Below are 54,924 nucleotides of genomic sequence, written 5' to 3'. Positions count from 1 at the left end.
TACAAACGCGAGAGTTCGTTCTTCGGCAAGGGCTGCGTCGCCCACGTCTCGATGGCGCACCCGGTGAGCCCGCGGCTGCGGATTCATCTCGCCGCCGCCGCCGAGGCCGAGGGCATCGCGATGGCGCGCAGCGGCACGTATCTGTGCATGGAAGGCCCGCAATTCTCCAGCTACGCCGAGAGCATCACCTACAAGCAGGCCGGCTATTCGGTGATCGGCATGACCAACATGCCGGAGGCCAAGCTCGCCCGCGAGGCCGAGATCTGCTACGCCTCAGTGGCGATGGTGACCGATTTCGACTGCTGGCATCCCGACCATGACGCGGTGACGGTGCAGGATATCATCCGGGTGCTGACCACCAATGCCGAGAAGGCGAAGAGCCTGGTGGCGCGGCTGGCGCGGGATTTCCCGCGCGAGCACGAGGCCTGCCCGATCGGCTCCGATCGCGCGCTTGACACCGCGATCATCACCCAGCGGGAGGCCCGCGATCCGGAACTCTTGAAGAAACTCGACGCGGTGGCGGGAAGGATTTTGCGCGCATGAAGGTCGACGGCAAGCCCACCCGCACCATCTGGCTCGAGCCCGACGGCTACACGGTCGCGGCGATCGATCAGCGCCGGCTGCCGCATGAATTCGTCGTCGTGCAATTGGCGACCAGCGACGCCGCGGCCGAGGCGATCCGCTCGATGCTGGTGCGCGGCGCGCCGTTGATCGGCGCCACCGCGGCCTATGGCGTGGCGCTGGCGATGCGTGAGGACGCCTCCGACGCCGGGCTGGATGCGGCCTATGCCAAGCTGATCGCCACCCGACCGACCGCGATCAATCTGAAATGGGCGCTCGACGACATGCGCGGCGCGCTGCGGCCGCTGCCGGCGGAGGCGCGCATAGCCGCCGCTTATGCCCGCGCCGCGGCGATCGCCGAAGACGACGTCGCCATCAACCAGAGCATCGGCCGCCACGGCCTGACGCTGATCGACGCGGCGCGCGCCGCCAAGAAGCCCGGTGAGCGCGTCAACGTGCTGACCCATTGCAACGCCGGCTGGCTCGCCACCGTCGACTGGGGCACCGCCACCGCGCCGATCTACCAGGCGTTCGACGCCGGCGTGAACATCCACGTCTGGGTCGACGAGACCCGTCCGCGCAACCAGGGCGCCTCGCTCACCGCCTGGGAGCTCGGCCACCACGGCGTGCCGCATACCGTGATCCCGGACAACACCGGCGGCCATCTGATGCAGCACGGCATGGTCGATCTCTGCATCGTCGGCACCGACCGCGTCACCGCCTCGGGCGACGTCTGCAACAAGATCGGCACTTATCTGAAGGCGCTGGCGGCGCGCGACAACAACGTGCCGTTCTATGTGGCGCTGCCGTCGCCGACCATCGACTTCACGATCGACGACGGCGTCAAAGAAATTCCCATCGAGCAACGCGACGCCGCCGAGGTCACCGACATGACCGGGCGCACGAAGGACGGCCGCATCGAGACCGTGCGGGTGGTGCCGCAAGGCTCGGCTGTCGCCAATTACGGCTTCGACGTCACGCCGTCGCGGCTGGTCACCGGGCTGATCACCGAACGCGGCGTGTTGCTGCCGGAACGCGCGGCGCTCGCCGCGGCGTTCCCGGAGCGGGTCGAGCGCCGCGCGGAATCGCTGCGGGCCTGACGCGGTTTTCGCAGCAAGCACTGAGTCGTCATCCTGAGGCGCCCGAGCGCAGCGAGGGCCTCGAAGGATGCGGCTCCAGAGCGTGGAGTCGCCCACGGCTTGCAGCCCATCCTTCGAGACGCCCGGCTTCGCTCTTCGAGCTTCGCCGGGCTCCTCAGGATGACGTCGTGGGGGTAGCGGAGTTCGTCAAAGAGGTTGGCTTCGCTCTCAACTTCGCAACGATCATTGCCACGCATTCGCCGTCACGCCTCGCGCTTCTCGCCGGTGAGCATCGCCTTGGCGAGGTTTTCGCGGTGTGCGAAGCTGACCACGATGACGCCGGCGATGTGCAGCGCGATCAGCGCCACCGTGGCGTTGGCGAGCGCCTCGTGCAGCTTCTCGACCCACTTGGCGCCCCAATAGGCTTTGGTGGTCATCATGTAGCCGGTGGCGCAGGTGCCGCCGACCATGACGATCAGGGTCAGGATCATCGCCGCGCCCGCCGGCGTGTGCCCGATCCGACGCTTTGATCGCCCGGTCGCGAGGTCGCGCAGGTCGGCGAACACCTCGCGCGGCGGTCGCACGAAATGGACGAAGCGGGCGTAGCGCGGCCCGACGAAGCCCCACACGATGCGCGCCGCCAACAGCGCCGCGATGCTGTAGCCGGCGGCGATGTGGACCTTTTCGATCTCGTCGCCGGTGGCGTAGGCGAGCGCGAACAACCCCACCAGCGACCAGTGGAACAACCGCACGAACGGGTCCCAGACCTTGACCGTGACCGGCGGCGCAGTGCCGCCGGTCACGGTCGCCTCGTTGGCGATGCTCATCGTGGCGCTTACAGCTTGCCGATGATGGTGCCGTTGGTCGGATCGACGAACACCTCGACCTTGGCGCCGGTCTTGTCGATCGCGTAGAACTCGCCGCAGGCCTTCTTCACCTTGCCCTTATTCACCTTGTAGCCCTGGGCCTCGACCTTGGCCTGCAGCGCGTCGAGCGACAGCCACTGGCTTTCCGGCGCGGTGGTGCAGGGCTTGCCCCAGCTATCGGCGCGGGCGGCGGTGGTGGCGACGAGCAGGGCGGCGGCGGTCAGCAAAACGATCTTGCGCATGTTGATCTCTCTGGTGATGCCCGGCGCACCATGCGGCGGGCGATGTGCGGACCATGCGCGCCGCGCGCTGACAGCCGGCTGTTGATCCATGTCAGCGTTCTGACAGCTTCGGTTGGTCATAGTGATCAGCTCACGATCGATGGATAGCGCTGATGCGATTGCGGTACACAACAATCCTGACGGCGGCGGTCGCGGCGCTGCTGCTCGGCGCCGCCGCAGTCAGCGCCGATCCGTGGGATCGGCATGGCGACGGCCGCAACCACGGCGATCATCACGATCATCACGATCGGGATCGCGACCACGATGCGGCGCGCGGCGCGGTGGAGCGCGGCGAGATCAAGCCGCTCGCCGAGCTGTTGCAGATCGTCAAGGACAAGCTGCCCGGCGAAATCACCGGCGTCGAGATCGAGCGCAAGCACGGCCTGTGGCTGTACGAATTCCGTGTCGTCGACAAGGCCGGGCGATTGTTCGAGGTCTATGTCGACGCGCAGAACGGCGACGTCCGACGGACCAAGGAGAAGTGATGCGCGTGCTCGTGGTCGAGGACGACCGCCGGATCGCCGCCGATCTCGAACGCGGGCTGCAGGCGGCCGGTTATGTGGTGGAAACCGTCAGAGACGGCGAGGAAGCCTGGTTCCGCGGCGACACCGAGGACTATGCGGCGATCGTCCTCGATCTCGGGTTGCCCGGCATGGACGGCCTCGCCGTTCTGAAGCGCTGGCGCGGCAACGATCGCCGCACCCCGGTGTTGATCCTGACCGCGCGCGGCAGCTGGGCGGAGCGGGTCGACGGCATCGACGCCGGCGCCGACGATTACTTGCCGAAGCCGTTCCGGATGGAGGAGTTGCTGGCGCGGCTGCGCTCGATCGTGCGTCGCTCGGCCGGGCAGGCCTGCTCGGTGATCAGCGTCGGCGACGTCACGCTCGACGAGCGGCAGATGAAGGTCGACGTCGGCGGCGTGCCGGTCAACCTGTCGCCGCTGGAATACCGGCTGATCGCGTTTCTGTTCCTGCATCGCGGCCGCGTAGTGTCGCAGGCCGAACTCAGCGAGAATATCTATGGCAACGAGGACGCCCACGATTCCAACGCCATCGAGGTGCTGATCGGCCGGGTGCGCAAGAAGCTCGGCAGCGAGCTGATCGAAACCCGCCGCGGCTTCGGCTATCTGGTGGCGGGTTCCGGCACATGACCGGCCACTCGCTGCGGCTGCGGCTGATCGCCGGCGGCGCTGCGGCGATCCTGATCGCGCTCACCGTCGCCGGCTTCGGGCTGACCGTGCTGTTCGAGCGCCACGTTACCCGCAGCGTGGTCGACGACCTCGACGTGCATCTCAAGCAATTGCTGGCCGGGCTCGACGTCGACGCCGACGGCAAGCCGATCGTCGCAAGGCCGCCGGCCGATCCGCGGTTTTCCGATCCGCTGTCCGGGCTGTATTGGCAGATCAGCGACGACCGCAGCGAACTGCTGCGCTCGCGCTCGCTGTGGGATTCCATGCTGGCGCTGCCGGCCGACGAGGTGGCGTCCGGCGAAGTGCATCACCACACCCTCAAGGGGCCGGCCGGCGCGCAGCTGATGACCGCGGAGCGCCAGGTCACGCTGACGCTGCGCGATCAGCCGACGGCGGTGCGCGCCGCGGTGGCGATCGACATGGCGCGGGTGTCGGCGGCCAGCGCCGCCTTTGCCAAGGACATGGTGGTGGCGCTCGGCATCCTCGGGGTGGTGCTGGCGATCGCCACCTCGGTGCAGGTGATGCTGGGCTTGCGCCCGCTCGACGCGTTGCGCCACGGCATCGCCGACGTCCGCTCCGGGCACAGCCGTCGGCTGCCCGCCGCGGTGCCGACCGAGGTGCTGCCGTTGGTCGAGGAGGTCAACGGCCTGCTGGCGGCGCAGGAGCGCGAGATCGAGCGTTCGCGCGGCCGCGCCGCCGATCTCGCGCACGGCCTGAAGACGCCGCTGGCGGCGCTGGCCGCCGACGCCGGCCGGCTGCGCGAGCGCGGCGAGGCGGGTTTGGCGCGCGACATCGAAGCCGTCGGCGACGCCATGAGCCGCCACGTCGACCGCGAGTTGGCGCGGGCGCGGGTCCGCGGCGAACCCGGCCGCAGCCTCGGCGTGGCCACCGAACTGGCGCCGCTCACGCGCTCGCTGGTGGCGATCCTGTCGCGCACCCCGGCGGGGGCCGCGATCGGCTTCGATATCCAGGTCGCCGACGACGTCACGCTGCCGCTCGACCGCGCCGACCTCGCCGAGGTGCTGGGCAATCTGCTCGACAACGCCACCCGTCACGCCGCATCCAAAGTGCGGATCGTCGCCGCGGCGGACGCCGGCGGCCTCGGCGTCGTGATCGAGGATGACGGCGCCGGCATCGCGGCGGCGGCGCGCTCGGCGGCGCTGGAACGCGGCATAAGGCTCGATCAACGCGGCGAGGGCTCAGGGCTTGGGCTTGCCATCGTGCAGGACGTGTTGGAGGCCTATGACTGGACGTTGTCGCTCGAGGTTTCCGAACTCGGCGGGCTGAAGGCGAGTTGTCGGCCGGCGTGAGCCGCTCAAGCCCGTCACCATTTTGGAGGCGTGCCCCGGACGCAGGGCACCGCGCCGCGAAGCGGCGCGTTGCACTGCAGAGCCGGGGCCGTCACGGATGCTGTCTTTGGTACGGTCCCGGCTCGCGGCGCAGCGCAAAGGCGCTGCACCGCGTCCGGGACACCAGGTCGCAACTACCCCGTCTGCATGATCACGCCGTACCAGCCCAGTCCCTTGTAGGTCTCGTAGCCCGGGGTGGCGTGGAACGCGATCTGCGCGCCGGTGCGGTCGTTGTAGAAGCCGGCGCGGCGGCCGTTCAGGGTCAGCGGCACGCGCTCGGTCAGCAGCCCCTGGCCGTCGGAGGCGGCGATCACCCGGAAGTTGGAGTCCACCAGCAGCACGCGGGCCTTGTCGTCGTCGACCCGGACCCCTTCGACGATGGCGCGGGCCTGGGTCTGCCAGTCGAAATGGATCGCCAGCACGCCGAGCGGCCGGCCGTGGGCGTTGCCGCCCTGGCGCACGCTGGCGCAATAGGTGGCGACCTGCGCGTCGCCGAGCAGCGGCTGCCGCTCGACGTCGCCGGCGACGTAGTCGTCGCCGGAGCGCAGCTTCTTGGCGTCGCGAAACCACGTGGTATTGGCGACATTGGCGCCGGTGACGTCGAACTGACGGCCGCGGCCGCTGGCAATGATGTTGCCATCGAGATCGCACAGCCACAGATCGAGATACACCGTATAGGCGCGCAGGATCACCGCCAGGCGCTCCGCGACCAGCGCCACATTGGCGGCGTTGGCCGCCTCGGCGCAATCCACCACCGCGGAGTCGGTCGCCCACCAGCGCACGTCGCAGGTGCGCTCATAGAGATTGCGGTCGATCAGTTCGATGGCGTTCAGCGCCAGATCGACCATGCGTTCGCCGCGCGAGCGCTCGGTCATCTGGGTGATCGATTGCATCAGATTGGCGGTGCGCCGCGTCAACTGGGTCTCCAGCTCGCGGGCGATGGTTTCGACCTGCTGGCCGACCGCGCGGACCTCCTGCGCCACCACCGCGAAGCCGGCGCCCTGCACCCCGGCGCGCGAGCTTTCGATCAGCGCATTCAGCGCCAGCATCTTCATCTGGTTGGTGATGTTCTGGATCGACCGGGTCTTTTCGCAGGCCACCTGGTTGACCTCGGCGGTCAACCGCGCGATCAAGGCGGCGATGTCGGTGTCCTGCTCGCCGCTGTCCGGTGTGGTCGCGAGGGCGGCTGCCCGGGGGCTGGTGCGATCAGTCGCGGCAACCATCTTTCACTCCCGTCGGATCTGTCCCTACTCAGCGGTTGCCACGATCTGCAGCGCCACCGGACGGACTATCTCGGGTTATCGTCGACTAGGACTAATACGAGTTTAATTTCCGCAACCCTGAAGCGGTGTCGCCCAAAAAAACACCCGAACTCTCGCGAAAAGGATCCTGGACCCGGCCGCGCCCACCGAACCCTGCTGCTGTCACAAAACCGTTGTATTTCCAGGGTGGTGTTTGCTAGTTGTTACTTGGTACCAGGCAACCTGTCCGTGCCGAGCCGGCGGGACTACTTGCGCTCCGCTTCGCCATCGCCATATCGCTATCCCGACGCAGTCCAACCCAACTTAAGAGATCGAAATACCATGACGACGACCGATACCGCCCCCCAGTCCCAGCCGTTCCAGGCCGAAGTCGCCGAGCTCTTGAACCTGATGGTGCACTCGGTCTATTCGGAAACCGACATCTTCCTGCGCGAACTGATTTCCAACGCCTCCGACGCGCTCGACAAGCTGCGCTACGAGTCGATTGCCAAGCCCGAGCTGATGGCCGACGGCGGCGAGCCGAAGATCCGGATCTTGCCGAAGAAGGAGCCCGACACGCTGAGCGTGATCGATAACGGCCTCGGCATGGACCGCCAGGAATTGATCGACAATCTCGGCACCATCGCCAAGTCCGGCACCAAATCGTTTCTGACCAAGCTGACCGAAGCCAAGGACGGCGCCGGCCTGATCGGCCAGTTCGGCGTCGGCTTCTACGCCGCCTTCATGGTCGCCGACCGCATCGTCGTCACCAGCCGCCGCGCCCGCTCGGCCGAGGCCTGGACCTGGTCGTCGTCGGGCGGCGCCGGCTTCGAGATCGCGCCGGCCAGCGAGGAAGACGCAGCCCGCGTGACCCGCGGCACCGAGATCGTGCTGCACCTGAAGAAGGATGCCGCGAAGTATCTCGAACCTTATGAGATCGAGCGCGTGGTCGGCGCTTACTCCGATAACATCCAGTTCCCGATCGAACTGGTGCCGGAAGAGGGCGAGCCGCGGCAGATCAATTCGGCCAGCGCGCTGTGGCAGCGCTCGAAATCCGAACTGACGGCGGAAGACTATTCGCAGGCCTACAAGCAGATCGCTGGCGCCTTCGACGAGCCGGCGATGACGCTGCACTACCGCGCCGAGGGTCGCTACTCCTATGCGGTGCTGCTGTTCGCGCCGTCGACCAAGCCGTTCGACCTGTTCGAGCCGGCGCGCAAGGGTCGCGTCAAGCTCTACGTCCGCCGCGTCTTCATCACCGACGAGGCCGACCTGTTGCCGTCCTATCTGCGCTTCATCCGCGGCGTGATCGATAGCGAAGATTTGCCGCTCAATCTGTCGCGCGAGATGCTGCAGAACAATCCGCAGCTGGCGCAGATCCGCAAGGCGGTGACCGGCAAGGTGATCGGCGAATTGGAAAGCCTCGGCGACAAGGATCCGGAGGCGTTCGGCAAGATCTGGGACGCCTTCGGCCTGGTGATCAAGGAAGGCATCTGGGAAGACTATGAGCGCCGCGACAAGCTATTGGCGCTATCGCGCTTCACCACCACCAAGGGCGAGAACCGCACGCTGAAGCAGTATGTCGAGGATCTGAAAGAGAACCAGACCGAGATCTACTATCTGGTCGGCGACTCGATCGAGCGGCTGAAGTCCAACCCGAAACTGGAATCGGCCGCGGCGCGCGGCATCGAAGTCCTGCTGCTGACCGATCCGGTCGACGCGTTCTGGACCTCGGCGCCGCTGGATTTCGGCGGCAAGCCGCTGAAGTCGCTGAGCCAGGGCGACGTCGATTTCGGCCAGATCCCGACCACCGAGGAGAATAAAGACGAACAGGCGAAGCCGGAGACCGACGAGGCTCTGACCATTGCGGCGATCAAGGATGCGCTCGGCGACAAGGTCTCCGACGTGCGCGCCTCGCAGCGGCTGACCGCGAGCGCGTCCTGTCTGGTGGCCGGCGGGCTTGGCCCCGACCGCGCGCTGGAGCGGATGCTGGCGCAGCAGAATCGCGGCGCCGCCAGCAAGCCGATCCTCGAGGTCAATCTGCGTCACCCGATCGTCGCCGCGGTCGCCAAGGCCAACGCCGCCGATGCGGCGGATCTGTCGCTGCTGTTGCTGGAGCAGGCGCAGATCCTCGACGGCGAATTGCCGGAAGATCCGGCGGCGTTTTCCGCCAGGCTCAATCGGCTGGTGCTACGCGCGCTGTAGCGCGCGAAGGGTTACGCCGCGTCGATGCGGCGGAACCCGTTCCACATCGCGGTGGCTGCGCCGGAGGTCAACACCGGCAGCAGCCGCTCGTCCTGGTAGTTGCCGTTCAAGGACAGCCGCGGCAGCGCGGTGAGATAGTCGGCGTTTTCGGCGAACACCATGCCGGGGCGGGTGGTTACCGCGGTCTTGAAGCCCGCGGTCTGCGCCAGCGCGAATTCGCGCGGGCCGGCCGCGGCCTTGTCGCCATAGGGATAGGCCAGATGCTCGGCCGGGCGCTGCAGCGCGGTTTCGATGCATTTGCGGCTGTAGGCGATTTCGTGTTGGGCGATCACCTCGCTCTGCTTGGCGAGGTTGCAGTGGGTGATGCCGTGAACCCCGATGGTGACCAGCGGATCCTCGGCGAAGGCTTTCAGCTCATCCCACCGCAGGCAGAGTTCACGGCTGATGTCGAGGTCGTCGATGCCGTGGCGCGCGCACAGCGCGCCGATCTCGCGGCCGACCTCGGCGTCGCTCGCCATTTTGCGCACCCAGCCGTGCAGCCGCTCGAACGCCGCCTGCTTGGCGGCGTCGTCGGCGGTATCGATCCGTTCGTCGATGCCGTCGATGGTGACTTCGATGTGCTCGGTCTTGGCGATCAACCGCTCCAGCGCGACCCACCACAGCCGTCCGATGCCCTGGGCGAAATCGCTGGTGACGTAGACCGTGAATGGCGCCTCGAACTCGCGAAACAGCGGCAGCGCGAAATCGCGGTTGTCGCGGTAGCCGTCGTCCAGCGTCACGCAGGCGAAGCGGCGGGAAAAGTCCTGCTCGACCAGCCGCCGGCGCGCCTCGTCGAGGCTGACGATGTCGGTCCTGCTGGCGCGCAGATAGCCCAGCGTGGCGCGGAGGAAATCCGGCGTTACCTCGAGGTGGTGGTTGGGTTGGAAGCCGTGCTCGCGCGCCGGGCGGACATGGTGCAGCACGAAGATGGTGCCGACGCCTGCAAAGATCGGCCGCAATGCGTGATGGGCGCCGGTGAAATACAGCGCGCCGAGTCCGGCGCGAATGACATTGTTTCGAAACCGTTTCATCAACTCGCCGAGCCTAGTGGGCGCCATGGGGTTGAGACTAGCTCGCATCGGCTAAGGAAACTCTAATGCGCGGGGCCGGTGCGGCCGGGGCTGACAATCCAGCGTCGCGGTCGGCGAAGCCGGGATCCTGGACAGTTGGTTCGATTTGGCGCATTTGCCGTTTGACAGCCTTTCAAGGGTTTGTTTTCTCTCTGGTTCCCGACCAGCAGGATATCCAATGCGCGGACTTTTCAAATCGAGCGGCAAATGGTGGCCGGGCACGATTCCGCTGCTCTTGCTGTGGGGCCTGGCAGCCTGGGTCACCACCGTTCCATTGGAAGCCGACATCGCGGCGCGGACCACCGCCTCGCTGAAAGATAGCGTTCTCGACAAGACCCAGATCGTGGTTGCCGGCCGCGACGTCACTTTTACGGCCGAGGCGTTCTCGGAGGACGGCCGGCGCAGCGCGGTCGCCACCGTCGAGGCGGTGCCCGGGGTGCGCTTGGTCAATGACGACACCCGGCTGGTCGCCGAGGCGTCGCCTTATGTTTGGTCGGTCGAGCGCGACGTGGTGCGGGTGACGCTCGGCGGCAGCACGCCGCTGCCGGCCAGCAAGGCCAAGCTGCTCGAGGCGGCGCGGGGCAGCCTGAACGGCGTCGAAATCGCCGACCGGATGGCGCTGGCGCGCGGCGCCCCGCCCCGCTTCGACGCTGTAGCGCTGTTGCTCATCGACCAGATCGCGCGGCTCAAGGACGGCAAGATCACATTGACCGACAGCAAGGTCGGCCTGACCGGGATGGCGCGCGACTTGGGCGGCCGCGAGGCGATCGCTGCGGCGCTGAAGAACCTGCCGGAGGGCTTCAGCGTCGTCGCCAACGACGTCAAGGCGCCGCCTTACGTGTTTCAGGCCAACAAGGATCCGGTCGCGGTGACCTTGACGCTGACCGGCTACGTGCCGGACAACGCCGTCCATGCCGCGCTGGTCGCGGCGGCGGGACGGAAGTTCTTCAGCGAAAAGGTCATCGACAATTTGAAAGCCAGCGTCGGCGCCCCGGCAGGGTTTTCCAATGCGGTGGTGGCGGCGCTGGGTGCGCTGTCGCGGCTCTCGACCGGCACGCTGGTGGTGTCCGACCGCGCGGTGATGCTGTCCGGCGACGCTTTGTACGACGACGCGGTGAGCCAGATCCGCGCCGGCCTCGCCAAGGAACTGCCGCAGGGCTGGCAGGTCAAGACCGAGGTCTCGGTGAAGCCGGCGGCGGCGCCGGTGGATCCCACCGTCTGCCAGCAATTGTTTTCGGATTTGCTCGGCAAGAGCAAGATTCGCTTCGAATCCGGCCGCGCCACCATCGATCCGGATTCCGTGGGGCTGCTCGACCGGTTGATCGAAACCGCGTTGCGCTGTCCGACCGCCACCATCGAGATCGCCGGCCACACCGATGGCGACGGCGACGGCGCCTTCAATCAGACGCTGTCGGAAAAGCGCGCCCAGGCGGTGGCCGAATATATGGTGCGGGCAGGGCTGCCGGCGGAGCGTTTCCGCCCGGTGGGCTATGGCAGCACCACCCCGGTCGCACCAAATGACAATGACGAAGGCAAGGCGCAGAATCGCCGCATCGAATTCATGGTGAGGTAGCGGCGATGGTCACGCTGGCGTCATTTTACTGGGGCTGGTTGCTCGGGGCGACCTTGCTGGGATTTGCGATGGGCTGGATCGCGGTGGTGCATCGCGGGCATGGGCTGTCCAAGGCTGCGGCAGGGTGGCTCTCGCTCGTGGTGGCGGTGCTGTTGGCGCTGGCGCTGGCGCGGCTGGTGCCGGGCCGCGCGGGCTACTGGCTCGACCTCGGCCTCGTGATGCTGGCGGTGTATCTCGCCGGCTGCGCGGTGGGCTCCTGGTTGCGCTACTGGGTGGTTTCACGGCACCAGGGCGTCGCCTGAGCCGGCGCGGTACAGCGCGCGGCCGCCAACCGCTCGGCTTCGCGCGAATCCGCCAAGCTGTGCAACTGTTTGGGCTAGTTCCGTCTTTTATCTTCGCAAGGAGCGCCGTTGACCGCACCGACCGATTTCCACTTCGCTCGGAAACGCGCTACCACCCTGTTCGGGAGACAAACCGGCAACGGCGCGTCGGGCCTGATCGCCACTGCCGCCGGAAGCGCATTCGAGGGCTAGATGCTGGAAGCAATACGCAGGGCGGTCTCGTTTCTGCGCCAGAAGCAAATCCTGCATAAACTCGGTTTTGTGATCAGCGTCCTGGTCATCGCGATTGCGTGCTACGTGCTCTTTCACATGCTGCGCGGCATCGACGTCGACGACGTCATCGATGCGGTGAAACAGACCGAGCCCAGTTCGGTGGCGCTGTCGGCGCTGTTCGTCGCCGCCGGCTATTTCACCCTAACGTTCTATGATCTGTTCGCGGTGCGCGCCATCGGCCGCTCCGATGTGCCCTATCGCACCAACGCGCTGGCCGCGTTCGCCAGCTATTCGATCGGTCACAATGTCGGCGCCAGCGTCTTCACCGGCGGCGCGGTGCGCTATCGGATCTATTCCGCTTGGGGGCTGGATGGCGTCGACATCGCCAAGATCTGCTTTCTCGCCGGGCTGACGTTTTGGCTCGGCAACGCCGCGGTGCTCGGGCTCGGCATCGCCTATCATCCGGAGGCGGCCTCGGCGATCGATCAGCTGCCGCCCTGGGTGAACCGCGCCGGCGCGATCGTCATCATCATCGGGCTTTTGAGCTATGTGGCCTGGGTCTCGATCCGGCCGCGCTGCGTCGGTCGCGGGCATTGGAAGGTCACTCTGCCGGGCGGCGCGCTGACGCTGGTGCAGATCGCGATCGGCATCATCGACCTCGGCTTCTGCGCGCTGGCGATGTACGTGCTGCTGCCGGACGAACCCAATGTCGGCTTCGTCGTGGTGGCGGTGATCTTCGTCTCGGCGACGCTGCTCGGCTTCGCCAGCCATTCGCCGGGCGGGCTCGGCGTGTTCGACGCCGCCATGCTGGTCGGGCTGTGGCAGATGGACAAGGAAGAGCTGTTGGCCGGCATGCTGCTGTTCCGCATGCTGTATTATGTCGCCCCGTTCATCATCTCGGTGATCCTGCTGGCGATCCGCGAATTGGTGCTCGGCGCCCGCTCCAAACGGTTGCGCAAGATCGCCGCGGCGCTGGACGCCAAGCCGGTCCGTGAAGACCCGACCCCAGGATAGCCATGCGCGCGCGACCGCCCGAGCACCAGATACGACCGATCGGCCCGCCGTTGCCGGGGCCCGCAGAGTCGTCGTGGTTGGCGTTGTGGTCGGACCGGCTGCGGCATTCCGCGATCGTATTGTTGATGGCCGGGTTGGTGCTGGCGGCCATGGTGTTGTTTGCCGGACTGGCGCCGGCGCGAGCGGTTGCCGGCTTCATCTGCATCGTCGCGGCGGCGTTGGTGCCGTGGCGGCTGCACAACGCGGTCGATACGCGCGAGGAGCAACTCGGTGTCAATCCGGTGCACACCGCGGTGGTCCGCGCGGTGGTGGCCGGCATGCCGGACCCCGCGGTGCTGCTCGATCGCGCCGGGCGGGTGATCCATCTCAACGCCGCGGCGGCGCAACTGGCCCCGGCGCTGCGCGCCAACGAATTCGCGCAGTTCGCGCTGCGCTCGCCGGAGTTCGTCACCGCGTTGCGCGAGGCCATCGCCACCGCGCAGCCGCGACGCGCCACCTATCTCGATCCGGTGCCGGTCGAACGCTGGCTAGAACTCATCATCACCCCGGTGCCGGTGCCGACCGCGTTCGACGGCACCGAGCAGTGCATGCTGATGACCTTCCACGACCAGACGCCGCTGCGCCGGGTCGAGGAAATGCGCGTCGACTTCGTCGCCAATGCCAGCCACGAGCTGCGCACGCCGCTGGCGGCGCTGTCCGGCTTCATCGATACGCTGCTCGGGCCGGCCCGCGACGACGCCAAGGCGCGGGAGCGCTTTCTCGGCATCATGCAGACCCAGGCCAAGCGGATGGCGCGGCTGATCGACGATCTGCTGTCGCTGTCGCGGGTGGAATTGTCGGCGCATGTGCGGCCCGACTCGCTGGTCGACATCGTGCCGCTGATCCGCCAGGTGATCGAAGGGCTGGAGTCGCTGGCCAAGGAGCGCCAGGTGGTGATCGAGACCGAATTGCCAGCCGAGGCTGCGATGATCGCCGGCGACCGCGAGGAATTGCTGCGGCTGTTCGAAAACCTGATCGAGAACGCGCTGAAATACGGCGCCTCCGGCGGTCGGGTGAACGTCTCGCTGGCGTCGGCCGCCTCGGCGGAAGGCACCTCGGAATATCGCTTCGTGGTGCGCGATTTCGGCCCCGGTATCGCCCCAGAGCATCTGCCTCGGCTGACCGAGCGGTTCTACCGGGTCGATGTCGGCGACAGCCGCGCCCAAGGCGGTACCGGGTTAGGATTATCCCTGGTGAAACATATCGTTAACCGCCATCGCGGCCGGCTTTTGATCGAAAGCATGCTCAATAAAGGAGCAACCTTCACCGCCTGTTTTCCTCCGGGAAAGTCCTAGGTTCCAGACAGAAACGCAAGCTTTAACAATGGGTTATAGCAGTCACATGACTGTCATCAAACCCTCATAAAAGGTCAATCGCTCGCTCGTAGATGGGCGAGGGTAAGCGCGATCGGGCGCGTTGAGCGCTTCGCTTACCAGATGGAGACCTCCGATGAATTTCTTCAAGGCAATCGTCGCCGCCGGCCTGGTTGCCGCGTCGACGTCGGCGTTCGCCGCCGATATTACCGGTGCCGGGGCCACGTTCCCGTTCCCGGTCTATTCGAAGTGGGCCGACCTCTACAAAAAAGAGACCGGCAACGGGCTGAACTATCAGTCGATCGGCTCCGGCGCCGGCATCAAGCAGATCCAGGCCAAGACCGTGACCTTCGGCGCCACCGACGCGCCGTTGAAGGCCGAGCAGCTCGAGAAGGACGGCCTGGTGCAATGGCCGCAGGTGATGGGCGCGATCGTGCCGGTGGTGAACCTCGAAGGCATCAAGCCGGGTGAACTGGTGTTCGATGGCGAGACCCTGGCCAATATCTATCTCGGCAAGATCACCAAGTGGAACGATCCGGCGATCGCCAAGCTCAATCCGAAGCTGAAGCTGCCGACCGACGCCATCACCGTGGTGCGCCGCTCCGACGGTTCGGGCACCACCTTCAACTTCACCGACTATCTGTCCAAGGCCAGCGCCGACTGGAAGACAAAGGTCGGATCCGGCACCGCGGTCGAATGGCCGGTCGGCGTCGGCGCCAAGGGCAATGAAGGCGTTGCCGGCAACATCAGCCAGACCAAGAATTCGATCGGCTATGTCGAATACGCCTATGCCAAGCAGAACAAGCTGACCTACGCCGGGCTGATCAACAAGGCCGGCAAGACCGTGCAGCCGACCGTCGCCGCGTTCCAGGCCGCCGCCTCCAATGCGGATTGGGCCAAGGCGCCCGGCTACTACCTGATCCTGACCGACCAGCCCGGCGAAGCCTCCTGGCCGATCACCGCGGCGACGTTCATCTTGATGCACAAGGAGCCGGCCGACAAGGCGGCCTCCGCGGAAGCCATCAAGTTCTTCAAATGGGCGTTCGAGAAGGGCGACAAGGCGGCGGAAGAGCTCGACTACATCCCGATGCCCGCCGCGGTCGTCAAGCAGATCGAGAAGACCTGGTCGGCCGACATCAAGAGCTAAGGCCGATCGAGCTCTCGCGCCCCGGCATTGCGGGGCGCGGGCAGCGGCGGCGAATGCGTCCCGGACTGCATCCCCATCACGGCCGATGGAGTCCGGGCCTGCGCCCCGAGGGGCGGATCCCGGAATAACACCCGCGCGCATGGGTTCCGAGCCGATTTTGCTCTGGAGCGCGCATCGGGCTTTTCGTAGCGTTCAATTGGACAGGGGACTGGCGTGGCAGATATGGCCGTTCAAAGCACCGGAATGGAAGCAGCCGCCGGCCCCTATGACCGCGCCAAGGCGCTGAGCGCGTTCAAGCTCGGCGACGTGGCGTTCTACTGGACCACGCGGTTGTGCGCCATTTCGGTGCTGCTGATCCTCGGCGGCATCATCATCTCGCTGATCGCCGGGGCCTGGCCCGCGATCAGCGAATTCGGATTCTCCTTCCTGTTCACCCAGCGCTGGGCGCCGGCCAACGATCCGCCGATCCTCGGCGCGCTCGGACCGATCTACGGCACGCTGGTGACCTCGGTGATCGCGATGGTGATCGCGATCCCGGTCGGCATCGGCATCGCGATCTTTCTCACCGAACTGTGCCCGCAATGGGCGCGCCGGCCGATCGGCCTCGCGGTCGAACTGCTCGCCGGAATTCCCTCGATCATCTACGGCATGTGGGGCTTCTTCGTACTCGGCCCGTTCATGGCCAATCATCTGCAGCCGTTCCTGATCTGGGCGTTCGAGGGCGTCCCGGTCTTGGGATCGATCTTCGCCGGCCCGCCGTCCTATCTCAGCCTGTTCAACGCAGCATTGATCCTCGCCATCATGGTGCTGCCGTTCATCACCGCGATTTCGGTCGACGTGTTCAAGACCGTGCCGCCGGTGTTGAAGGAAGCCGCCTACGGCATCGGCTGCACCACCTGGGAAGTGGTGCGCAAGGTGGTGATCCCCTACACCAGGGTCGGCGTGATCGGCGGCATCATGCTGGCGCTCGGTCGCGCGCTCGGCGAAACCATGGCGGTGACCTTCATCATCGGCAACGCCTTCCGCATCACCGGGTCGGTGTTCTCGCCGGGCACCACGATCTCGGCGGCGATCGCCTCCGAATTCGCCGAAAGCGACGGGCTGCATCAGTCCGGCCTGATCCTGCTCGGCCTGTTGCTGTTCGTGCTGACCTTCCTGGTTTTGTCGGCGGCGCGGCTGATGTTGATGCGGCTCGAACGCAAGGCGGGGAACTAAGCCATGGCCACCAAACGCCCCCCGGTTCTCGGACCCGCCCACGGCGCCCAAGGCGATGCGCTGAGCCCGATCTACAAATCCCGCCGACGCGCCGACTTCACCGTCAAGGCGCTGTGCCTGGCCGCCACGCTGTTCGGCGTCACCTGGCTGGCGATGATCTTGTTTACGCTGTTCTACAACGGCCTTGCCGGCATCAACTATCAGGTGTTCACCCAGAACACCCCGCCGCCCGGCTCCACCGACGGCGGCCTGCTCAACGCCATCGTCGGCTCGATCATCATGACGATGATCGGGGTCGGGATCGGCGCGCCGCTCGGGCTGTTCGCCGGCACCTACCTCGCCGAATACGGCAAGCACGACAAACTCACCTCGGTGATCCGCTTCATCAACGATATCCTGTTGTCGGCGCCCTCGATCATCATCGGGCTGTTCATCTACGGCGCCGTGGTGGTGCCGATGGGCGGCTTCTCGGCCTTCGCGGGCAGTCTGGCGCTGGCAGTGATCGTGATCCCGGTGGTGGTGCGCACCACCGAGGACATGCTGCTGCTGGTGCCGAGTTCGCTGCGCGAGGCGGCCTCCGCGCTCGGCCTGCCGCGCTCATTGGTGATCAAGCGGATCGCCTACCGCGCCGCCCGCGCCGGGCTGATCACCGGCGTGCTGCTCGCCACCGCGCGGGTCGCCGGCGAGACCGCGCCTTTGCTGTTCACCGCGCTGAGCAACCAGTTCTTCAGCCTGGATCTCACCAAGACCATGGCCAACCTGCCGGTGACCATCAACAACTTCGTGCAAAGCCCCTACGAGTACTGGAAGCAGCTCGCCTGGAGCGGGGCTTTGATCATCACCTTGACCGTTCTGGCCCTGAACATTGGCGCGCGTATCCTCGGCGCCGAGAGGACGACGAAATGACCGAGATTTCGATTACCACCAGCGTTCCCGACGCCGGCGCGCCGCCCTCCGTGGTCGGCGGCCAAGTCGAGCGCGCCAAGGTCAGCGTCCGCGACCTCAACTTCTACTACGGCGACAACCACGCGCTGAAGGCCATCAACCTCAACCTGATCGCCAACCGCGTCACCGCCTTCATCGGGCCGTCGGGCTGCGGCAAGTCGACGCTGCTGCGGGTGTTCAACCGGATGTACGATCTGTATCCCGGCCAGCGCGCCACCGGCCAGGTGATGCTCGACAGCCAGAACGTGCTCGACGCCAAGCTCGATCTCAACCTGTTGCGGGCGCGGGTCGGCATGGTGTTTCAGAAGCCGACGCCGTTTCCGATGACGATCTACGAGAACATCGCCTTCGGCGTGCGGCTGTACGAGAAGATCTCCAAGTCGGAGATGGACAACCGGGTGGAGCGCGCGCTGCGCGGCGGCGCGTTGTGGAACGAGGTCAAGGACCAGCTCGGCGCTTCCGGCCTCAGCCTGTCCGGCGGCCAGCAGCAGCGGCTGTGCATCGCCCGAACTATCGCGGTGCGGCCGGAAGTGATCCTGTTCGACGAACCGTGCTCGGCGCTGGACCCGATTTCCACCGCCAAGATCGAAGAACTGATCGACGAATTGAAGGAAGACTACACCATCGCCATCGTCACCCATAACATGCAGCAGGCGGCGCGGGTGTCGGACTCCACGGCCTTCATGTATCTCGGCGAGTTGATCGAATTCGGCGAAACCAACAAGATCTTCACCTCGCCGACCGATCGCCGGACCCAGGACTACATCACCGGCCGCTTCGGCTGAGGCAGAAAGAACCATCATGGCTTTCGAACACACCACCAAGGCTTTCGACAGCGACCTGCAGGAACTGACGCGTCTGGTCGCCGAGATGGGCGGCCTCGCCGAGCGCCAGATCGTGGATTCGGTCGACGCCCTGACCCGCCGCGATGTCGCACTCGGCAGCCGTGTGGTCGCGGCCGATGCCGAGATCGACCAGTTGCAGCGGGTGATCGAGGAGCGCGCGGTGCTGACCATCGCCCGGCGCCAGCCGATGGCGGTCGATCTGCGCGAGATCGTCGGCGCGTTGCGCGTCGCCACCGATCTGGAGCGGATCGGCGACCTCGCCAAGAACATCGGCAAGCGCGTCAACGCGCTCGACAACGACTTCCACCCGCTGAAACTGATCCGCGGCCTCGAACACATGACCGACCTGGTGCAGTCGCAGGTCAAGGCGGTGCTCGACGCCTATGCGGCGCACGACCTGCCGGCTGCGATGGTGGTGTGGAACGGCGACGAGGAGGTCGACGCGATCTGCACCTCGCTGTTCCGCGAACTGTTGACCTATATGATGGAAGACCCGCGCAACATAAGCTTCTGCATTCATCTGATGTTCTGCGCCAAGAACATCGAGCGGATCGGCGACCACGCCACCAACATCGCCGAGACCGTGTTCTACATGATCGAAGGCCAGCAGATTCTCGACAAGCGGCCGAAGGGCGACATGACCAATTTCGCCGACGCCGCCCCCGGCAACACATGAGAGACCGATAGATGAGTGCGCGCATTCTGGTAGTTGAAGACGAGGAAGCGCTGACGACGTTGCTGCGCTACAACCTCGACGCCGAAGGTTATGACGTCGAAACCGTAGCCCGCGGCGACGACGCCGACACCAGGCTGAAAGAACGGATTCCGGATCTGGTGGTGCTGGATTGGATGCTGCCCGGGCTGTCGGGCATCGAATTGTGCCGGCGTTTGCGGGCGCGGCCGGAAACCAAGCAACTGCCGATCATCATGCTGACCGCGCGCGGCGAGGAAAGCGAGCGGGTGCGCGGGCTCGCCACCGGCGCCGACGACTACATCGTCAAGCCGTTCTCAGTGCCGGAGTTGTTGGCCCGTGTGAAGGGCCTGTTGCGCCGCGCCAGTCCCGAGCGCCTCGCCACCGTGCTGGCCTATGGCGACATCGAGCTCGACCGCGACAAGCGCCGCGTCGCGCGCTCCGGACGGCCGATCGATTTGGGGCCGACCGAATATCGGCTGCTGGAGTTCTTTCTCGAGCATCCCGGCCGGGTGTTCAGCCGCGAACAATTGCTCGATAGCGTCTGGGGCCGCGACATCTACATCGACGAGCGTACCGTCGACGTGCATATCGGCCGCTTGCGCAAATTGCTCAATCCCGGCCGCGAGCAGGATCCGATCCGCACCGTGCGCGGCGCCGGCTACGCGCTCGACGATCGCTTCGCCGCCAAGGCGGAGTGATCGAGGAGAGGGCGAATAGCGAGTAGCGAATAGTCAAAAGGAAGAAGTGAGAGGGCGGTTCGGCGACCGAAGCGCCCTCTATTCGCCACTCGCTATTCGCTCTCCTACCGCGTCGGCTTGGCTTGCTGGCGGCGGCGATCGCCGGCCGGCTGGTAGGCGATGCGCGAGTGGTGCGCGCAATACGGCAGGCCGCCCAGCGCCTTGCCGCCGCAGAAGAAGAATTCCGGATTGCTGGGATCGCCGATCGGCCAGTGGCAGGTCGCCTCGTTGAGTTCCAGCAGGCTCAGCCGCTGGCTCATCGGCACCACGTTGTCGTGCGTCACCGGATCCGGCTCGGCCTCGACTTCGAACACATGCGCCAGCGCGGTGTTGCCGCGCGACACCGGGCGCGTCACCCGCATCATGTGCTGGGCCGGACGCGCCTTGCGCGGGCGCGGCGCCGCCGACGTCGGGCTCTTGGCGCGTCCCGACAGGCCGAGCCTGTGGACTTTGCCAATCACCGCGTTGCGCGTCACATTGCCGAGCTCTGCGGCGATCTGGCTGGCTGACAGCCCGCCTTCCCAGAGCTTCTTCAATTGTTCGACGCGATCGTCGGTCCAGGTCAATACCGTCATCGCTCTATCCCTTCGTGTCGCGGCCGCCGTTCCAGGGCAGCGCTGCGACTCAAACGTCTGCAAAATCCCCTGCCGGCAGAATCCCTTAGCCCTCGCCGCACGCAGCAAGCGCGCGCGGGCGTTACGCAGTACCGAGGACTCGAGTGGATCACAAACCGTGCACGAGATGTCGTACCCGACAGGTCAAAGGCTACAATATGCCGTGACTCTCGCGCAAGAGTCAGGGCAGGTGCGTCCACACCTTCTAACTACTAGGATTGCACGTATCGGCCTATTTTTGTGGTGACTCGGCGGTGCCGCGGTGTCAATCGGTCGCGATTGCGGGAACTCTGCCGCACACACCGGTTGACAGTCATCGCAGCGCACATAGAATAATGCCACGTGCCGCCTGGAAAGGCGGCACGTTTCGTTTCCGGGGTCCCTCAGCCCGATCGCGCGATGCCGCCGATCGAGCCGCACCCCAACTTCCGATCGGATCAGCCATGTCGAAGAGCGCTGCGACCTCCCATCTTTTGCCGGTATTTGCCAGGGCGGATCTCGCCTTCGCGCGCGGTGAAGGGGTTTGGCTGATCTCGACCACCGGAGAGCGCTATCTGGATTTCACCAGCGGCATTGCGGTGAATGCGCTCGGCCATTGCCATCCGCATCTGGTGGCGGCGCTGCAGGAGCAGGCGACGCAGCTCTGGCACATGTCGAATTTGTTCAAGAGCCCGGACGGCGAGCGCTTGGCGGCGCGGCTGTGCGAGCAGAGCTTCGCGGACTTGGTGTTCTTCGCCAATTCCGGCGCCGAGGCGATGGAATGCGCGATCAAGATCACCCGCAAGCACCACGCGGCCAAAGGTCATCCCGAGCGTTACCGCATCATCACTTTCGAAGGCGCGTTTCACGGCCGCACCCTGGCGACGCTGGCGGCGACCGGATCGGCGAAATATCTCGACGGCTTCGGCCCGCCGATGGACGGCTTCGACCAGGTGCCGCTCGGCGATATCGCGGCGGTGAAGGCCGCGATCGGTCCCGGCACCGCCGGCATTCTGATCGAACCGTTGCAAGGCGAAGGCGGCGTGCGCTCGCCGCCGCCGGCATTCTTCCGGGCATTGCGCGAATTATGCGACGAGCGAGGCCTGCTGCTGATTTTTGACGAAGTGCAGACCGGCATGGGCCGCACCGGAATCTTGTTCGCGCACCAGCGGTTCGGCGTGACGCCGGACGTGATGTCGCTGGCCAAGGCGCTGGGCGGCGGCTTTCCGATCGGCGCCTGCCTTGCCACCGCGGACGCCGCCGCCGGCATGACGCCCGGTTCGCACGGCTCGACCTTCGGCGGCAATCCGCTGGCCGTCGCCGCCGGCAATGCGGTGCTCGACATCATGCTGAAGCCCGGCTTCTTCGAGCGGGTGCAGCAGATCGCGCTATTGGCGCGGCAGAAGCTCGCCTCGGTGGTCGATCGCTATCCCGAGGTGCTGAGCGAAGTGCGCGGCGAAGGCCTGCTGATCGGGTTGAAGGCGGTGGTGCCGTCGACCGATCTGGTGGCGGCGTTGCGCGAGCAGAAGCTGCTCACGGTTGGTGCCGGCGACAATGTGGTGCGGCTGTTGCCGCCGTTGATCGTCTCGGAGGCCGAAATCGACGACGCGGTGGAGCGGATCGAGCGCGCCTGCGTCGCGCTGTCGGCGGCGCCTGCGTTGCAGCGGGAGGCCGGACGATGAGTACGCCGCGCCATTTCCTCGATCTCACCGAGCTGCCGACCAAGGAGCTGCGCCGCATCCTTGATGTCAGCGTGGCGATGAAGACCAAGCTGAAGGCCAAGGATCCTAACAACAAGCCGGGCAAGCCGCTCGAGGGCAAGACGCTGGCGATGATCTTCGAGAAGCCCTCGACCCGCACCCGGGTGTCGTTCGACGTCGGCATGCGGCAGCTCGGCGGCGAGGCGATCATGCTGACCGGCGCCGAGATGCAGCTCGGCCGCGGTGAAACCTTCGCCGACACCGCGAAGGTCCTGTCGCGCTACGTCGACGCGATCATGATCCGCATCCTCAGTCACGAGGCGCTGCTGGAACTGGCTGCGCACGCCACCGTGCCGGTGATCAACGGCCTGACGCGGCGCTCGCATCCCGGCCAGGTGATGGCGGACCTGATGACGTTCGAGGAGCATCGCGGCCCGATCAAGGGCCGCACCATCGCCTGGACCGGCGACGACAACAACGTGCTGGCGTCCTGGGTGCATGCCGCCGAGCGCTTTCAGTTCAACCTGCGGATCGCCACGCCGCCGCAGCTGGCGCCGAACAAGGCGATGAAGGACTGGATCAAGGCCACCGGCGCCTCGATCCAGCTCGGCAACGATGCCGAAGCGGCGGTGAAGGGGGCGGATTGCGTCATCACCGACACCTGGGTGTCGATGGGCGACAAGGAAGGCGAGCACCGCCACAACCTGTTGAAGCCGTTCCAGGTCAACGCCAAGCTGATGTCGATGGCCAGCAAGGACGCGATCTTCATGCACTGCCTGCCGGCGCATCGCGGCGAGGAAGTCACCGACGAGGTGATCGACGGCCCGCAATCGGTGGTGTTCGACGAGGCCGAAAACCGCCTGCACGCCCACAAGGGCATTCTGGCGTGGTGCTTCGACGCGGTGGGCTGAGGCGGCGCTGAATTCAGCGTGCCCGGACGCAGCGCACCGCGTCAGCGTTGCGGGGCGAGCCGGGGCCGTTCCAAGCGCGACATCGCCAGGCGCGGCGCTCCAGCGCAACATCCGTAACGGTCCCGGCTCGCGGCGCGGCGCAGATGCGCCGCTCCGCGTCCGGGACACGATTGCCGCGAATGCCCTGCCTTCACCTTTTCCCCGCTCCGGGGTTTTCATCGCAACCCGCTGACCCCAGATAGAGCGCCATGACCGAACAATCCCCCGATCCGAAAATTCAAACAGCGCCGCTCGAGCGCGCGCCGTCTCCGGTTCCCGTCGATGACGAGGTGCTGCCGTTCGAAGTCGGCTCGCTCGATCTGCGCGGCCGGCTGACCAGGCTTGGCCCGGCGCTCGACGACATCCTCACCAAGCACGATTATCCGACCCCGGTCGGCAAGCTGCTCGGCGAAGCCATCGTGCTCGCCACGCTGCTCGGCTCGCAGCTGAAATTCGACGGCCGCTTCATCCTGCAGACCCAGACCGACGGCCCGGTGTCGTTCCTGATCGTGGATTTCCAGTCGCCGGACCGCATCCGCGCCTATGCGCGGTTCGACAAGGCGCGGCTCGCCGAGGGTCAGGATTCCGCGGCGCTGCTCGGGCGCGGCCATCTCGCCATGACCATCGACCAGGGCGCCGACATGAAGCGCTATCAGGGCCTGGTGGCGCTGGACGGCGGCGACCTGGAAGACGCCGCGCACGAATATTTCCTGCGCTCCGAGCAGATCCCCACCAAGGTGCGGCTCGCGGTCGGCGAGGAATGGCGCGGCGGCGACGGCCCGAAGCATCGCTGGCGGGCCGGCGGCATGCTGCTGCAGTTTCTCCCTAAGGCCGCGGCGCGGGCGCAGCGCGACCTGCATCCCGGCGACGCGCCGGAGGGCGCCGCGATGAACGAAGTGCCGGAGGACGACGCCTGGGTCGAGGGCCAGTCGCTGATCGGCACCGTCGAGGACATCGAACTGATCGATCCGGATCTGAGCGGCGAGCGGCTGTTGTATCGGCTGTTTCACGAGCGCGGCGTGCGGGTGTTCGCGCCGCTTGCGCTGCGGGCGAAATGCTCGTGTTCGCGCGAGGCGGTGTCGGCGATGCTGTCGAACTTCGAAGCCAAGGATCGCGCCGAGATGGTCAAGGACGGCAAGGTGGTGGTGACCTGCGAGTTCTGCTCATCGGTGTACGAATTCACGCCTGCGGAAGCCGGGGTGGAGTAGCAGCTCCGTCGCGAAGTGGACCTCGGCTTCACCCTCTGGGATAGTTCGTGCCCCGGACGGCCCGCAACGCGTCAGCGTTGCGTGACGAGCCGGGGCCGTTCCAAGCGAAGCGCGACATCTAATCCACCGCCACATCCGTAACGGTCCCGGCTCACGGCGCGGCGCAGAGCGCCGCTCCGCGTCCGGGACACGGCGTCAAATGAGCATTTGCGGCTTTCCTGCCATGTTGCTCTGCGCTTCCCAAATATCTGGCGTCATTCCGGGGCACGAGCGGCGTGAGCCGCGCGTGAACCCGGAATCTTGCTGCGGGTGCAAGCGTCGGGCCTGGTGCGAGATTCCGGGTTCGCTCGGCCTGCGGCCTCGCGCCCCGGAATGACGGCAGCGAGGAACGTGCTCTGGATCGGCGTAGCAGCACTTCGTGCTGCAGCCACGTCCCGGATACGATGCCCCTAATTCAACGTCCGTTTGGCTTCCGGGCTGTCCAGCGAGAACGCCGGCACGTCGATCTCGAACGGCTCGCCGCTGGCGGTGACCATCTGGTAGCGCCCGGCCATGAAGCCCGAAGCGGTCGGCAGCGGCACGCCTGAGGTGTATTCGAAGCGCTGTCCCGGCTCCAGCACCGGCTGTTCGCCGACCACGCCTTCGCCGCGGACTTCCTGCTTGCGGCCGGATGCATCGGTGATGATCCAGTGGCGGGTCCGCAACTGTACGGTTTCGTCGCCGGAATTGATGATGACGATGGTGTAGGACCAGAAAAATTGCCGGTTTTCCGCCGATGAGCGTTCCGGCAGGAAGTTCGGCTCGACGGTCACCTCGATCCGGCGGGTTACGGCACGGTACATGCGAGTGTCTTTCCAGTTTTTCGGTATCATACTCAAAAATCGCTCTCGGAACCAGTTCTTGCGGTCACGGCGCCGGGATCGCCGTTTCAACACAGTTCCTTGGTAACGATCGCAAACCCAATCGGTCAGCCGGGGTTCGGTTCCGCGACGCAGTGGCGAGGGTCGGCCCCGATCGTGGGCGAAGATCTTGCAATTCGCGCGCCGACCCGTGCATTTCTCACCCGCTACGCGCGATGGCTCAGTCGCGCTGATCCGCGACCCTGACTTGCCAACGGTGCCCCATGACGTCCGTCGCTGAATCCACTGCCGGAGCGTCCTACGGCACTGACGCTGCGGCGCCGGTCCCAACGCCGCCGGCAAAGCCGCCGGCGGCCAAACCGGCGCCCGCGACGCCTAAACGCGAACTGCGGCTCGATCTGTTTCGCGGCCTGGCGCTGTGGTTGATCTTCATCGATCACCTGCCGCCCAACATCCTGACCTGGCTGACCATCCGCAATTACGGCTTCAGCGACGCCACCGAGATTTTCATTTTCATCTCCGGCTACACCGCAGCCTTTGTCTATGGCCGCGCCATGCTCGAACAGGGCTTCGTGGTCGCCGCGGCGCGGATCCTGAAGCGGGTCTGGCAGATCTATGTCGCCCACGTGTTTCTGTTCACGATCTTTCTGGCGGAGATTTCCTACGTCGCGACCTCGTTCGAAAGCCCGTTGTATTCCGAGGAAATGGGCATCCTGGACTTTCTCAAGCAGCCCGACGTCACCATCGTGCAGGCGCTGCTGCTGCGGTTTCGGCCGGTCAATATGGACGTGCTGCCGCTTTACATCGTGCTGATGTTCTTCCTGCCGCCGATCCTGTGGCTGATGCAGCGCAAGCCCGATCTGGCGCTGACGCTGTCGGTGGCGCTGTACGCGGCGACCTGGGAGTTCGATCTCTATCTCAGCGCCTATCCCAGCGGGGTGTGGGCCTTCAATCCGTTCGCCTGGCAACTGTTGTTCGTATTCGGGGCATGGTGCGCGCTCGGCGGCGCGCAGCGGATGGCGCGCATCCTGTCTTCCAACATCACCCTGGCGATTTCGATTGCCTATCTACTTGCGGCATTTTTTGTCACGTTGACCTGGTATGTGCCGCAACTGCATCCTCTGATGCCCCGGCTCATCGAACAGTGGATGTATCCGATCAATAAGACCGACCTCGACGTGCTGCGTTTTGCGCATTTTCTGGCGCTGGCTGCGATCACCGTGCGGTTTCTGCATCGCGATTGGCCCGGCCTGAAATCGCCGTGGCTGCGGCCGGTGATCCTGTGCGGCCAGCATTCGCTGGAGATCTTCTGCCTCGGCATCTTCCTGGCGTTCGCCGGCTATTTCGTCCTGGCCGAGATCGCCGGCGGCGCCTTGATGCATTTCCTGGTCAGCGTCTCCGGCGTGGTGCTGATGTCGGCCGCGGCCTGGCTGTTTTCATGGTACAAGCGGGTCGCAGCCAAGGCCGGACCGCGCGCGGCAAGCAACGACGCCGATCTGGCGGGAGGGGCAGCATGAAAGCCACATCGGCGGCCAGACTTGGGCTGATGTTGCTCGCCGTGCTGGCGTCGGGCTTGGCATTCGCCGAGGACCAGCCCGGGAACTGCAATGTGCCGGCCTACCTGCTGGCCAGCGACAGCACGCTGCCAAAGGTCGCGGAGGCCTTGAAAGCCGGCCGACCGTTGGACATCTTGGTGGTGGGCAGCCGGTCCTCGACCATCATGACGGCGGACGCCACCGCCTATCCGTGGCGGCTGCAGAGCGCGCTGCAGGAGAAGCTGCCGGCGGCGACCATCCACGTGTCGGTCGAACTGAAGGTCAAGAAGACCGCCGAGGAGGCGGTGGCGGGCTTTGCCAAGATGCTCGAAGAGCGCAAGCCGGTGTTGGTGATCTGGCAGACCGGAACCTTCGACGCCACGCGCTCGGTGGACCCGGAGGAATTTCGCGAGGCCGTCGACGAAGGCGTCGAAGCGATGCAAAAGGCCGGCGCCGACGTGATTTTAATGAATCTGCAGTACAGTCCGCGCACCGAGACGATGATCTCCTCGGCGCCCTATTTGGACAACATGCGGGTGGTCGCCCAGAAGCACGAGATTCCGCTGTTCGACCGTTTCGCGATCATGCGGGAATGGAGCGAAAAGGGCGAGTTCGATCTGTTCAGCCCCTCGCCGGGGATTGATTTGGCCAAGCGCGTGCACGACTGCGTCGGTCGCGCGTTGGCGGATTTGGTGATCGATGCGGCCCGGATCAATCCGGTCGAATTGAGGATACAGCGTTAATGTTGCGTGATGGTGTGAAGCAGGCGAGCACAGTGACCGCGGTCGTCGCGGCACTGCTGCTGATGGTGGCGCCGCAGGCCCGCGCCCAGGTGGCCCATGCGGCGACGCCGCCGGATCATCCGGCGATCTCCGCCGCCGCGGAGCCGCAGGGCCCGCAGCTGCAGGTGCAAGACAAGGCTCAGGATCGCTTTCCCGACAAGGGACTCGCCGGCACGGCGATCGACCGCGTGAAGGACGCCGCCAAACAGGCCGGCGATATCTTGACCCGGGTGCCGTGCCTGCCACCGAAGGGCGGGCTGAAGCCGATGGGTTCGCTGCCGCACGTCGCCAGCAAACTGATCTCCGGGGCGCCGGTGGTGATCGTGGCGTTCGGGTCGTCCTCGACCCAGGGCTACGGCTCGACTTCGCCGGCCTTCAACTATCCGAACCGGCTGGCGGCGCAGTTGCACCGGCGCTACCCGACCGCCGACATCTCGGTGATCAACCGTGGCCAGGGCGGCGAAGACGCGCCCGAGATGATGGCGCGGCTGAAGAGTTCGGTGCTGGATCTGAAGCCCGATCTGGTGATCTGGCAGGTCGGCACCAACGCCATCCTGCGCAATCTCGATCCGGCGGAAACCGCCAAGCTGGTCGAGGACGGCATCTCCACGATCCAGGCCGCCGGCGCCGATCTGGTGCTGGTCGATCCGCAATACGCCCCGCGCGTCACCGAGAAGGCCGAGAAGGCCAGCCGCATGGTGCAGTTGCTCGGTCGGGTCGCGGAATTGCGCAAGGTCGGCTTCTTCCCGCGCTTCGAAGTGATGCGGCAGTGGCACGAGAACCAGGCGATCCCGTTCGACAGCTTCGTGATCGCCGACGGACTGCACATGAACGATTGGGGCTATGCCTGTTTCGCGCAATTGCTCGGCGACGACATCATCCGCTCGGTCGGCCAGATCAAGCTCGGCGTCAACGTCCCGGCCGACGTGCGCGCCTATCGGCCGATGTGAGACGAGACCGAGCATCCCGATCCGCTCGAATCGGAGCAGCGCTAGCGGACGACGACCTTGGCGCCTGTCGGGACGCGTGAATAGAGGTCGACGATATCCTGGTTCAGCATCCGGATGCAGCCTGACGACACCGCCTTGCCGATCGTTTCGGGTTCGGTGGTGCCGTGGATCCGGTACAGCGTGTCCTTGCCGTCCTTGAACAGATACAGCGCCCGCGGGCCGAGCGGATTGGCGCCGCCGCCGTCCATGCCTTTGGCCCATTTGCCGTAGCGCTGCGGTTCGCGTGCGATCATGCTCTTCGTCGGGGTCCAATGCGGCCACACGGCCTTGCGTCCGACATGGGCGGTGCCGCTGAACTCCAGCCCGGCCTTGCCGACGCCGACGCCGTAGCGCAACGCCTTGCCGCGCTCCATCACGAGGTAGAGAAAGCGACCGTGCGGATCGACCACGACGGTCCCGGGCGGCTCGTCGGTCTTGTAGTCGACCAATTGCCGCACATAGGCCGGCTGCAGCTCGTCCGGATCGATGCCGGCGATCGGGTATTTGTCGTTGTCGATCGCCGCATAGCGCGCCGCGACCGCGGGACCCACCGTGCTCCTCGCCGGGCCGAGATTCAGTTCGGCATCGGACCGGGTGACGCAGCCGCCGAGCGTGACGGCGATAGCGGCGAGGGCGAACAACGACCGGATGGACATCGACGGGGCAACGGTCACACCGGTCACTTCGCGAGCGGGCGGGCGCGGGCCTGATCGACCACTTTCTTGAACGCGGCGGCGTCGAGCGCGGCGGCGACCTTGTACGGCCCGATCAGATACACCGGCGTTCCCTGCAGTCCCATCGCGTCGGCCTGCGACAGCGTGCGGCGCAGCAGCGCGGTGATCGCGTCGCCGTGGGCGCCGAGATCGCTCTGCAGCCGCGTCATGTCGACGCTCGCGGCGGCGACGGCGTCGCGCATCTGGTCCTTGGAGATCCCGCGCCCGGGGATCGCCATCAGCGCGTCGTGCGCCGCCTGATATTTGCCCTGATACTTCGCGCCCAGCGCCATCTGAGCGCCGTACACCGACGCCTCGGTCAGGATCGGCCAGTCCTTGTAGACCAGCCGAATCTTGCCGTCGTCGCGCACCACCTGTTCGAGGTCGGGCTCCGCCTTCTTGCAGAACGGGCAGTTGTAGTCGAAATACGTCACGATGGTGAGACTGCCCTTGGGATTGCCGGTCTCCGGCGCGTCCGGGTCGTTCAGGATCGCCTTGACGTCGATGCCTTCGGCCCAGGCCGCGGGCGCGCTGAAGACTTTCGACAGCGGCACGGCTGCGAGCGCGCCGAGGATCAGCAGGGATTGTCTGCGGTTCATGGAAGACTCCTGTTGGAAGATGGTGGTCAGGACGAGGCGCCGATGCGCTGCAAGGTCTGGACGAAGCTGTCGGCGGGCACTTCGCCGACGGTGCGGGCGGATGTGATTTCGTGGCCGTCATGCTGATCGAGAAACACCACGGTCGGCGGTCCGACGACGTCGAAGCGCTTCATCAGCGCCGCGGTCTCCGCGTTGCTCCGGGTGACGTCGGCGCGGATCAGCGTGACGTCGTTCAACCGCCGCCGGACCGTGGGATCGCCGAACACGTCGCGCTCCATGGTCTTGCACGAGGTGCACCAGTCGGCAGAGAAGTCGATCATGATCGGCTTGCCGCGCGCGCGGCCGTCGACGATCGCCTGATCGAGCGCGGGTATCGACGTCACAGTACGGGCGAAGATCGCCGTCGCCGCAGGCTGGTCGGCGCCGAACACCGCGAGCGGACGCAGCGGATCCTCGCTGCCGCCGACGGCGCCGATGATCAGCGTCGCGCCATAGACGAACACGGCGAGACCAGCGGCCTTGCCGAAGCGTCTCACCGCGCCGCCGGACCGATCGAGCCGATCGAACGCGCCGAGAAACGCGGCGAGGCCGATGGCAAGGCCGGACCACAGCAGCAACGCCACCGCCCCCGGCAGCACCCGCGAGATCAACGCGACCGCGAGACCGAGAAAGGCGAAGCCGAACAGTTTGCGGATCGTCACCAGCCAGGGGCCGGAGCGCGGCAACACCCCCGCGCCGAACAGGCCGACCAGGATCAGCGGGAATCCCATGCCGAGCCCGAGCGCGAACAGCGCCGCCGCGCCGCGTAGCGTATCACCGGTCTGCGCGACGTAGAGCAGCGCTGCGGCGAGCGGTGGCGTCACGCAGGGCCCGACGATCAGCGCCGAGGTGAAGCCGAGCGCGGCGGCGCCCAGTAACGGCCCGGCGCGGCCATGCAGGCGACCGGCGAGATTGTCGCCGAACCGGGCCGGGAGTTGCAGCTCGAACAGGCCGAAGCTCGACAGCGCCAGCGCGACATAGATCGACGCCATCACCGCGAGCGCCAGCGGCGCCTGCAATGCGCTCTGCAGATTCTGTCCCGACCACGCCGCCGCCACGCCGAGGGCGGCGTACGCGCTGGCCATTGCCAGGGTGTAGATCGCTGCCAGCGCGAAGCCGCGCACCGGCGAAAGGTCAGGGCCGGATCGCGTCAGCATGCCGGCGACGATCGGCACCATCGGCAGCACGCAGGGCGTGAACGCCAGCAGCAGTCCGAATCCGGCGAACGCCAGCAGCAGCGGCAGCCAGCCTTGCGTCATCGACGGCAGCACCGAAGCGGGCATGGACGCCGACGTCGCTGCCGGCTCGGCGAGTTCCGGCAGCGCCGGCACGTCGGAGGGCCAGGCCGGGTCCGCGCTCGGCGCCGCTCCGCCGGCGATCGATACCTGATAGGTGCCGAGATCCACGCGCGCCGTCACCGGCGGATAGCAGATGCCGCGCTCGGCGCAGCCCTGATAGCTCACCGTTAGCCGACTCGCGCCCTTCACGGCATCGGCGGGGATCGTCGCGGTCAGGCTGTGGTGATAGACCTCGGTTATGCCGAAATTGGGATCGTCCTTGACCTCGCCGGCCGGCGTCTGCAGCGCGACGCGCCCGCCCTCGGCGGTGGTGACGGCGATCTTGTCGCGATAGAGATAATCGCCCGCGGCGATGCGCCAGGTCAGTTCGACGCCGTCGGCTCCGTGCTGGGCGTTGAGCTGGAACGGTGCGGTCCTGGCCGGACCGGCGTGCACTGTGGCGCCTCCCGCTACGATCGCGACGAGCAGGATGAGCATGCGGAAGAGTCGGACTGCCATGGTTCCCCGGGGCCTGGATGGAATGGCGGCAGTGTCGTCGCCGAGCTTAAGCCAGCCTTAAGGCTCGCAGCCGAGCGGTGCGCGTGGAGAACAGCTTGCGATGAGAATCCTGGTGGTCGAAGACGATGCGATGATCGCGGACGGCATTCGCGCCGGCTTGACGCTGGCCGGTGCCAGCATCGATTGCGTCGCGACCTGCGAGGATGCGGCGGCCGCGCTAGCCGCGAACAACTTCTCGGCCATCGTGCTCGACATCATGTTGCCCGACGGCAGCGGCATCGATCTGCTGCGCAAGCTGCGCGCCGGCGGCGACACCACGCCGGTGCTGCTGCTGACCGCGCTCGACGAGGTCGGCGACCGGATCTCGGGGCTCGATTCGGGCGCCGACGATTATCTCGGTAAGCCGTTCGATCTCGACGAACTCGGTGCCCGGTTGCGCGCGATCATCCGCCGCCGCGATGGCCGCGCCGCGACCTGCCTCGAACACGGCGCGATCCGGCTGTTTCCCGCCGACAACAATGCGACGCTGGACGGCGCGCCGGTGCCGCTTTCGCGCCGCGAATTCGCGGTACTGCATGCGCTGATGGAGCGGCCCGGGGTGCTGCGCTCGCGCAGCGAACTCGAAGAGCGTTTGTATGGTTGGGGCGACGAGGTCGAAAGCAACGCCGTCGAAGTCCACGTCCACAACCTCCGCGCCAAGCTCGGACGCGCCGCGATCGAGACCGTCCGCGGCATCGGCTATCGGATGAGACCGCTATGATCGGATCGCTGCGCCTTCGCCTGTTCCTGGTGCTGTTCGGCGCCACCGGAGTCGTCTGGATCGCCGCGGTGACGTGGATCTATACGAGCAGCCAGCGCGAACTCGAACACGTGCTGGATGCGCGGCTGCAGGAGGCCGCGCGCATGGTGGTGTCGCTGGTCGGCAGCATGGAAGGCGGCGCGCCGGAGACGTTGCCCGAGCTTCCGGCGACGGCCGCCGTGCCGAGTCACTACGAGCGACAGCTCTCCTGCCAGGTGTGGTCGGTGCAGGGCCGGCTGATCGCGCGGTCGAGCGGCGCGCCGGAGCAGAGTCTGAGCGATCAGCACGCCGGGTTTTCCGAGCGGCAGATCGATGGCGAAACCTGGCGGGTCTATGCGGCGGAAGACGACGCCAAGGGCTTTCGCGTGCTGGTCGGCGATCGGCTCGGGCTGCGCGATCGCCTGGTTACCGATCTGATCAAGGGGCTGCTGTGGCCGGCGCTGCTGATCGCGCCGCTGCTCGGCGTGCTGATCTGGATCAGCGTCGGGCGCGGCTTGCGGCCGCTGCGGGTGATCACGTCCGATCTGGTCGGCCGCGACGCCGACGACATGCGCCCGGTGGACGCCAGCCGGACGCCCTCGGAAGTGCAGCCGCTCGCCAATGCTTTGAATGCGTTGTTCGAAAAGGTCACGGTCGCACGCCGACATGAGCGCGAGTTCACCGCCTTCGCGGCGCACGAACTGCGCAGCCCACTGACGGGGTTGAAGACGCAGGCGCAGGTCGCGCTGGCGGCGAACGATCCGGCGGTGTCGCAGGTGGCGCTGCAGCAGATCCTGCTTGCGGTCGATCGCGCCACCCGTCTGGTCCGGCAATTGCTGACGCTGGCGCGGCTCGACGCCCGCGCCGAAATCGATGAGTCGGAGCGCATCGCGATCCGCGGTCTGATCGACGACGTCGTCAGGGTGACGCCGCGGCCCGACAACGTCGCCGTCGCCATCGACGACGACCTGATCAATGCGACCTGGCGCGGCAACCGCGAATATCTCGAAATCGCGATCCGCAATCTGCACGAGAACGCGGTCCAGCACATGCTGGGCGCCGGCGAGGTCCATTGGCGGATCGGCGAGTCGGATCGCTCGATCATTGTCGAAGACACCGGTCCGGGCGTCGCCGACGGCGAGTTGGCGAAGATTGGCCAGCGCTTCTTTCGCGGCCGCAACAAATCGGCGATCGGCAGCGGGCTTGGCCTTGCGATCGTCTCGCTGGCGCTGGAGCGCACCGGCGCCGACCTCGCGATCGGCAACCGCCCGGATCGCCGGGGCTTCCGCGCCGCGATCACGCTTCGATCGCGATGAGCGCGGCGCCCGAGGCCGGTGTCTTGAGATCGAGCCTGGGAGGTTCGCTACACCTGCTGTAGCGCGGCCAAAAGATCCTCGATCAGATCGTCCTTGTGTTCGAGCCCGGCGGAGTAGCGGATGAAGCCCTCGCTGATGCCGAGATCGGCGCGGACTTCCGGCTTCAGCCGCTGGTGCGTGGTGGTCGCGGGGTGCGTGACCAGGCTGCGCGCGTCGCCGAGATTGTTGCTGATCAGCGTCAGCTTCAGCGCGTTGAGGAAACGGAACGCGCCTTGCTTGCCGCCCTTGACGTCGAAGCCGACCAGCGTCGAGCCGGCGCGCATCTGCTTCTTCACCGTGACGGCCTGCGGATGGTCGTCGCGGCCGGGATAGATCAGCCGGGTGATCTTCGGATGGCCGGCCAGCGCGTCGGCGACCGCCGCGGCGTTGGTGGTCTGCTTCTCGACCCGGATCGCCAGCGTCTCCAAGCCTTTCAGCAGCACCCAGGCGTTGAACGGCGACAGCGATGGCCCGGTCTGCCGCAGATACATCTGGATGTGCTCTTCGATGAAGGCGTTTGACGCCAGCACCACGCCGCCGAGACAGCGGCCCTGGCCGTCGATGTGCTTGGTCGCCGAATACACCACGACGTCGGCGCCGAGCTCGAGCGGGCTCTGCCACAGCGAGGTCGCGAACACGTTGTCGACTACCAGGCGGGCGCCGCCGGCATGGGCGATCTTGGCGATCTCGCCGATGTCGAGCACGTCGAGCGTCGGATTGGTCGGGCTTTCCAGGAAGAACGTCTTGGTGTTGGGCCGCAGCGCCTTTTGCCATTGATCGAGGTCGAGGCCGTCGACCAGCGTTGATTCGATGCCGTAGCGCGGCAGCAGGTCTTCCACCACGTAGCGGCAGGAGCCGAACATCGCCTTGGAAGCGACCACGTGATCGCCGGCGCGCAGCGGCGCCAACAGCGCCGCGGTCACCGCCGCCATGCCGGTGGCGGTGGCGCGCGCGGCCTCGGCGCCCTCGAATTCCGCCATGCGCTGTTCGAACGCCGACACCGTCGGGTTGGAGAACCGCGAATATTGGAACCCGGGGTCGTCGCCGGTGAAGCGCGCCTCGCATTGCTCGGCGGAGGCGTAGACGAAGCCCTGGGTGAGAAACAGCGCGTCGGAGGTCTCGCCATATTGCGAGCGCAGCGTGCCGGAATGCACCAGCCTCGTCTCGCGGCGATAGGCGGAGGTGGATGGTGCGGTGGTCTTGGTCTCGGACATGTGGTCTCCCTCGTGACCGCATCACGCGGGCACAAAAAAACCGGCCTGGAAAAATTCCACAGGCCGGGATCACACTGTCCCCGGCCTGTTTAGCGATTTATTTAACGTGGCTGCAAGCCGGCCGGCTCAAATCACCACGGGATAAGTCCTGCTCTTAATCCTGAGCGCTCTTTCCGTCAAGCCGGGCATCGGATAACCGATAAAAGCGCGTGATTTAAGCGCCAGGAGGGCATGGCTGCCATCCGAAGGACCGACATTGTGCCATTTTCACTGCCCGCCGACGCCAACGGAATTCTGCCCGACCGCATGATCGCGGCGATGGCCGATGCCGGGCTGATCCTGCCGGACTATCCATTCGTGGAAAGCCAGATCCAGCCGGCCAGCCTCGATCTGCGGCTCGGCGACATCGCCTATCGGGTGCGCGCTTCGTTTCTGCCGGGGCCGGATTCAACCGTCGCCGAGCGGATCGATGAGCTGAAGCTGCACGAGATCGACCTTAGCGATGGCGCGGTGCTGGAGACCAACTGCGTCTACATCGTGCCGCTGCTGGAGAGCCTGGCGCTGCCGAAGAACATCGTCGCCGCCGCCAATCCGAAGAGTTCGACCGGCCGGCTCGACGTGTTCACGCGGGTGATCGCCGACGGCACCCGGCGGTTCGATATGATCGGCGCCGGCTATCACGGCCCGCTCTATGCCGAGATCAGCCCGAAGACGTTTCCGGTGCTGCTGCGTGAGGGCTCGCGGCTGTCGCAGGTCCGGTTCCGCACCGGCGATGCGGTGCTCGACGCCGACGAATTGCAGGCGCTGCACGATGCCGAGCGCTTGGTCGATTGCGACGACGCCGACCTCGTGGGTGGCGTCGCGGTGAGCGTCGATCTGTCCGGCGAGAATTCCAACGGCTTCGTCGGCTACCGCGCCAAGCGCCACACCGGCGTGGTCGATATCGATCGCCGCGGCGGCTATCCGATCGGCGAATTCTGGGAGCCGATCGCGGCCCGCCCCGACGGCGCGCTGATCCTCGATCCCGGCGAGTTCTATATCCTGGCTTCGAAAGAAGCCGTGCAGGTGCCGCCGGACTACGCCGCCGAGATGGTGCCGTTCGATCCTCTGGTCGGCGAATTCCGGGTGCACTACGCCGGCTTCTTCGATCCCGGCTTCGGCTATGAAGGGGCGGGCGGGCTCGGCTCGCGCGCGGTGCTGGAAGTGCGTTCGCGCGAGGTGCCGTTCATCCTCGAGCACGGCCAGATCGTCGGCCGCTTGATCTACGAGAAGATGCTGGCGCGCCCCGCCGCGATGTACGGCCAGCGCATCGGCTCCAACTACCAGGGCCAGAGCCTGAAGCTGAGCAAGCATTTCAAGGCGTAGATCCGGAGACTGGGGACCAAGGTTCGGATCCAAGAACTCGGCGACCAAGCTTGGTCATTCCGGGGCGCGAGGGCGCAAGCCCGAGCGAACCCGGAATCTCGCGCAGGCGCGATCGCAACGAGCGAGTGGCCCGTGACTGGGCGATTTATGACCCAGTATGATCGCCAAAAATGCCGGCGAGCGCGTCGATCGTGTCTTCGACCTGCTGCAAGCGCTGCGTAATTTCTTGCACTGTCAGCTGCGGTTCGGTGGCGGGATCGTCGGACGGATATCGGAAAGCCGTCGCCCAGGGCGTGATCACCGATATCTCCGCGAAAGCCGCCTTTAGCGCATCGTCGCCCGGCAACAGCTCTGCCAGAGCGACGAGATCATGCCCTCTGCCACCGTGACGGGGAAAGGCGATGCCGCGATCGATCAGGCGGGCCTTCGCAGCCTTCTCCGCCGCCTGCTGCACGAAATAGGCCGCCTGTTGCACCGAGGCCGGCGGCAGCAAAAGACGACGCGCTGCCGTGGCGTCGCATTTCGCGAGCTCCAGCCAGCTGATCGGGTCGTTCGAACTCACGGCGCCAAAGCGTCGGCGCGTTGATAGATCACGCGTCCGTCACGGTCGATCTGGTAGCTGATGCTTTGGATGTCGCGTCGTGCGGCTTCGAACGCGCCGCGGCGCAACGCCACGATCTGAATCGGGATGCCGAGGTCAGCCACCTGCTGCCACAGCGTGATCGGCGTGTAGAGGCCGGGGGGAATGCCATCATCGAGAATGACGCAAAGGTCGAAATCGCTGTCTGCTGTGTGATCGCCGCGCGCTCGGCTACCGAACAGAATGACCTTCTCAACCGGCGCCGCGGCCGCAAGCCGCCGCGCGGCTTCGCGCAGCAGTGTGTCAGTGTCAACGATGGCAACGGCAGCGCTCATATCGCGATGATAAACTCCCTCGTGGCGAAAATCACCACCTAGATGCTACGGCCAGATCGGCTTGGCGATATGGCCGATATCGTGATCCTCGGCAGTCCAGTTTCGGAGATGGACGCTGCCGTCCGGCGCGACTTCAATCAGCATGTTGACCAAGTCCGCGTTTCTGGCGACGAACACCTCCAGCACTTTGGCGAACAATCGGATCTGCTCGTCGCGCTTGGTCAGCGGAATCAATACCACCAAGCCATCATGGATCTCCAGCTTGGCATATTGCTTCAGGAAGTCGCGGCGGTTGTTGGTGACGATGACGTAGTTATGAGCGACTGCGAAGCGCGCCAAATTCCAGTCCTGCCAGCCGGCTTTCCCGATATACGTCACGTGGTCGGCGTCGAAGCCGCGCGCCTTTGCGGCGGCGACCAGCGCCACGCTTAAGCATTCGTCGATCAGAAAACGCGCGTTCAACGCACCGCCTGGTTCGGCACGATGGATTTCCAGCCGGGCCCGTAGGTCGCCTCGGCCCATCGGATCACCGCGTCGATGCCATCGACCGGCAGGCTGGGATAGTCTTCGAAAATCTCTTGAGCGCTGTGGCCGCCGCGCAGATAGGCGACGATGGTTTCGGCCGGCACGCGCGTCCCCTTGATCACCGGCTCACCGCTCATGATCGAGGGGTCCCGGGTCACTTCGGCAGTCGTCGGCGGGGTTTGCCGCAACACGCTCATGTCTCGTCTCCGGATGCAGTCGCAGGTGACCGCATCCCGAACTCTACATCAGTCCGGAACGTTCGGGAACGCCCCAACCGCCGGGTTACTTCGCCTCTGCCGCCTTCGGCGCGCTGTCCGGCGTCACCCGCCACACCACATTGCCGACGTCGTCGGCGACCAATAGCGCGCCGCGCTTGTCGATCTTGACCCCGACCGGGCGGCCCTGGGCTTCGTCCTTGTCGTTGAGAAAGCCGGTCAGCACGTCCTGCGGTTTGCCCGCGGGCTTGCCGTCCTTGAACGGCACGAAGATCACCTTGTAACCGGAAAGCGGGTTGCGATTCCACGAGCCGTGCTGGCCGACGAAGGCGCCGCCCTTCATGGCTTCCGGAAACAATTCGCCGGTGTTGAAGGTCAGCCCCAGCGAGGCGGTATGGGCGCCGAGCGCGTAGTCCGGCGCGATCGCCTTGGCCACCAGATCCGGCCGCTGCGGTTCGACCCGCACATCGACGTGCTGGCCGTAGTAACTGTACGGCCAGCCGTAGAAGCCGCCGTCCTGCACCGAGGTCATGTAGTCCGGCACCAGATCGCTGCCGATCTCGTCGCGTTCGTTCACCGTGACCCACAGCGCGCCGCTCTGCGGCTGCCAGGACGGACTGTTCGGATTGCGCAAGCCCGAGGCGAACACTCGCTTTGCGCCGCTGACGCGGTCGATTTCCAGAACCGCGGCACGGTCGGTTTCCGCTTCGATGCCGTTCTCGCCGACGTTGCTGTTGGAGCCGACGGTGGCGTAGAGCTTGGCTCCGTCGGCGCTCGCGGTGATGTCCTTGGTCCAGTGATGATTGATTGGCCCGCCGGGCAGATCGGCGACCTTCACCGCGGCAGCGGTGATCCTGGTGTCGCCGCTGCGATAGGGAAATTTCACCACCGCATCGGCGTTGGCGACATAAAGCTCGTCGCCGACCAGCACCATGCCGAACGGCGACTTTAGTCCCTCGAGAAATGCGCTGCGGGTTTCGGCTGTACCGTCGCCGTCGGCATCGCGCAACAGGGTGATGCGGTTGGCGCTGGGCGTCACCGCGCCGGCGCGTTTCTGGAACAGCCGCTGCGCCCAGGCGCGGATGCCCTTGCCGTCCTCCGGCTTCGGCGGCGCGTTGCTCTCGGCGACCAGCACGTCGCCGTTCGGCAGCACGTAGAGCTGGCGCGGATGGTCGAGCCCGGTGGCGAAGGCGTTCACCGCCATGCCGCTCGCGGGCGTCGGCTTGGCGCCGTCGGACCAGCGGTTGACGGTGGCGATGTTGATGGTGGGGATCAGCGACGACTTCGGCGCCACCAGCGTCGGCGAGGGGCCGAAATCCTCGCCGCCGGTGACGGTGGCCTGCTCATTGCAGGCGGCGAGCGGCAGCGTTAGCGCGGTGAGACAGCCGGCAATGACAGATTGGCGACGCATGAATCATCCTCGGGGTTTCCCGAACAAATGCCGCAATCGCGCGAACGTTCAGCGCAAGGCCGTGAACTTCATGTGACACGATGCAGCAGGGCGGCGCGCGTTAGAACGCCGTGAGTTGGATCGTGCACTAGCCGGTCGAGCGCGGCGGTGCGGACAGCAGAGCGTCGAACAGCGTCGGGCCGCGGCCGGTCAACGCGCCCTCGATCGACAACAGCCGGTAGCGGCTGACCATGCCGCCGCAGCTCGGCGTGCCGCCGGTTTCGCCGCGCGCCGGCAGCGCCCGGTGGCATGGTACCAGCAGCGCGAATGGGTTTTTCGACAGCGCCTGGCCGACCGAATGGATCGCGCCGGAAGCGCCCAGCCGCGTGGCGATCTCGGCGAAGGTCAACGTCTCGCCGCGCGGGATCGTCCGCACCAACTCGTAGACCCGGCGATGAAACGGCGTCGCCTCGGCCATATCGAGCGCAGCGTTCGACAGATCGGCCGGCTCTCCGCGCAGCAGCGCCTTGAGGCCGTCGATCGCGGCTTCGACGTCCGGGTTCGGGCGGCTCTCGCGGGCGTCGGGACAGCGGCGCAACAGCTGCCGCCGGGTTTCGATCTCGCGCGCCTCAGCGAGCTGCACCCCGGCAATGCCGGCAGCGCTCCAGGCGATGGCACATCGCCCGACCACAGTATCGAAAACTGTGTACGCCCGCCCACCCATGGTTGCGACTATAGCAGGGGACCCGCGCTCCGCATCTGGAAAGTTGTCGGAAAAGTGTCTGAAATTTGGACCGCTAAAGGGGGCTCGCTCTGTCATACGATCCCGAGGATGGGGGACGGATGGCTGCAGGATGCCCGTTGTGCTATCTTGTCACCATGACCACCAAGGCGCTTGACGAGCAGATGCAGCGGGCCGCGGCTTGGCCGGAGGCCGCACAGGCGGAGCTGGCCCAAATCGCCCGGGAAATCGATGCCGGGCTGGCGGCAGGCGCGTATCAGCCGACGCCGCAGGAGCTCGAGGGCATCGCCCGCGGATTAGCTGACGCCCGCGCCGGCCGCTTTGCCTCCGACGACGACGTCCGGCAGGTGCTTGAGAAGAATCGTCCGGCATGAAGGTGGTGTCCACCCATTTATCCCGCAGGTCGCCATCCGAAAATTGCCAACGGCGCCAGCTTTGTCTATCGTTGCGCCGCCATCGATGATGCACAGCCGCCACCCGCGAGGGTCTCGCAGGGACGGTAAGTCATTGGTTTTGCGGGCGTAGTTCAATGGTAGAACGGCAGCTTCCCAAGCTGCATACGAGGGTTCGATTCCCTTCGCCCGCTCCAGCCAAGCGGCTCCAGACCGGCCCAGGCACCCCGAGGCAGGCACGGCTTGTCGGACGGCAGCGCAGGACATGGCGCGCCTCTTAGGCTTTTACCCGTACCGCGCGCCCTTTGAGGCAAGCGGAAAGTGGAAGCAAATGGCAAAGTTCAATCCATTTCGACCAGGTAGCGTGATCTCTCCGGGAATGTTCGTGGGACGATTTGAGGAAATACAAGTTGCCGAGCATGCTCTGCTGCAAACGCGCAACGGTAATCCGCAGCATTTTGTCATCGAAGGTGAGCGTGGAATTGGAAAGTCGTCGCTTTGCCTATGGCTTGATTATCTTGCGAAGGGTGATTTTCCCTACGATAAAATCAATAGGTTGAGCTTTGTTGTTGTGAGCGTCGAACTGCACGAAGGGATGAACTACGACGATATTGTCGATGTGCTCTTGTCAGAACTGAAGCGACAAATAGCAAACCGCCAGCAGCTATTGGAAAGTTGCAAGAAAGCTTGGGAGTTCTTGAGTCGGTTTCAGGTTGGAGGCGTCAAATATGATCGACCGGCACAGCCGGTTACAGATCATCGTCGCCTCGACGAGTTGACGGATGTACTTGTCAATCTGATTGAAGAGTCCGGCGGTTCTATTGAGGGTGTCGCCGTTCTGATTGATGAGGCTGATCGACCTGCAAGCGCAGCGAACCTGGGACAATTGTGTAAATTACTCACGGAGCGACTGGCGCGGCGTCGATGCGAGAGAGTCTGTATAGGACTATTTGGTCTGCCTGGTCTCTTGGGTAAGCTTAAAGACTCTCATGAGTCGTCGTTAAGAATTTTCAATATCCTAACATTGGAGCCGCTCGAGCCACCTGAACGGATAGCCGTCATCGAAAAAGGCTTGGAGGAGGCCGCTCGTAAGAACCAGTTTGAGACAACGATTTCTGAAGAGGCGAAGGCCATGATCGCGAACCTCTCAGAAGGCTATCCGCATTTCTTGCAGGAGTTTGCGCACTGCGCGTTTGCGATCGATGACGACAATAATATCTCCGTCGATGACGTTCTTGATGGGACCTTCAAGGAGCACGGCGCGCTTAATCAACTGGGGAAGAAGTATTTCGCTGATCTTTATATCGATCAAATTGGATCGGAGGATTATCGACGGGTCCTAATAGCCATGGCGGAGAGTTTAGATGGCTGGGTAAGTCGGCAAGCCATTTTAGAACGATCGAAGGTAAAAGAAAAAATCGTCGACAATGCGCTCCACGCCCTAAGGGAACGGAAGATAATATTCCTTAATCCGAGGGTGCGCGGGGAATATAGGCTGCCAACTAAATCATTTGCCGTTTGGATCCGGGCGCGAGAGGAACAAAAGGCTGTGGAGGCGCGTGCGGCCATTCAGGCGGCCCCCAGCAGCTAGCCAAAGAGATCATAATAGGTATTTTGATAAGGACGTAGGGAGCGCTAAGGAACGCTAAGGAACGCTAGGGAACGCTAGGGGAAGCTAAGGAACGCTAGGGAACGCCTCTGCCACCCCTCACCCCCTGTACCGCAGCGCCTCGACCAACAGGGCGAAGGCCGGGGTCGGCTTCCGGTTCGGGTAATACAGATGATAGCCCGGAAACGGCGGGCACCAGTCGCCGAGCACCCGGACCAGCCGCCCGGCGGCAAGATGCGAGGTGGCCAGATCTTCCGGCATAAAGGCGATGCCGAAGCCGTCGAGCGCCGCCTGCAGCGCCAGCGGCAGGGTGTTGAAAATCAATTGGCCTTCGACCCGCACTTTCAGTTCGCGGCCGGCCTTCTCGAATTCCCAGGCATAGAGGCTGTTGTAGGTCGGCAGCCGGATATTGATGCAGGCGTGGTCGGTGAGGTCCTGCGGCCGCTTCGGCCTCGGGCGCTGCGCGAAATAGCTGGGGGCTGCGATCGCCGCCATCCGCATGTCGGGCGCGATCCGCAGCGCGATCATGTCCTTGGAGACCTGCTCGCCGAACCGCACACCGGCGTCGAAGCGCTCGGCGACGATGTCGGTGAAGGTGTTGTCGGAGCAGATCTCGACCTTGATCTCGGGGTAATCCTTCAGCAGCCGCGCCAGCGCCGGCCACAGCACGGTCTCGGCGGCGTGCTCGCCGGCGGTGATGCGGATGCTGCCGGCCGGCTTCTCGCGCAGATCGCTTAAGCCCGCGAGTTCGGCGTCGATCTCGGCCAGCCTTGGCGCCACGGTGCGCAACAGCCGTTCGCCGGCTTCGGTCGGCGCCACGCTGCGGGTGGTGCGGGTCAACAGCCGGATGCCGAGCCGGGCTTCGAGCTCGCGAATGGTGTGGCTCAGCGCCGATTGCGACACTCCGAGTTTGGCCGCGGCGCGGGTGAAGCTGCGCTCCTCGGCCACCGCGACGAACGCCGAAAGGTCGCCGAGATTGGCCCGCTCATTCATGAAATATCCTCATAAGCACATGCAGATTATACCGGCTAGTCGCACAGCGCGAAAGCGCTAGATTGCGGCCGTCGCCGCCACGCTTGCGTTGCGGCGCGCCAATTCAAGCGACAGGAGTGGACGATGCAGACACGCAAACTCGGCAACAGCGGCCTCGAGGTTTCGGCGCTGGGGCTCGGCTGCATGGGGATGAGCTTTTCCTACGGTCCGCCGAAGGACAAGCCGGAGATGATCGCGCTGTTGCGCGCGGCGGTGGAGCGCGGCGTGACGTTTTTCGACACCGCCGAGGTCTATGGTCCGTTCACCAACGAGAACCTGCTCGGCGAGGCGCTGGCGCCGTTGCGCGACCGCGTGGTGATCGCCACCAAGTTCGGTTTCAAGCTCGATCCCACCGGCAAACAACGCTGGACCGGGCTCGACAGCCGGCCGCAGCACATCAAGGAGGTTGCCGAGGCCTCGCTGAAACGGCTGAAAACCGACCGCATCGACTTGTTCTATCAGCACCGAGTCGATCCCGAGGTGCCGATCGAGGACGTCGCCGGCGCGGTGAAGGATCTGATCGCGCAGGGTAAGGTCAAGCATTTCGGGCTGTCGGAAGCGGGCCCCCAGACCATTCGGCGCGCTCATGCGGTGCAGCCCGTCACGGCGCTGCAGAGCGAATATTCGCTGTGGTTGCGCAGTGCGGAGGCCGAAACGCTGCCGTTGCTCGCAGAACTCGGCATCGGCTTCGTGCCCTATAGCCCGCTCGGCCGCGGCTTCCTCACCGGCGCGATCGACGCCTCGACCAGCTTCGACAGCAGCGATTTCCGGTCTTCGCTGCCGCGCTTCACGCCGCAGGCCCGCGCCGCCAACCAGGCGCTGGTCGATCTGTTGGGCCGCATCGCCGCGCGCAAAGCCGCAACCCCGGCGCAGATCGCGCTGGCCTGGCTGTTGGCGCAGAAGCCGTGGATCGTGCCGATCCCCGGCACCACCAAGCTGAACCGGCTGGAAGAAAACCTCGGCGCGGTCGCAATTGAGCTTACAGCCGACGATTTGCGTGAAATCGATAGCGCGGCCTCGAACATCACCGTGCAGGGCGATCGCTATCCCGAACAGTTGGAAGTTCTGACCGGTCGCTGACGCGGCCGGTTCGCCCCGCAAGCCCACCTGCAAGATTCCTTGGAAAGCCAAAAATGATTCATGTCAAAGCCTATGCCGCGCAGTCCGCGGCTTCGCCGATCGCGCCGTTCAGCCTGGAGCGGCGCGAACCCGGTCCGCACGACGTGCAGATCGATATTCTGTATTGCGGCGTCTGCCATTCCGATCTGCACCAGGCCCGCAACGATTGGAGCAACTCGCTGTATCCGATGGTGCCCGGCCACGAAATCGTCGGCCGCGTGGTCGCCACCGGCGCTCATGTGAAGAACCTCAAGGTCGGCGATTTCGCCGGCGTCGGCTGCATGGTGGATTCCTGCCGGCATTGCGCGCCGTGCGAGGCCGGGCTCGAGCAATATTGCATCGAGGGCGCGACCTGGACCTACAACGCGCACGAACGCGGCTCGCAGCAGCTGACCTTCGGCGGCTATTCCGAAGCGATCGTCGCCGACGAACGCTTCGTGGTGAAGATCCCCGCCCACATGGATCTGAAGGCGGTGGCGCCGCTGCTCTGCGCCGGCATCACCACCTGGTCGCCGCTGCGGCACTGGAAGGTCGGCAAAGGCCAGAAGGTCGGCGTCGTTGGGCTCGGCGGCCTCGGCCATATGGGCGTGAAGTTCGCCAAGGCGCTCGGCGCCCATGTGGTGATGGTCACCACCTCGCCGGAGAAGGGCAAGGACGCGATCCGGCTCGGCGCCGACGAGGTGCTGGTGTCGAAGGACGCGAACGCTATGGCCAAGGCCAAGGGCTCGTTCGACTTCCTGCTCAACACCATCCCGGTCGGCCACGACGCCAACCCGTATTTGCAGTTGCTCAAGCTCGACGGCGCGATGGTGATGGTCGGCGCGCTGACGCCGCTGGATCCGATCGTCGGCGGCAATCTGATCCACGGCCGCCGCAGCATCGCCGGCTCGGGGATCGGCGGCATGCCGGAGACCCAGGAGATGATCGATTTCTGCGCCGAACACGGCATCGTCTCCGACGTCGAAATGATCCGCATCCAGGACATCAACAAAGCCTATGAGCGGCTGTTGAAGAACGACGTGCGCTATCGCTTCGTCATCGACATGGCGTCGCTGAAGAACGCGGGTTGATACGTGCATTAAGAACGCCACTGAGCGCCGATCCACAACCAGGCCGTCATCCCGGATTGCGAGTTCGTCAGAACGAGCAAGTCCGGGATCCATATCCCCTGCAGGGGTTATGGATCCCGGGCTCACGCGCAGCTTCGCTGCTTGTGCCCCGGGACGACAGCGAGGGCTCGCAAAGCGATCAAAACCAAGCGAGACAACCATGCAGCAAAATGCCGGGGGAAATGTCCCCCGGCGTTTTGTGAGTTAGTACGCTGTACGCTGAATTCGCCTCAGCACGCCTTAGGCGTCTGCAACGCTCAGCCGCGCAGCAGCACCGGCAGGCCGAGCATCGAGGAGAACGGCGCCGGGTCGTTGATCAGCGAGGCCGAGCCGCGCTGGTTGTCCGACAGCGAGGAGAACGGCGCCTGGCTGTGGGTCAGCGAGGAGAACGGCTTCTGGCTGTGGCTCAGCGAGGAGAACGGCTTGGAGCTGATCAGCAGCGGAAAGCCCGAGAAGAACGTGTCGGAGCTGATTATTTCCGGCAGTCCCAGCCACGAACCGGTGGTCTTGGATTCGGTGATGCGCGGCGCGCCGGTCAGCCGGGTCGACGACGAGGTCAGCGTCGGGGCACCGACCGCGCTCGACAGCGGCGCGGCGGTGTTGGGATGCGCGTGGCCATTGCCGTTGCGGGCATAGCCGTTGCCGCTGCCATTGGTGGCCTTGCTTGGGCCGGCGCTGTTGAGGATCTGCTCGGCCTTGGCGCCGGTGCCGAACGGCGCATTGACCGCCACCACGCTGCCGCCCTTGCCGTCCGACACCAACTCGACGTCGGTGTAATCGGCTGCCTTCAGCTGAGCGACGACCGCCGACGCGGTGCGGGGATTGTCAAACGTCCTGATCATCTGCGCCATAAGTCTTCCACTCCTTGGTTGGCTGCGGGCACATTAGCGGCCCGATGTGAAATTCGTTTGCGAGCAATGCGCGAGGGCATTTCGCGGAAGTAAGTCAGCTGTGCGGCAATCGGTTCCCGCATCACGCGGTTGTCATTGCAGTGCACAGTATTTCGGGAACTGGGTACCGGGGAACGGCGTTCAAGGGGGCTGCGCGGATGGCGCCTGCCGGATCTGCCTCATCCTTAATCAGCCGTTAATTCCCGATCCGGCGTTGCGGCGCCGTCACGACGGCTCGCTACACATCGGCCGGCAAGCCCGTCATGGAATCGGGATGCGACGTACGACGTCATGTGGGGGAAGGAGCGCCGATGCCGAGTGCCGCGATCACGTGCTGGTGGGCGGTGGGGGTGCTGTACCAGATCTATCCGCGCTCGTTTCAGGACGCCGACGGCGACGGCATCGGCGATCTCGCCGGTATCATCGCCCGGCTGCCCTATCTGGTCGATCTCGGCGTCGATGCGATTTGGCTGTCGCCGATTTTTCCGTCTCCGATGGCGGACTTCGGTTACGACATCGCCGACTATGTCGGCATCGATCCGCTGTTCGGCACCATGGATGACTTCGACGCGCTGGTCGCTGCCGCGCACGGAAACGGGCTGAAAGTCATTCTTGACCTGGTGCCGAACCACACCTCGGATCGGCATCCGTGGTTCGTCGAAAGCCGCGCCTCGCGCGACAATCCGAAACGCGATTGGTATCTGTGGCGCGATCCGGCGCCGGACGGCGGGCCGCCGAACAATTGGCTGTCGGAATTCGGCGGCTCCGGCTGGCAGTATGATGAGACGACGCGGCAATATTACTATCACGCCTTCCTGGCGCAGCAGCCGGATCTGAACTGGCGCAACCCGAAGGTGCGCGAGGCGATCTATCAGGTGATGCGGTTCTGGCTCGGCCGGGGCGTCGACGGCTTTCGCGTCGACGTGATCTGGCATTTGATCAAGGACGAACTGTTCCGCGATAATCCGCCGAACCCCGACTTCAAGCCGGAGATGCCGCCGCACGCTGCCCTGCACCCGGTGTATTCCGCCGACCGGCCGGAGACGCTGCAGGTGGTGGCCGAGATGCGCCGGGTGATCGACGAGTTCGACGCCCGGGTGCTGATCGGCGAGATCTACCTGCCGATCGAGCGGCTGGTGGCGTATTACGGCGAAGGTCTCGCCGGCGCGCAGCTGCCGTTCAATTTCGCGCTCTTATCAACGCCATGGCACGCCCGCACCCTGGCGCAACTGATCGACCGCTACGAGGCCGCGCTGCCGCAAGGCGCCTGGCCGAACTGGGTGCTCGGCAATCACGACCGCCCCAGGATCGCCAGCCGCGTCGGTTTGGCACAGTCCCGCGTCGCGGCGATGCTGTTGCTGACGCTGCGCGGCACGCCGACGATGTATTATGGCGACGAGATCGGCATGCAGCAGGTGGCGATCGCGCCCGAGCAGGTGCGCGATCCGTTCGAGAAGAACGTGCCGGGCATCGGCGTCGGCCGCGACGGCTGCCGCACGCCGATGCAATGGGACGCTTCCGCGCATGGCGGGTTTTCGGCCGCGCAGCCGTGGCTGCCGTTGGCCGAGCATTACGCGCAGGAGAACGTCGCCAATCTGAGTGCCGATGCGCAATCGATCCTCAACCTCTATCGTGCGCTGATCAGCTTGCGCAAACGGCTGCCGCAGCTTGCGCATGGCGACTACGCGCCGCTCGCCGCCGACGGCGATCTGTTGCTGTATCGGCGCCACGACGCGACAGGCTCGGTGCTGATCGCGCTCAATCTCGGCGCCCAGCCGGTCTCGGTGGTGTCCGACACCATCGGGCTCGACGGCGAGATCCTGCTCTCCACCGCGATGGACCGCGGCGGCGAACGGGTCGGCAGCGAACTCAGCCTGCGCGGCCATGAGGGCGTCATCGTCGGGCCGGCGCCTGAGGAGGTGGTGTAGCGGGCGTTGCGCTGTACGAGCGCCGCCGCAAAAGGCTGAAGTCATCGGGTGACACAACGGCGGCGCGCTCTTTCGTGGAGATTGTGCACGAACAGCACCGAATTGTCGCAAAGGTCGTCGATCATTGCGCTCCCCGACAAACACGGCGATGCCCGGCGCCGGGCCGGGCATCGTGGGCATGTTACGATCACCGCGTGAGCGTTAGGCCATCGCCACGCCGTAGTAATCGTCGATCTTGCGGGTGCCTTGCTCGTCGCGCCAGTTCCAGTCGGAGGTGCGGGCGTATTTCGGTGCGCCCTTGACCTGGTCGTTGGTCACCATGGTCTGGTAGCCGCCGAGTTCGACGTTGTATTTCAGTGAGGGCCAGGGCAGCGGGTAGTAGTCGTCGCCGATGCCGAGGAAGCCGCCGAACGACAGCACCGCATAAGATACCTTGCCCGACAGCTTCTCGATCATCACCCGTTCGATCGCGCCGACCTTTTCGCCATCGGGACCATAGACCGCAGTTCCCTGGACCTTGTCGCTGCCGATCAGACTGACGGTTTCATCTGCTTCAGTGATCATGCTCGTCTCCCTTGCGTTGGCTGATCAACCGTCGGCGGCGCGACTCGTTCCGATGCGGCAGGGCTTCACAGTGGCGCTTGCCGTACCTATGTTGGGTTCATCCGCAACCAACGAAAGGAGGTGATCCAGTGTCTCATTCAAAGCGCTGTCACCTCGCTGAGGCCGCCCGCTAACGGCTGAAGTCAGCCAAGGCTGTGGCGCTCTCGGCGCCGGGAACCAGCGAGATCGAGGGAAGGGCGCGCCGGCACACCACCGGCGCGCCTTTTCTACCGGGTGCAACTACTGGATGCAGTGCGCGATAACGATCATTTTGCCTGGAACGATTTCGCGGTCGGGGCGTTTGTGCCCCTGCGTTGGCGTTTCAGACGCGCAAGGTAAAGTTCTCTGCCTCGGCCAATGCGTTCTTCTCCCAAGGGGCGCGAGCGGGGTCGTCGAGACCGCGGCGAACGATCGAGGCATCACACGGTATGGCGTCATCGGACACGGCATTTCTGCGCGGCGGTGGCGAGACCGGTGCGCTGATTGCGGGCTTCGATTGGCAATCGACGTCGCTCGGCGCGATCACGGACTGGCCGCAATCGCTGAAGACGGCCGCCGGTCTGGTAGTGCACTCGACGGTGCCGATGGTGATGCTGTGGGGCCCCGACGGCTTCATGATCTACAACGACGCCTATTCGGCCTTCGCTGGCGCCCGGCATCCGGCGCTGCTCGGCAGCAAGGTCCGCGAGGGCTGGCCCGAGGTCGCCGATTTCAACGACAATGTCATGCGGATCGGTCTCAGCGGCCGCAGCTTGGCCTATCGCGACCAGAAGCTGACGCTGTACCGCAACGGCGTTCCCGAACCGGTCTGGATGAACCTCGACTATTCGCCGGTGCTGGATGAGAGCGGTCGCCCCGCCGGCGTGATCGCCATCGTGGTGGAAACCACCAAGCGGGTGCTGGCCGATCAACGCGTCGCCGCCGAGCAGGACCGGCTGCTCAGCATGTTCGAACAGGCGCCCGGCTTCATGGCGATGGTCGAGGGCCCGGAGCACGTCTTCACCCTCGCCAACCAGGCCTATCTGCAGCTGATCGGACATCGCGACGTGATCGGCCGGCCGTTGCGCGAGGCGCTGCCCGAGGTCGAGGGCCAGGGCTTTTCCGAGATCATGGACGACTGTTATCGCACCGGCCAGCCGTTCGTCGGCACCGCCTGGAAGGTCAGCCTGCAGCGCGTGGCGGGCGGCGCCGTCGAGGACCGCTTCGTCGATTTCGTCTACCAGCCGGTGCGCGACGGCGCCGGCGACGTTACCGGCATTTTCGTGCAGGGCTCCGACGTCACCCAGCGGGTCGCCGGCGATGCCGAATTGCGCCGCATCACCGAGACGCTGGAAGCCCGCGTCGGCGAGCGCACCGCCGAACTCGCCGCGGCGAACCGGCAATTGGTCGCCCAGATCGAGGAGCGCGAACGGGTCGAGGCGACGCTGCGGCAGATGCAGCGGCTGGAGGCGGTCGGCCAGCTCACCTCCGGCGTGGCGCACGACTTCAACAATCTGTTGACGGTGGTGCTCGGCAATCTCGGCTTCCTCGAAAAGACCCTCGATCGCGCCGGCGTCGACGCCAAGGCGCACGCAAGGCTCGCCAATATCCGCACCGCCGCCGAGCGCGGCGCGACGCTGACCGCGCAGCTTTTGGCGTTCTCGCGCCGGCAGCGGCTGGAAACCCGCGCCGTCGATCTCAATGAGACCGTGACGAAGATGCGAGCGCTCTTGCAGAGTTCGATGGGCGGATCGGTGCGGCTGGAAACCGTGTTGCAGCCGGATCTGTGGCAGGCGCTGGTCGACCCGACCCAGATCGAACTGGTGATCCTCAATCTGGCGATCAACGCCCGCGACGCCATGCAGGTCGGCGGCTCGCTGACGGTGGAGACCGCCAACGTCCGGCTCGGCGCGCCGACCCGGCCGGAAATGCCGGCCGCCGGCGAATATGTGATGATCGCGGTGGCCGACACCGGCACCGGAATGACGCCCGAGGTGCTGGCCAAGGCGTTCGAGCCGTTCTTCACCACCAAGCCGGTCGGCAAGGGCTCCGGGCTCGGGCTCGCCCAGGTGTTCGGCTTTGCCAAGCAGTCCGGCGGCGGGGTGCGGATCGACACCCGGATCGACGAAGGCACCACGGTGAAAGTGTTTCTGCCGCGCGCCGCGCGCAGCGCCGCCGCGCAGCCGTCAGATCTGCGCGAGGCGATGCCGCTGCGCGGCCCGGTGCGACGGCTGTTGTTGGTCGACGACGACAGCGCGGTGCGCGACGTCACCGCGGCGATGCTGCGCGAGATCGGCTGCGTGGTGATCGAGGCCGGCAGCGGCGGCGCCGCGCTGGATATTCTGGAGCGCGACCCTGCGCCGTTCGATCTGATGGTGATCGATTTCGCGATGCCCGGCATGACCGGCGCCGAGGTGGCGCGCGAGGCGCAGTTGCGGCGGCCAGGCATGCCGATGATCTTCATCACCGGCTACGCCGATCTGGCGGCGCTGCAGAACATCGGCGAAGACGCCATCGTGCAGAAGCCGTTCCGCGACGACGAATTGCTGCGCAAGATCGGCCGCGCGCTCGGCGGCGGCGCCACGGGCAACGTGGTGCAAATGCGCAAGTAGCGCGACGCCGCCGGCGCGCCGATTGCTTGCCGCGGAAGTTGGCTTATAGAGATGGAAATCCTCCCCGCCCGGCCTCGCCATGACCTCCACCGCCGTCATCCAGACCAAGCAAGGCATCGGCGACGTGATGTGGCATCTGCCGTTCATCCGGGCGATCGCCGCCGCCACGCCGGAGCGCGCGGTGACCTTCCTGACGCTGCCCTCCAGCTTCGCCCGCGATCTGCTCCGCGGCGAAGCCTGCGTCGCCGAGACGCTCTATTACGAGAACCGCGGCTCCGAATGGGCGCGCGGTCTGCACCTCGCGCGATTGATCGGCACCTTGCGGGCGAGGCGCTTCACCACGTTGTGGATCCTCGACCGCTCGGTGCGTCCGGCGATCGCGGCCTTGGCCGCCGGCATCCCGAACCGGATCGGGCTCGGCTTCGGCCAGCAGCGACTGTTCATCACCAACCCGGGCATCGACCCGCGCTACCGGCCCGAACACCCGATCGAATGGCTGAAGGCGTTGATGGCGGCGATGCAGCTGCCGCTGCCCGACACCGAGCCGAACCTGACGCTGCCGCCGGCGCTGCGCGCCGAGCTGTTGCGGCGTTATCAGGACCGGCCGCGGCCGTGGATCGTGCTCGGCATCGGCGCCTCGGCGCCGCAGCGCGATTGGAGCGACGCGCAATGGAGCGCCTTTTTGGACGAATTGCGCCGGCGCTCGACTGGCACCGCATTTCTGATCGGCGGTCCCGGCAACGCCGCGCGGGCCGCCGCACTGATCGCCGCCGGGCGCGGCGCTGAGGTCAACGCCTGCACGCTGTCGATCGCCGAGTCGGCGGCGCTGATCGGCGGCGCCGATCTCTATCTCGGTCCGGATTCCGGACCGCTGAACGTCGCGGCCGCGGTCGGCACCCCGGCGTTCGGGCTTTTCGCGGTCAATCCGGTGCTGGACTATTCGCGCTTCATCCATCCGATCCTGCCCGACGATGGCCGGCGCTCGCCGGACGGCATGGCGCGCACCTCGCCGGGGCGCGTGCTCGACGCCATCGCGCCGCACCTCGCGAGCCCGACGGCGTCGGCGCCCGTCTGAGTGGCGGGCAGCGTCACGGCAAGAAAGAGGTTCGCAAACTAAGCGCGGTGTCCCGGACGCGGTGCCGCGTCCTTCACGCGGCTCCGCGAGCCGGGACCGTTCCAGGCGCTGCGTTCCGATACGGCCCCGGCTCTGCTGTCACCACGCCGCGCGCGGCATGGTGACCGCGTCCCGGGCGCGCTTTCCCCTGGCCGGCCGACATCTGACTAATGACGCAACAACCCATGGTTGCCGACGTCGCTGATTCGCCATAGATTGCAGTGTCGGCGGCATTCCTTTGGGGGACCACCATGGCAGATGAGTTTGGAGACAGGCTGATCGGGTTTGCAAAACGCTACGTGGGCATCGCCGAGCGTTGCAACAACGAAGAATCCACCAAGATGTTTCTGGTGCTTCCGTTCATCAGTTTCCTGGGGTTTGACGTTCAAAATCCATTTGAAGTTTGTCCCGAGCACGCCGCCGACTTTTCCGATAAGTACAAGAATCGTGTCGACTTCGCGATCTTGCAGGACGATCTGCCGATCGTCGCCATCGAATGCAAGTGTTGTGGTGCCCCGTTGAAAGACGAAAGAGGGCAGCTTCGCAGCTACTTTAATGCGGCGCCCACGGTCAAGATGGGGTTGCTGACTGATGGCGTCGTGTTTGAATTCTATGCGGACTCTGACGAACCCAACATGATGGATGAGAAGGCTTTTCTCACTGTCAACCTTCGTGACATCGCAAACGGCAGATTGGATGAAAGCGTTGCCGACGGGTTGAAGTCGCTGCAGAAGGGGCAGTTCAATCCCGAGAACATTGGCGCTGAGGCCAAGCGCAAACTGGTATTCCAGAAATTCTTGCAGGAAATCACCTTGCTGGCGGAACGGCCGAGTGAATCGTTCACCCGGATGCTGTTGAGGGCCGTCAATATTCAGCACGTGCGGGACAAGTCGTTGCCTGAATACCAGGACCTGGTCGGCACCGCATTTCGCGAATTCGTCAACGTGAAGATCCTGCAGCGCCTGGAATTGACCAAGGCGGCGCCGCCGGCTGCTTTGGTGCAGACGGAAGCGAGTGCGGCCCCTGAGGCGGCGAAAGAGCCAGGAACTGTTCTGCCGTCCGATACGGAATTGGAGGTGCTCACCTTCGTGAAACGTCGGCTCTCCTACCTGGCCGACGACGAGTTGCTTTTCGATGCTGCGCAGAGGATCGAATTCACCAGCTATAAAGGCAAACTGGTTGTCTTCTTTGGCCGCGAACGCCGCGGGCGCCTGTTCGACTTCTTTGAAGGCGGAACTCGCGGTCCCAAATATCGCTTTGTCTTCGCCGACAATCCGGAAGAGATCGTCACCGATAAGCTCGCCGGTGCGATACTTGATGGGCCGTTGCTTCAGATCTTCAAGAGGCGAGTCAATGGCGATGCGCCGCCGCAACCCGTCGCCACGTCAACGGTGATCGCCATGAATCCACGCTGAAGGCACCCATGCACTGGACGACGTGGCAGCAGATTCGGTCCCGCGGTTCTCTCTGAAGCGTTATCAACCGGCACCCGGTCTGCTGAGCGGCGTGAAGAAGGCTGTGCCGCGCCGGGCAATCGGGACGCTTCGCGAACGGCCCTGCGGCGTCAAATTTTGGCCGCGGCCTTCCCGATCACGCCCTCGCGCTGTTTCACCGCGTGATAATAGGCCCACCACAGATGCGCGGCCGCTCCCCGCAGCGGGCGCCACGGCTCGGCGAGCGGCGCCATTTGTTTCGGCGTCGGCCGCGCGGGCAGTTCGAGTCCGATCCGCATCGCCTCCTGCAGCGCGAGATCGCCGGCCGGCCAGGCGTCGCCATGGCCGAGGCAGAACAACAGATAGATGTCGGCGGTCCACGGCCCGATGCCGTGCAGCGCGGTCAGGCTGGCATGGGCGGCGTCGGCGTCCTCGTCGGCGAGCACGTCGAGATTGAGGCGCTCGGCGGCCAGTTCCCGCGCCAGATTCTTCAGGGTCTTGATCTTGGCCGCCGACAGTCCCAGCCGGCCGAGCCGGTCGGCGCGGGCGCGGCGCAGCGCGTCGTGGTGGAACGGATCGAACGCCGCCGACACCCGCCGCCAGATCGCCGCCGCCGAGGCCACCGACAATTGCTGGCCGCAGACGATCGCGGCGAGCCCGCCGAACCCCGGTTCGCGCCGCCGCAGCGTCGGCATCCCGGCGCGCTTCAAGACCGGCTTCAGCCGCGGGTCCAGCTTGACCAGCGCTTTGACGGCCTCGTCGAGATCGGTCTGGGTGTTGAGGTGGACGGTCATCGCGGCTTACAACGAACATGTCCGCCGAAAGAGATCAATGCCACCCGTTTTCCGTTTCGCGCCGAGCCCGAACGGCCTCTTGCATCTCGGC

General features: G+C 65.6%; 55 protein-coding genes, 1 tRNA gene and 1 riboswitch (2 of these 57 cut by a window edge). Of the genes, 36 read left to right on the top strand and 20 right to left on the bottom strand.

Annotated features, from left to right (window positions below; genetic code table 11):
- Positions 1-543, top strand: the 3' portion of a protein-coding gene (locus tag RPC_RS24785; RefSeq protein ID WP_011475335.1) for an S-methyl-5'-thioadenosine phosphorylase. Its footprint begins 333 nt before the window's first position; only the last 543 of its 876 coding nucleotides appear in the window; its start codon lies beyond the left edge, outside the window; it ends in the stop codon at positions 541-543.
- Positions 540-1,661, top strand: a complete 1,122-nt coding sequence (gene mtnA, locus RPC_RS24780) for an S-methyl-5-thioribose-1-phosphate isomerase (RefSeq protein ID WP_011475334.1) — start codon at positions 540-542, stop codon at positions 1,659-1,661. Before RPC_RS24785 ends, mtnA begins: the two co-directional genes overlap by 4 nt.
- 242 nt (positions 1,662-1,903) lie before the next feature.
- On the opposite strand, the gene RPC_RS24775 is transcribed toward mtnA, so the two are convergent.
- A complete protein-coding gene (locus tag RPC_RS24775; RefSeq protein WP_011475333.1) occupies positions 1,904-2,467 on the bottom strand; it encodes a cytochrome b/b6 domain-containing protein in 564 nt (187 codons plus the stop codon).
- An 8-nt stretch (positions 2,468-2,475) separates the two neighbouring features.
- Complete coding sequence (locus RPC_RS24770) at positions 2,476-2,748, bottom strand: PepSY domain-containing protein (protein ID WP_011475332.1); 273 nt, start codon at positions 2,746-2,748, stop codon at positions 2,476-2,478.
- 152 nt (positions 2,749-2,900) lie between these two features.
- On the opposite strand from RPC_RS24770, the gene RPC_RS24765 reads away from it, so the two are divergent.
- Genes RPC_RS24765 through RPC_RS24755 form a run of 3 tightly spaced genes read left to right on the top strand, consistent with a single transcriptional unit; the run spans position 2,901 to position 5,286 of the window.
- On the top strand, positions 2,901-3,272 hold the full coding sequence (locus RPC_RS24765; protein WP_049766165.1) for a PepSY domain-containing protein: 372 nt from the start codon (positions 2,901-2,903) through the stop codon (positions 3,270-3,272).
- Positions 3,272-3,937, top strand: coding sequence for a response regulator transcription factor (locus RPC_RS24760; RefSeq protein WP_011475330.1), 666 nt, complete (start codon positions 3,272-3,274; stop codon positions 3,935-3,937). Before RPC_RS24765 ends, RPC_RS24760 begins: the two co-directional genes overlap by 1 nt.
- Positions 3,934-5,286 carry a sensor histidine kinase gene (locus RPC_RS24755; RefSeq protein WP_011475329.1) on the top strand — a complete coding sequence of 451 codons (1,353 nt, stop codon included), beginning with the start codon at positions 3,934-3,936 and terminating at the stop codon, positions 5,284-5,286. The genes RPC_RS24760 and RPC_RS24755 overlap by 4 nt, the downstream gene beginning before the upstream one ends.
- 173 nt (positions 5,287-5,459) lie before the next feature.
- Here the strand turns inward: RPC_RS24755 and RPC_RS24750 are convergent, their stop codons facing one another.
- Entirely contained in the window at positions 5,460-6,548 is a 1,089-nt protein-coding gene (locus tag RPC_RS24750; RefSeq protein WP_011475328.1) for a methyl-accepting chemotaxis protein, read from the bottom strand.
- 360 nt (positions 6,549-6,908) lie between these two features.
- Here RPC_RS24750 and htpG point away from each other — a divergent pair, with 360 nt between their 5' ends.
- Positions 6,909-8,771, top strand: a complete 1,863-nt coding sequence (htpG, locus tag RPC_RS24745; RefSeq protein ID WP_011475327.1) for a molecular chaperone HtpG — start codon at positions 6,909-6,911, stop codon at positions 8,769-8,771.
- Positions 8,772-8,782: 11 nt separating this feature from the next.
- Here htpG and RPC_RS24740 read toward each other — a convergent pair whose 3' ends face one another.
- Complete coding sequence (locus RPC_RS24740; protein WP_041803294.1) at positions 8,783-9,841, bottom strand: polysaccharide deacetylase family protein; 1,059 nt, start codon at positions 9,839-9,841, stop codon at positions 8,783-8,785.
- A gap of 217 nt (positions 9,842-10,058) precedes the next feature.
- Here RPC_RS24740 and RPC_RS24735 point away from each other — a divergent pair, with 217 nt between their 5' ends.
- The 11 genes from RPC_RS24735 (at position 10,059) to phoB (ending at position 19,917) form a co-directional block, all read left to right on the top strand.
- Positions 10,059-11,453, top strand: coding sequence for an OmpA family protein (locus RPC_RS24735; protein WP_011475325.1), 1,395 nt, complete (start codon positions 10,059-10,061; stop codon positions 11,451-11,453).
- Positions 11,454-11,458: 5 nt separating this feature from the next.
- On the top strand, positions 11,459-11,755 hold the full coding sequence (locus tag RPC_RS24730) for a hypothetical protein (protein WP_011475324.1): 297 nt from the start codon (positions 11,459-11,461) through the stop codon (positions 11,753-11,755).
- Positions 11,756-11,863: 108 nt separating this feature from the next.
- The gene (locus tag RPC_RS26965) at positions 11,864-11,986 is read left to right on the top strand and encodes a hypothetical protein (RefSeq protein WP_415914775.1); all 123 of its coding nucleotides are present in this window, start codon (positions 11,864-11,866) and stop codon (positions 11,984-11,986) included.
- Positions 11,987-13,021 carry a lysylphosphatidylglycerol synthase domain-containing protein gene (locus tag RPC_RS24725; protein ID WP_011475323.1) on the top strand — a complete coding sequence of 345 codons (1,035 nt, stop codon included), beginning with the start codon at positions 11,987-11,989 and terminating at the stop codon, positions 13,019-13,021.
- A gap of 2 nt (positions 13,022-13,023) precedes the next feature.
- On the top strand, positions 13,024-14,355 hold the full coding sequence (locus tag RPC_RS24720) for an ATP-binding protein (RefSeq protein WP_011475322.1): 1,332 nt from the start codon (positions 13,024-13,026) through the stop codon (positions 14,353-14,355).
- A 154-nt stretch (positions 14,356-14,509) separates the two neighbouring features.
- A complete protein-coding gene (gene pstS / locus RPC_RS24715; RefSeq protein WP_011475321.1) occupies positions 14,510-15,520 on the top strand; it encodes a phosphate ABC transporter substrate-binding protein PstS in 1,011 nt (336 codons plus the stop codon).
- A 213-nt stretch (positions 15,521-15,733) separates the two neighbouring features.
- A complete protein-coding gene (gene pstC / locus RPC_RS24710; protein ID WP_011475320.1) occupies positions 15,734-16,735 on the top strand; it encodes a phosphate ABC transporter permease subunit PstC in 1,002 nt (333 codons plus the stop codon).
- 60 nt (positions 16,736-16,795) lie between these two features.
- On the top strand, positions 16,796-17,641 hold the full coding sequence (gene pstA / locus RPC_RS24705) for a phosphate ABC transporter permease PstA (RefSeq protein ID WP_085978933.1): 846 nt from the start codon (positions 16,796-16,798) through the stop codon (positions 17,639-17,641).
- On the top strand, positions 17,638-18,465 hold the full coding sequence (gene pstB / locus RPC_RS24700) for a phosphate ABC transporter ATP-binding protein PstB (RefSeq protein WP_011475318.1): 828 nt from the start codon (positions 17,638-17,640) through the stop codon (positions 18,463-18,465). Before pstA ends, pstB begins: the two co-directional genes overlap by 4 nt.
- Positions 18,466-18,481: 16 nt before the next feature.
- Positions 18,482-19,201 (top strand): phosphate signaling complex protein PhoU, encoded by a 720-nt coding sequence (gene phoU, locus RPC_RS24695; protein WP_011475317.1) that lies wholly within the window; start codon positions 18,482-18,484, stop codon positions 19,199-19,201.
- 11 nt (positions 19,202-19,212) lie between these two features.
- Positions 19,213-19,917: a phosphate regulon transcriptional regulator PhoB gene (gene phoB / locus RPC_RS24690; protein WP_011475316.1), complete on the top strand. Its 705-nt coding sequence runs from the start codon at positions 19,213-19,215 to the stop codon at positions 19,915-19,917.
- Between the two features lie 104 nt (positions 19,918-20,021).
- On the opposite strand, the gene RPC_RS24685 is transcribed toward phoB, so the two are convergent.
- On the bottom strand, positions 20,022-20,531 hold the full coding sequence (locus RPC_RS24685) for a GcrA family cell cycle regulator (RefSeq protein ID WP_011475315.1): 510 nt from the start codon (positions 20,529-20,531) through the stop codon (positions 20,022-20,024).
- 482 nt (positions 20,532-21,013) lie between these two features.
- Here RPC_RS24685 and RPC_RS24680 point away from each other — a divergent pair, with 482 nt between their 5' ends.
- The 3 genes from RPC_RS24680 (at position 21,014) to RPC_RS24670 (ending at position 24,407) form a co-directional block, all read left to right on the top strand.
- A complete protein-coding gene (locus RPC_RS24680; protein ID WP_011475314.1) occupies positions 21,014-22,231 on the top strand; it encodes an aspartate aminotransferase family protein in 1,218 nt (405 codons plus the stop codon).
- On the top strand, positions 22,228-23,160 hold the full coding sequence (gene argF / locus RPC_RS24675) for an ornithine carbamoyltransferase (RefSeq protein WP_011475313.1): 933 nt from the start codon (positions 22,228-22,230) through the stop codon (positions 23,158-23,160). Before RPC_RS24680 ends, argF begins: the two co-directional genes overlap by 4 nt.
- A gap of 248 nt (positions 23,161-23,408) precedes the next feature.
- Positions 23,409-24,407 (top strand): Hsp33 family molecular chaperone, encoded by a 999-nt coding sequence (locus RPC_RS24670; protein WP_011475312.1) that lies wholly within the window; start codon positions 23,409-23,411, stop codon positions 24,405-24,407.
- A 449-nt stretch (positions 24,408-24,856) separates the two neighbouring features.
- On the opposite strand, the gene apaG is transcribed toward RPC_RS24670, so the two are convergent.
- Complete coding sequence (gene apaG / locus RPC_RS24665; protein ID WP_041802253.1) at positions 24,857-25,249, bottom strand: Co2+/Mg2+ efflux protein ApaG; 393 nt, start codon at positions 25,247-25,249, stop codon at positions 24,857-24,859.
- Between the two features lie 281 nt (positions 25,250-25,530).
- Here apaG and RPC_RS24660 point away from each other — a divergent pair, with 281 nt between their 5' ends.
- From RPC_RS24660 to RPC_RS24650, 3 genes are read left to right on the top strand one after another with little or no spacing between them, the layout of a single operon-like run.
- The gene (locus tag RPC_RS24660) at positions 25,531-26,784 is read left to right on the top strand and encodes an OpgC domain-containing protein (protein WP_011475310.1); all 1,254 of its coding nucleotides are present in this window, start codon (positions 25,531-25,533) and stop codon (positions 26,782-26,784) included.
- On the top strand, positions 26,781-27,545 hold the full coding sequence (locus tag RPC_RS24655) for an SGNH/GDSL hydrolase family protein (RefSeq protein WP_011475309.1): 765 nt from the start codon (positions 26,781-26,783) through the stop codon (positions 27,543-27,545). The genes RPC_RS24660 and RPC_RS24655 overlap by 4 nt, the downstream gene beginning before the upstream one ends.
- On the top strand, positions 27,545-28,534 hold the full coding sequence (locus tag RPC_RS24650) for an SGNH/GDSL hydrolase family protein (RefSeq protein WP_011475308.1): 990 nt from the start codon (positions 27,545-27,547) through the stop codon (positions 28,532-28,534). The genes RPC_RS24655 and RPC_RS24650 overlap by 1 nt, the downstream gene beginning before the upstream one ends.
- A gap of 41 nt (positions 28,535-28,575) precedes the next feature.
- Here RPC_RS24650 and RPC_RS24645 read toward each other — a convergent pair whose 3' ends face one another.
- Genes RPC_RS24645 through dsbD form a run of 3 tightly spaced genes read right to left on the bottom strand, consistent with a single transcriptional unit; the run spans position 28,576 to position 31,720 of the window.
- Positions 28,576-29,229, bottom strand: a complete 654-nt coding sequence (locus RPC_RS24645; protein WP_041803292.1) for a L,D-transpeptidase — start codon at positions 29,227-29,229, stop codon at positions 28,576-28,578.
- 23 nt (positions 29,230-29,252) lie between these two features.
- Positions 29,253-29,885, bottom strand: a complete 633-nt coding sequence (locus RPC_RS24640) for a DsbA family protein (protein WP_011475306.1) — start codon at positions 29,883-29,885, stop codon at positions 29,253-29,255.
- 26 nt (positions 29,886-29,911) lie between these two features.
- Positions 29,912-31,720, bottom strand: a complete 1,809-nt coding sequence (gene dsbD / locus RPC_RS24635; protein ID WP_011475305.1) for a protein-disulfide reductase DsbD — start codon at positions 31,718-31,720, stop codon at positions 29,912-29,914.
- Positions 31,721-31,820: 100 nt separating this feature from the next.
- On the opposite strand from dsbD, the gene RPC_RS24630 reads away from it, so the two are divergent.
- Positions 31,821-32,480, top strand: coding sequence for a response regulator (locus RPC_RS24630; RefSeq protein WP_011475304.1), 660 nt, complete (start codon positions 31,821-31,823; stop codon positions 32,478-32,480).
- Complete coding sequence (locus RPC_RS24625) at positions 32,477-33,814, top strand: sensor histidine kinase (protein WP_011475303.1); 1,338 nt, start codon at positions 32,477-32,479, stop codon at positions 33,812-33,814. Before RPC_RS24630 ends, RPC_RS24625 begins: the two co-directional genes overlap by 4 nt.
- Before the next feature lie 47 nt (positions 33,815-33,861).
- Here the strand turns inward: RPC_RS24625 and RPC_RS24620 are convergent, their stop codons facing one another.
- Positions 33,862-35,067, bottom strand: a complete 1,206-nt coding sequence (locus tag RPC_RS24620; protein WP_011475302.1) for an O-succinylhomoserine sulfhydrylase — start codon at positions 35,065-35,067, stop codon at positions 33,862-33,864.
- A gap of 68 nt (positions 35,068-35,135) precedes the next feature.
- Positions 35,136-35,215, bottom strand: a riboswitch (SAM riboswitch).
- Positions 35,216-35,325: 110 nt separating this feature from the next.
- Between RPC_RS24620 and RPC_RS24615 the strand changes: the two genes are divergently transcribed.
- Positions 35,326-36,432 (top strand): 2'-deoxycytidine 5'-triphosphate deaminase, encoded by a 1,107-nt coding sequence (locus RPC_RS24615; RefSeq protein ID WP_041803290.1) that lies wholly within the window; start codon positions 35,326-35,328, stop codon positions 36,430-36,432.
- Positions 36,433-36,577: 145 nt separating this feature from the next.
- On the opposite strand, the gene RPC_RS25215 is transcribed toward RPC_RS24615, so the two are convergent.
- The 6 genes from RPC_RS25215 to RPC_RS24585 all read right to left on the bottom strand — a co-directional run bounded on the left by RPC_RS25215 (position 36,578) and on the right by RPC_RS24585 (position 40,201).
- Positions 36,578-36,994: a HEPN domain-containing protein gene (locus RPC_RS25215; protein ID WP_011475300.1), complete on the bottom strand. Its 417-nt coding sequence runs from the start codon at positions 36,992-36,994 to the stop codon at positions 36,578-36,580.
- Positions 36,991-37,347, bottom strand: coding sequence for a nucleotidyltransferase domain-containing protein (locus RPC_RS24605; protein ID WP_011475299.1), 357 nt, complete (start codon positions 37,345-37,347; stop codon positions 36,991-36,993). The genes RPC_RS25215 and RPC_RS24605 overlap by 4 nt, the downstream gene beginning before the upstream one ends.
- A gap of 45 nt (positions 37,348-37,392) precedes the next feature.
- Positions 37,393-37,809 carry a DUF5615 family PIN-like protein gene (locus RPC_RS24600; RefSeq protein ID WP_041802252.1) on the bottom strand — a complete coding sequence of 139 codons (417 nt, stop codon included), beginning with the start codon at positions 37,807-37,809 and terminating at the stop codon, positions 37,393-37,395.
- Complete coding sequence (locus tag RPC_RS24595; protein ID WP_049766164.1) at positions 37,806-38,069, bottom strand: DUF433 domain-containing protein; 264 nt, start codon at positions 38,067-38,069, stop codon at positions 37,806-37,808. The genes RPC_RS24600 and RPC_RS24595 overlap by 4 nt, the downstream gene beginning before the upstream one ends.
- 85 nt (positions 38,070-38,154) lie before the next feature.
- The gene (locus tag RPC_RS24590) at positions 38,155-39,498 is read right to left on the bottom strand and encodes a PQQ-dependent sugar dehydrogenase (protein WP_011475297.1); all 1,344 of its coding nucleotides are present in this window, start codon (positions 39,496-39,498) and stop codon (positions 38,155-38,157) included.
- Between the two features lie 127 nt (positions 39,499-39,625).
- A complete protein-coding gene (locus RPC_RS24585; protein ID WP_011475296.1) occupies positions 39,626-40,201 on the bottom strand; it encodes a methylated-DNA--[protein]-cysteine S-methyltransferase in 576 nt (191 codons plus the stop codon).
- A 155-nt stretch (positions 40,202-40,356) separates the two neighbouring features.
- On the opposite strand from RPC_RS24585, the gene RPC_RS24580 reads away from it, so the two are divergent.
- From RPC_RS24580 to RPC_RS25765, 3 genes are all read left to right on the top strand, one after another.
- Positions 40,357-40,593 (top strand): hypothetical protein, encoded by a 237-nt coding sequence (locus RPC_RS24580; RefSeq protein ID WP_041802251.1) that lies wholly within the window; start codon positions 40,357-40,359, stop codon positions 40,591-40,593.
- A gap of 141 nt (positions 40,594-40,734) precedes the next feature.
- Positions 40,735-40,808, top strand: a tRNA-Gly gene (locus RPC_RS24575).
- Between the two features lie 134 nt (positions 40,809-40,942).
- Positions 40,943-42,202: an ATP-binding protein gene (locus RPC_RS25765; RefSeq protein WP_167532093.1), complete on the top strand. Its 1,260-nt coding sequence runs from the start codon at positions 40,943-40,945 to the stop codon at positions 42,200-42,202.
- A gap of 117 nt (positions 42,203-42,319) precedes the next feature.
- On the opposite strand, the gene RPC_RS24560 is transcribed toward RPC_RS25765, so the two are convergent.
- Positions 42,320-43,213: a LysR family transcriptional regulator gene (locus tag RPC_RS24560; protein WP_011475293.1), complete on the bottom strand. Its 894-nt coding sequence runs from the start codon at positions 43,211-43,213 to the stop codon at positions 42,320-42,322.
- Between the two features lie 123 nt (positions 43,214-43,336).
- Between RPC_RS24560 and RPC_RS24555 the strand changes: the two genes are divergently transcribed.
- On the top strand, positions 43,337-44,332 hold the full coding sequence (locus tag RPC_RS24555) for an aldo/keto reductase (protein WP_011475292.1): 996 nt from the start codon (positions 43,337-43,339) through the stop codon (positions 44,330-44,332).
- 53 nt (positions 44,333-44,385) lie between these two features.
- Positions 44,386-45,441, top strand: a complete 1,056-nt coding sequence (locus RPC_RS24550) for an NAD(P)-dependent alcohol dehydrogenase (RefSeq protein WP_011475291.1) — start codon at positions 44,386-44,388, stop codon at positions 45,439-45,441.
- Between the two features lie 296 nt (positions 45,442-45,737).
- On the opposite strand, the gene RPC_RS24545 is transcribed toward RPC_RS24550, so the two are convergent.
- Positions 45,738-46,322, bottom strand: coding sequence for a hypothetical protein (locus RPC_RS24545; RefSeq protein WP_415914774.1), 585 nt, complete (start codon positions 46,320-46,322; stop codon positions 45,738-45,740).
- A gap of 359 nt (positions 46,323-46,681) precedes the next feature.
- Between RPC_RS24545 and RPC_RS24540 the strand changes: the two genes are divergently transcribed.
- Positions 46,682-48,298 carry an alpha-amylase family glycosyl hydrolase gene (locus RPC_RS24540; RefSeq protein ID WP_011475289.1) on the top strand — a complete coding sequence of 539 codons (1,617 nt, stop codon included), beginning with the start codon at positions 46,682-46,684 and terminating at the stop codon, positions 48,296-48,298.
- A gap of 201 nt (positions 48,299-48,499) precedes the next feature.
- Here RPC_RS24540 and RPC_RS24535 read toward each other — a convergent pair whose 3' ends face one another.
- A complete protein-coding gene (locus RPC_RS24535) occupies positions 48,500-48,862 on the bottom strand; it encodes a PRC-barrel domain-containing protein (RefSeq protein WP_011475288.1) in 363 nt (120 codons plus the stop codon).
- A 467-nt stretch (positions 48,863-49,329) separates the two neighbouring features.
- Here RPC_RS24535 and RPC_RS24530 point away from each other — a divergent pair, with 467 nt between their 5' ends.
- The 3 genes from RPC_RS24530 to RPC_RS25210 all read left to right on the top strand — a co-directional run bounded on the left by RPC_RS24530 (position 49,330) and on the right by RPC_RS25210 (position 54,021).
- The gene (locus RPC_RS24530) at positions 49,330-51,492 is read left to right on the top strand and encodes a PAS domain-containing protein (protein WP_011475287.1); all 2,163 of its coding nucleotides are present in this window, start codon (positions 49,330-49,332) and stop codon (positions 51,490-51,492) included.
- 79 nt (positions 51,493-51,571) lie between these two features.
- Positions 51,572-52,567 carry a glycosyltransferase family 9 protein gene (locus RPC_RS24525; RefSeq protein WP_011475286.1) on the top strand — a complete coding sequence of 332 codons (996 nt, stop codon included), beginning with the start codon at positions 51,572-51,574 and terminating at the stop codon, positions 52,565-52,567.
- A 290-nt stretch (positions 52,568-52,857) separates the two neighbouring features.
- Positions 52,858-54,021, top strand: a complete 1,164-nt coding sequence (locus RPC_RS25210; protein WP_011475285.1) for a type I restriction endonuclease — start codon at positions 52,858-52,860, stop codon at positions 54,019-54,021.
- 149 nt (positions 54,022-54,170) lie between these two features.
- Here the strand turns inward: RPC_RS25210 and RPC_RS24515 are convergent, their stop codons facing one another.
- A complete protein-coding gene (locus tag RPC_RS24515) occupies positions 54,171-54,833 on the bottom strand; it encodes a DNA-3-methyladenine glycosylase family protein (protein ID WP_011475284.1) in 663 nt (220 codons plus the stop codon).
- A gap of 37 nt (positions 54,834-54,870) precedes the next feature.
- Here RPC_RS24515 and gluQRS point away from each other — a divergent pair, with 37 nt between their 5' ends.
- On the top strand, positions 54,871-54,924 hold the 5' portion of the coding sequence (gluQRS, locus tag RPC_RS24510; RefSeq protein ID WP_011475283.1) for a tRNA glutamyl-Q(34) synthetase GluQRS. It continues 822 nt past the right edge of the window; the window shows 54 of its 876 coding nt (coding positions 1-54); its start codon is at positions 54,871-54,873; its stop codon lies off the right edge, out of view.

The sequence above is a fragment of the Rhodopseudomonas palustris BisB18 genome (assembly GCF_000013745.1).
In the GTDB taxonomy this organism is placed as follows: Bacteria; Pseudomonadota; Alphaproteobacteria; order Rhizobiales; family Xanthobacteraceae; genus Rhodopseudomonas_A; species Rhodopseudomonas_A palustris_F.
This window is presented reverse-complemented; position numbering and strand designations above follow the sequence as displayed.

Bases quoted from the DNA above. Each gene is read 5' to 3' on its own strand.
- mtnA (WP_011475334.1), top strand. From the start codon at position 540: ATGAAGGTCGACGGCAAGCCCACCCGCACCATCTGGCTCGAGCCCGAC.
- RPC_RS24775 (WP_011475333.1), bottom strand. From the start codon at position 2,467: ATGAGCATCGCCAACGAGGCGACCGTGACCGGCGGCACTGCGCCGCCG.
- RPC_RS24770 (WP_011475332.1), bottom strand. From the start codon at position 2,748: ATGCGCAAGATCGTTTTGCTGACCGCCGCCGCCCTGCTCGTCGCCACC.
- RPC_RS24765 (WP_049766165.1), top strand. From the start codon at position 2,901: ATGCGATTGCGGTACACAACAATCCTGACGGCGGCGGTCGCGGCGCTG.
- RPC_RS24760 (WP_011475330.1), top strand. From the start codon at position 3,272: ATGCGCGTGCTCGTGGTCGAGGACGACCGCCGGATCGCCGCCGATCTC.
- RPC_RS24755 (WP_011475329.1), top strand. From the start codon at position 3,934: ATGACCGGCCACTCGCTGCGGCTGCGGCTGATCGCCGGCGGCGCTGCG.
- RPC_RS24750 (WP_011475328.1), bottom strand. From the start codon at position 6,548: ATGGTTGCCGCGACTGATCGCACCAGCCCCCGGGCAGCCGCCCTCGCG.
- htpG (WP_011475327.1), top strand. From the start codon at position 6,909: ATGACGACGACCGATACCGCCCCCCAGTCCCAGCCGTTCCAGGCCGAA.
- RPC_RS24740 (WP_041803294.1), bottom strand. From the start codon at position 9,841: ATGAAACGGTTTCGAAACAATGTCATTCGCGCCGGACTCGGCGCGCTG.
- RPC_RS24735 (WP_011475325.1), top strand. From the start codon at position 10,059: ATGCGCGGACTTTTCAAATCGAGCGGCAAATGGTGGCCGGGCACGATT.
- RPC_RS24730 (WP_011475324.1), top strand. From the start codon at position 11,459: ATGGTCACGCTGGCGTCATTTTACTGGGGCTGGTTGCTCGGGGCGACC.
- RPC_RS24725 (WP_011475323.1), top strand. From the start codon at position 11,987: ATGCTGGAAGCAATACGCAGGGCGGTCTCGTTTCTGCGCCAGAAGCAA.
- RPC_RS24720 (WP_011475322.1), top strand. From the start codon at position 13,024: ATGCGCGCGCGACCGCCCGAGCACCAGATACGACCGATCGGCCCGCCG.
- pstS (WP_011475321.1), top strand. From the start codon at position 14,510: ATGAATTTCTTCAAGGCAATCGTCGCCGCCGGCCTGGTTGCCGCGTCG.
- pstB (WP_011475318.1), top strand. From the start codon at position 17,638: ATGACCGAGATTTCGATTACCACCAGCGTTCCCGACGCCGGCGCGCCG.
- phoU (WP_011475317.1), top strand. From the start codon at position 18,482: ATGGCTTTCGAACACACCACCAAGGCTTTCGACAGCGACCTGCAGGAA.
- phoB (WP_011475316.1), top strand. From the start codon at position 19,213: ATGAGTGCGCGCATTCTGGTAGTTGAAGACGAGGAAGCGCTGACGACG.
- RPC_RS24685 (WP_011475315.1), bottom strand. From the start codon at position 20,531: ATGACGGTATTGACCTGGACCGACGATCGCGTCGAACAATTGAAGAAG.
- RPC_RS24680 (WP_011475314.1), top strand. From the start codon at position 21,014: ATGTCGAAGAGCGCTGCGACCTCCCATCTTTTGCCGGTATTTGCCAGG.
- argF (WP_011475313.1), top strand. From the start codon at position 22,228: ATGAGTACGCCGCGCCATTTCCTCGATCTCACCGAGCTGCCGACCAAG.
- RPC_RS24670 (WP_011475312.1), top strand. From the start codon at position 23,409: ATGACCGAACAATCCCCCGATCCGAAAATTCAAACAGCGCCGCTCGAG.
- apaG (WP_041802253.1), bottom strand. From the start codon at position 25,249: ATGTACCGTGCCGTAACCCGCCGGATCGAGGTGACCGTCGAGCCGAAC.
- RPC_RS24660 (WP_011475310.1), top strand. From the start codon at position 25,531: ATGACGTCCGTCGCTGAATCCACTGCCGGAGCGTCCTACGGCACTGAC.
- RPC_RS24655 (WP_011475309.1), top strand. From the start codon at position 26,781: ATGAAAGCCACATCGGCGGCCAGACTTGGGCTGATGTTGCTCGCCGTG.
- RPC_RS24650 (WP_011475308.1), top strand. From the start codon at position 27,545: ATGTTGCGTGATGGTGTGAAGCAGGCGAGCACAGTGACCGCGGTCGTC.
- RPC_RS24645 (WP_041803292.1), bottom strand. From the start codon at position 29,229: ATGTCCATCCGGTCGTTGTTCGCCCTCGCCGCTATCGCCGTCACGCTC.
- RPC_RS24640 (WP_011475306.1), bottom strand. From the start codon at position 29,885: ATGAACCGCAGACAATCCCTGCTGATCCTCGGCGCGCTCGCAGCCGTG.
- dsbD (WP_011475305.1), bottom strand. From the start codon at position 31,720: ATGGCAGTCCGACTCTTCCGCATGCTCATCCTGCTCGTCGCGATCGTA.
- RPC_RS24630 (WP_011475304.1), top strand. From the start codon at position 31,821: ATGAGAATCCTGGTGGTCGAAGACGATGCGATGATCGCGGACGGCATT.
- RPC_RS24625 (WP_011475303.1), top strand. From the start codon at position 32,477: ATGATCGGATCGCTGCGCCTTCGCCTGTTCCTGGTGCTGTTCGGCGCC.
- RPC_RS24620 (WP_011475302.1), bottom strand. From the start codon at position 35,067: ATGTCCGAGACCAAGACCACCGCACCATCCACCTCCGCCTATCGCCGC.
- RPC_RS24605 (WP_011475299.1), bottom strand. From the start codon at position 37,347: ATGAGCGCTGCCGTTGCCATCGTTGACACTGACACACTGCTGCGCGAA.
- RPC_RS24595 (WP_049766164.1), bottom strand. From the start codon at position 38,069: ATGAGCGTGTTGCGGCAAACCCCGCCGACGACTGCCGAAGTGACCCGG.
- RPC_RS24590 (WP_011475297.1), bottom strand. From the start codon at position 39,498: ATGCGTCGCCAATCTGTCATTGCCGGCTGTCTCACCGCGCTAACGCTG.
- RPC_RS24585 (WP_011475296.1), bottom strand. From the start codon at position 40,201: ATGGGTGGGCGGGCGTACACAGTTTTCGATACTGTGGTCGGGCGATGT.
- RPC_RS24580 (WP_041802251.1), top strand. From the start codon at position 40,357: ATGACCACCAAGGCGCTTGACGAGCAGATGCAGCGGGCCGCGGCTTGG.
- RPC_RS25765 (WP_167532093.1), top strand. From the start codon at position 40,943: ATGGCAAAGTTCAATCCATTTCGACCAGGTAGCGTGATCTCTCCGGGA.
- RPC_RS24560 (WP_011475293.1), bottom strand. From the start codon at position 43,213: ATGAATGAGCGGGCCAATCTCGGCGACCTTTCGGCGTTCGTCGCGGTG.
- RPC_RS24555 (WP_011475292.1), top strand. From the start codon at position 43,337: ATGCAGACACGCAAACTCGGCAACAGCGGCCTCGAGGTTTCGGCGCTG.
- RPC_RS24550 (WP_011475291.1), top strand. From the start codon at position 44,386: ATGATTCATGTCAAAGCCTATGCCGCGCAGTCCGCGGCTTCGCCGATC.
- RPC_RS24545 (WP_415914774.1), bottom strand. From the start codon at position 46,322: ATGATCAGGACGTTTGACAATCCCCGCACCGCGTCGGCGGTCGTCGCT.
- RPC_RS24540 (WP_011475289.1), top strand. From the start codon at position 46,682: ATGCCGAGTGCCGCGATCACGTGCTGGTGGGCGGTGGGGGTGCTGTAC.
- RPC_RS24535 (WP_011475288.1), bottom strand. From the start codon at position 48,862: ATGATCACTGAAGCAGATGAAACCGTCAGTCTGATCGGCAGCGACAAG.
- RPC_RS24530 (WP_011475287.1), top strand. From the start codon at position 49,330: ATGGCGTCATCGGACACGGCATTTCTGCGCGGCGGTGGCGAGACCGGT.
- RPC_RS24525 (WP_011475286.1), top strand. From the start codon at position 51,572: ATGACCTCCACCGCCGTCATCCAGACCAAGCAAGGCATCGGCGACGTG.
- RPC_RS25210 (WP_011475285.1), top strand. From the start codon at position 52,858: ATGGCAGATGAGTTTGGAGACAGGCTGATCGGGTTTGCAAAACGCTAC.
- RPC_RS24515 (WP_011475284.1), bottom strand. From the start codon at position 54,833: ATGACCGTCCACCTCAACACCCAGACCGATCTCGACGAGGCCGTCAAA.